Below are 54,128 nucleotides of genomic sequence, written 5' to 3'. Positions count from 1 at the left end.
TGACACAGATCAGCGCCTCACCGGCGCACCGGCAGCCATGGCGCAATGCAGCTTGACGACCTCGCCGAACCTCGCCAGTCTCGATTCCATACGCTTTCGTACGGGAGAGACGCCATGAAGTCAGCACGACGCTTTGCCTTCGCCACCTGCCTGCTGCTCGCCGCCGGTTCGGCACTGGCCGCCAACGACACCCCCGTGGGCAACTGGAAAACCATCGACGACGAAAGCGGCCAGGCCAAGTCGATCGTGCAGATCACCGACGAGAATGGCGAGCTGAAGGCCACCATCGTCAAGCTGCTCAACCGCAGCCCGTCGGATATCGCCCGCGACGGCGAGGTGGCGCTGTGCAAGAAGTGCGATGGCGAGCGCAAGGACAAGCCGATCGAAGGCATGAACATCATGTGGGGCGTGCACCAGGATGGCGACGTCTGGAGCGGCGGTCACATCCTCGACCCGAAGACCGGCAAGGTCTACAAGGTGAAGCTGTCGATGCTCGACGGCGGCCAGAAGCTCAACGTGCGCGGCTACATCGGCTTTTCCTGGGTCGGCCGCTCGCAGCAGTGGGAACGCCAGCCCTGACCATCCGCTGCGTCGATTGACCTTCGACCACGCCCCGCACCGCCGACCGGTGCGGGGCGTTCTTGTGTGCGCGGCCGGCGTCCGCACCGCTGAGCCGGCGTAACCCGGCATGGTCACCGTGGCCAGCGAGACCCCGGGCGACGCCCCGGGCAAACGCCCGACCGCGCCGAACATCACCGGCACGATGGCTGCCATGCCGATGCCCAAGGCGAGGAAAACCAGCCGCGTGGTGCGCGGCCCCGGCGCAAGGCTGCCGTGATCCGTGGCCGAAAGGACTCTGCCCACATGCGCTCCGGCAACCCGCGACAGCAGCCAGGCGCTCTGCACCACCGCACCGGAATCCCCGGCGAGCAAAGTCCGCGCGCGCTGCGGCATGGCCATCCGGACGGCCAATACCGGCGGGGGCGCATGCCATAATGCGCAGTCCCCCAAGGAAGCCACGCAACCCATGAGTCGTCGCCTGCTCGTCACCCACGCCCTGCCCTACGCGAACGGTCCGCTGCACCTGGGCCACATGCTGGGCTACATCCAGGCCGACATCTGGGTGCGTGCGCAGCGGATGATGGGCAACGAGGTGCATTTCGTGGCGGCGGACGACGCGCACGGCACGCCGATCATGCTGGCCGCCGAGAAGGCCGGGATGACGCCGGAGGCCTTCATCGCGGGCATCCGGGCAGGTCATGAAGCCGATTTCGGCGATTTCCACTTCAGCTTCGACCACTACCACACGACCCACTCGGACGAGAATCGCGAGCTGGCCTCGCTGATCTACACGCGCCTGCGCGACAGTGGCTGCATCGCCAGGCGCAATATCCAGCAGCTGTTCGATCCCGAGAAGCAGATGTTCCTGCCGGACCGCTACATCAAGGGCACCTGCCCGAAATGCGGCACGCCGGACCAGTACGGCGACAACTGCGAAAACTGCGGCGCCACCTATGCGCCCACCGACCTGATCAACCCGTATTCGGTGATGTCCGGCGCCACCCCGGTGCTGCGCGATTCGGAGCACTACTTCTTCGAGCTGGGCAAGTTCGAATCGCTGCTGCGCGACTGGTTCGCGGGCAAGTTCACCCAAGGCAAGCCGGTAGCCGACAGCGGCGTCGCCGCCAAGCTGCGCGAATGGCTGGATGGCGGCCTGAAGGACTGGGACATCTCGCGTGACGCGCCCTACTTCGGCTTCCCGATCCCCGACGCGCCGGGCAAGTTCTTCTACGTGTGGCTGGATGCGCCGGTCGGCTACCTGGCCAGCTTCAAGGCGCTGTGCGACAGGACCGGCCTGAAGTTCGACGACTTCCTCGGCCCCGACAGCACCGCTGAGATGCATCACTTCATCGGCAAGGACATCATCAACTTCCACGGCCTGTTCTGGCCGGCGATGCTGCATGGCGCGGGTTTCCGCACACCCACCGCGTTGCACGTCAACGGCTACCTGACGGTGAACGGCGCCAAGATGTCCAAGTCGCGCGGCACCTTCATCCAGGCGCGCACCTATCTCGACGCCGGCATCCACCCGGAATTCCTGCGCTACAACTTCGCCACCATGCTCAGCGCGGCGCCGGTCGACGTGGACCTCGATCTGAAGGCATTCGAGGAACGGGTCAACTCGCACCTGATCGGCAAGTGGGTGAACATCGCCAGCCGCACCGCCGGCTTCGTGCAGAAGTTTTTCGACGGCAGGCTGGCCGACCGTTTCGAGGCGGAGGAAGCGGCGCTGTGGCAGACCCTGCTGTCGCACTACGACGGCGTCGACGCGTTGTACGACGCCGGCGAGTTCGCCGAGGTGACTCGTCGTTTCGTCGCCATCGCCGACCTGGTCAACGGCTACATCGCCACCAGGGCGCCGTGGCTGATCGCCAAGGACGACGCCCGCCGCGCCGAACTGCAGCAGGTCTGCACGCTGGCCCTGCACGGCTTCCGCCTGCTGTCCGGCTTGCTCAAGCCGGTGCTGCCGGCCACCGTGGCAGCCGCCGAACAATTCCTCGCCGCCCCCATCGCCAGCTTCGACGACGCCCGCCGCGAACTGCACGGCCACCGCGTCAACACCTTCGAGCCGCTGCTGGCCCGCCTCGATGCCAAGCGCATCGAGGCGATGGTCGAGGCCTCCAGGGAATCGCTTGGCGCATCCGTTCCCGCCGCGCCGGCTGCCCCGGCGAAGAAATCCATGAACGACAAGTCGAAATCTGCCGTGACGAACCCCGAATCCGGGATCCACCGTCCCGAGCCTGTCGAAGGGGCGAATCCCGGTCTCATCTCCATCGACGACTTCGCCAAGCTCGACCTGCGCATCGGCAAGGTCACCACCTGCGAATTCGTGGAAGGCTCGGACAAGCTGCTGCGCTTCGAACTGGATGCCGGCGAACTCGGCAAGCGGCAGATCTTCTCCGGCATCCGCGCCGCCTACGCCGAACCGGAAAAACTGGTCGGCCGCAACGTGGTGTTCATCGCCAACCTGGCCCCGCGCAAGATGCGCTTCGGCCTGTCCGAAGGCATGATCCTGTCCGCCGGCGACGGCGGCAGCGACCTGTTCCTGCTCGATGCCGACCAGGGCGCCAAGCCCGGCGCCAGCGTGCGCTGACACGCAGGGCGGGCACTGCCCGCCTTACGGCGAGCGACCCGCAGGAGCGCACGCGGTTGAAGTGGCCGGCTTTTTTCAAACCACGAGATAGGAGCGTCAAGCCGCTATCGCCTCAAACTCGGCGGGCGGGCGGTAGCAGAGTGTCGAGTGTAAGCGTTGATGGTTGTAGTAGTTGGCGACGTAGTCGATGACGTCGTGGCTGGCGTGCTTTCGTGTGGCATACGGCTCGTCGACCCATTCCTGTTTCAGGCTGCGAAAGATGCGCTCGACCACGGCGTTGTCCCAGCAATTGCCCTTGCGACTCATGCTCTGCACGGCGCCGTGCTGCTGCAGATGGGTGACAAAGAGGTCCGAGGTGTACTGGCAACCCTGGTCCGAATGCATCATGACGCCAGCGCCGGGCATGCGGGTGGCAAACGCCAGCTCGCTCGCTGCCAGCGCGAGGCGGGTGTCGGCGACGGCGCTCGTGGCCCAACCGATGATCCGGCGGGAAAACAGGTCGACCACGATGGCCAGGTAAAGCCAGCCCTGACGCGTCGGGATGTAGGTGATGTCGCCCGCCCATACCTGGTTCGGACGGCCCGGGTCGAACTGGCGGTTCAAGAGGTTCTCGGCCGGGGCCGGCTTGGTGTTGCGGCTGTAGTGTTTGAAGCGCTTCTTCTTCGCCGTGAGGTTCATCAGGCGCATGACCGTGGCCGCCCGCTCGCGGCCCACGTCCAGGCCGGCTCGGCGAAGCCCATGCGACAACGTGCGCGCGCCGCAGCTGCCACGGCTACGGCGACGGATGCGCTGCACCTCCTGCGCCACGGTGTCGTCCACTACCGCTGGCGGCGGCGTGGCGGCGTAATAACGGCTGCGTGGCCAACCCAGCAACGCATGGGTTTGCCGAACCGACAGTTCCCCTCTCACCGCGTCGAGCGCTTGCGTTGAAACAGCGCGACGAGGTGAGAGGGCAACGATTTTTTTAGCAGGTCGCGCTCCTGTGTCAGGGTGCAACGCGCTTCTTCGGACGCTTTCAACTGCGCCTGCAACTGCTCGATGAGGAGCCGCTGCTCGGCCACGGTGGTCGGCATCCGCGCCTCCCGCTCGCGCCAAGCCTCGACCCAACGGCGTAGCGCCGTGGGGCCAACTCCCATGATCTGGGCGGCGCGCGGCGTCGAATAGTCCGCCTCCACCACCAAACGCACGGCCTCCGCCTTGATGGAAGCCTCTATTTTCCGATGTCCCATGATTCACCTCGAAGGAGAGTTTCGCTCCTATCGGGTGGTCCGGAAATACCCGGCCACTTCAGGTGCGCTCCTGCCCTCGATCCAGCGGACCGTTCACTGCCTCGTGTAGGTCACGAAGAAGCCGACCAGGTCGCCGTTCTCGTTGTACGGCGCCATGTCCACGTAGCGGTAGCCGCGCGCGGCGTAGTCGGCGTGGGATTTCGTGAGCTGGTTCGCCATGTGCTTCTTGCGGAAACCCAGCGTGGCGTCGACGAAGACGGTCACCGTGTCGGCGGTGGCGCTCGCTTGCGCCTGCGCCGTGCCGGCATGGGTCAGGAGGATCGAGCCGCCGGCACCGAGCACGGCAGCCAGCAACAGGGAAGCGAGGAACGACGGTTTCATGGCGACACTCCAACAAGTGATCGGCAATTGCGGGACAATGGGCGTCGATTATCGCCCACCCCGCACCGCGCATGAGTGATCCCATCGCCGTCCTGGCCGACCACATCGACGCGCTGCTGCCGCAGACGCAGTGCGAGCAATGCGGCTACCACGGCTGCCGGCCGTATGCCGAGGCGATCGCGCGTGGCGAGGCGGCGATCAACCGCTGCCCGCCCGGCGGCGCGGCCGGCATCGCGAAACTGGCGAACTTGCTGGGCCGGCCACCGCTGCCGCTGGACCCCGCCTGCGGCATCGAGAAGCCACGCATGCTTGCGCGCATCGTGGAAGCTGATTGCATCGGCTGCACCAAATGCATCCAGGCCTGCCCGGTCGACGCCATCATCGGCGCGCCGAAACTGATGCACACCGTGCTCGCCGACGATTGCACCGGTTGCGAGCTGTGCGTGCCGGCGTGCCCGGTGGATTGCATCGAACTGGTGCCGATGCCGATGAGGCAGATCGATCAGGCGCACGCGGATGCCGCACGCGCTCACTTCCAGCGCCGCGGCGCCCGGCTGGCGCGCGAACGCGCCGAGCGTGACGCCGAGCTGGCCGCACGCAAGGCCGCGGTGGATACCGCCGCGTCGACCAATCCGGTACTGGCGGCGCTGGCACGCGCGAAGGCGAAGAAATCCTCATGAAGCGCGCCGACGTGGTGGAACTGTTCACGCGTCTGCGCGAACTCGACCCGCATCCGACCACCGAGCTGCTGTACGGCACTCCATTCGAGTTGCTGGTGGCGGTGGTGCTGTCGGCGCAGGCCACCGACGTTGGCGTGAACAAGGCGACCCGCAAGCTCTTTCCGGTGGCGAACACGCCGCAGGCCATCCTCGACCTCGGCGAGGATGGGCTGAAGCGCTACATCAGCACGATCGGCCTGTTCAACGCCAAGGCCAAGAACGTGATCGCGCTGTGCCGGCTGCTGATCGAGCAGCACGGCGGCGAGGTGCCGCGTACCCGCGAGGCGCTGGAAGCGCTGCCCGGCGTGGGCCGCAAGACCGCCAACGTGGTGCTCAATACCGCCTTCGGCGAGCCGACCATCGCGGTCGACACGCACATCTTCCGCGTCGCCAACCGCACCGGGCTGGCGCCCGGCAAGGACGTGCGCACGGTGGAGGACAAGCTGGTCAAGGTGATCCCGGCCGAGTTCAGGCAGGACGCCCACCACTGGCTGATCCTGCATGGGCGCTACGTGTGCAAGGCGCGCAAGCCGGATTGCCCGCACTGCGTGATCCGCGATCTGTGTCGTTACAAGCACAAGACGCCGGCGGAGTAGTTCCCGGTCGAACGCGCGCGGCACTGCCCGCGGCCTTTCATCCCGATCACGCGCCATCGTCGAGCGTCAACTTGCTGCGGAACCGACGCGGTTCGCCCGACAACGGATCGACGAACGCCAACTCCCGCGCCAGCAACTTCAGCGGCCGCCGATAATCGTCCGGCGCCGCCTCCGTCAGCTCGGGATAGAACGCGTCGTTGCGGATCGGCGCACCGAGCGCCGCCATGTGGACCCGCAACTGATGCTTGCGCCCGGTCACCGGATGCAGCGCATAGCGCCAGTCGGTGTCGCCGCGCTCGATCACCTCGATGCGCGTCTCGCTGTTGGGCTCACCCTCGACCTCGGCCATGCGGAAGAACGGCTCTCCCTGCACGATGCGCGTACGCCGGTAGAGCGGAAAAACCCCTGCCGGCAAGGCCGGGGCGAACGCCTCGTAGCACTTGTCGATGCGCCGCTCGCGAAACAGGGCCTGATAAGCCGCGCGGCTGGCGGGATTCGCCGAAAACAGCACCAGTCCGGCGGTGGCGCGGTCGATCCGGTGCAGCGGCACGAGCTGCGGATTGTCGAGCCGGCGGATCAATCGCCGCAGCAGGGTCTGCTCGACAAAACCTCCGGCCGGAGTCACCGGCAGGAAGTGCGGCTTGTCCGCCACCACCAGGTGTTCATCCGCGTGCAATACCGTCTCGACGAACGGTATCTCCGCCTCGTCCGCCACCTCGCGGTAGTAGTGGAGGCGCATTCCCGCGCGGTACGGCACCTGCGCGTCGATCGCCACGCCATCCCCGTCCAGCACGCGGCCGCGCGCGATCCGGTCCAGCCACTGCGCACGACTGATCGCGGGAAAGTGCGCGCACAGCGCGTCGAGCGCGCTTCGCCAGGACCCTGTCGGCAGGTGCACCGTGCTGGCGCCACGGTCAGGACGGAAAGGAACGTTCGGCATGATCGGGCCAGTCTAGCCGCAGGTCGGCGGCAGGTCGGCGCCACGCCGCGTACAATGGTCGGCTGTTGTCCTCCGGCATGCGCATGGCACTCAACTCCACCATCTACAAGGTCGAACTGCAGATCAGCGACATGGACCGGCACTACTACGCCACCCATGCGCTGACCCTGGCGCGCCACCCGTCGGAAACCGAGGAGCGCCTGATGGTGCGGCTGCTCGCGTTCGCCATGCATGCGGACGAGCGGCTGGAGTTCGGCAAGGGCCTCAGCGACGAGGACGAGCCGGCGCTGTGGCGCAAGGCGTATACCGACGAGATCGAGTTGTGGATCGACGTGGGTCAGCCCGACGAGACGCGCGTCCGCAAGGCCTGCGGCCGTGCGCGCCAGGTGGTGGTGATCAATTACGGCGGCAACGCGGCGGAGCTCTGGTGGAACCGCCACGCCGCCACGCTGGCTCGCCACCGCAATCTCAGCGTGCTGGACATCAGCGCCGACACCGTCGCCGCACTGGTCACCCTGCTGCAGCGGGGCATGCGCCTGCAGGTGCTGATCCAGGACGGCCAGCTGCAACTGATGAACGATGCCGACGCGGTGGCGGTCGATCCGCAGATCCGCATGGCGAGCGCCGAAGCGGTGAGCTGACCGGCATGTCGGCTGCTGGTCCGCTATCGCCGGCACGGCGGCAGCCTGACCCGTGCGAGCTCACCGCGGCAGGCACGCGCCGGTCGATTGCCGGATAATCGCGGCTCCCTCAAGAAAAACCCGACCCGGTTCTCGCCCCGACGAAAGTCGGAATGCCAAACCCGAGACTTGATCGGGACATCCGCTGCCCCTTGCCCAGGAGTCTTTCCATGCGCTGGTTGCTTTCCCTGTTCGCCCTGATTTCGCTCGCCGCCTGCTCGGCGCCGGCGCCGCAACAAACCCGCGGCAGCGTGGACCAGCTCACCGTCGTCGACAGCAAAATCGGCACCGGCACCGAGGCTGTGGCGGGCATGAAGATCACCGTGCACTACACCGGCTGGCTGTATGACGAAACCGCCGGCAACAAGCACGGCAGCCAGTTCGACAGCTCGCGCGATCATGGCGAGCCGTTCTCCTTCGTGCTCGGCGCCGGCAACGTCATCGCCGGCTGGGACCAGGGCGTGGCCGGCATGCGCGTGGGCGGCAAGCGCACCCTGCTGATCCCCGCCGCGCTGGGCTACGGCGCGCGCGGCGCCGGCGACGACATCCCGCCGAACGCCTCGCTGGTGTTCGACGTTGAGCTTTTGGACGTCCAGAAGCCCTGAGGCGGCTCGGCCACCGGCGGGCAGCGCCCGCCATCGTGATTGGCGACCCACCGGGCGCTCCTACAATTCCCGCTCCGCCGCTTCCCTGCCCTGCTGGCGGATGATCGCTTCCTCGCGGGCGTCGATGATCGACTGCATCACGCTGTCGACGTCGGCGATGTGCTCGTCGAACTCGAACCGGCCGGTCAGTTCGGTATCGGGATGCAGCTCGCCCAGTTCGTACAGCGCCCACATCTCCTCGCCGTAGTGGGTGTCCAGCAGCTCGGGCGCGAAGCGCGACAGGCTGATGGTGATATTGCCCACGTCACGCCGCAGCATCGTGCGCGCGCTGTTGTTGCCCGCCGCGCTGACCGCCTGCGGCAGGTCGATGATGACCGGGCCGTGCGGGCCGACCAGCACGTTGTACTCGGACAGGTCGCCATGGATCAGCCCCACGCACAGCATGCGGGCCACCTGCTGCATCAGGAAGCGGTGATACGCGCGCGCCTCGTCGGCGGACAGTTCGACCTCGCCGAGCCGCGGCGCGGAATGGCCGTCCGCATCGGTGACCAGTTCCATCACCAGCACGCCGTTGAAGTAGCCGTACGGCCGCGGCACGCGCACGCCGGCGGCGGCCAGCTGGTACAGGGCGTCGACCTCGGCATTCTTCCATGCCTCCTCGGCCTCGCGGCGGCCGAACTTCGTCGCCTTGCCCATCGCCCGCGCCTGTCGGCTGCCGCGTACCTTGCGCCCTTCCTGGTATTGCACGCGCGCCTGGAAGCTGCGCTGGGCCATGTCCTTGTAGACCTTGGCGCAGCGCACCTCGTCGCCGCAGCGCACGACATACACCGAGGCTTCCTTGCCGCTCTTGAGCGGCCTGAGCACCTGGTCGATCATGCCGTCGTCGATCAGCTCCTGCAGGCCCTTGGGGGTTTTCATCGGTGGCGTGGCTTCAATGCGTCGACGGGGGAACGCCCATTATGGCCGACGCCGACCGCATCCGTGGCGAAGCTCATGCCTCGCGTGCCGCCGCGGCGATCTCGAACGAATGTCGTCGCGCCGCGTGCTCGAAGATGTTGGCGGTCAGCATCAACTCGTCCGGTCGGTGGCGGGCCACGAAGGCCGCGATGCCCTCCTTCACCGTGACCGCATCGCCGACCACCGCGCAGGCCAGCGCGCGCTCGACCATCAGCTTCTCCGGCGGCGTCCAGTACGCCTCGATGTCGTCGATCGGCGGCGGGATCAGGCCGGGCTTGCCGCGACGCAGGTTGATGAAGCTCTGCTGCTGGGTGGTGAACAATCGCCGCGCCTCGGCGTCGCTGTCGGCCGCGACCACGTTGATGCCGAGCATCGCATACGGCTGCTGCAACCGCGCCGAGGGCACGAAGTTGCGCCGATACAACGCCAGCGCCTCGTCCATCGCATCCGGCGCGAAGTGCGAGGCGAACGCGAACGGCAGCCCCAACTGCGCCGCCAGCCGCGCACTGAACAGGCTCGACCCCAGCAGCCACACCGGCACCTCGATGCCGGCGCCGGGCACCGCGCGCACCGGCTGGCCGGGCTGCGCCGGCTCGAAATAGCCAAGCAGCTCCAGCACGTCCTGCGGGAACGCGTCCGCGCTGTCGAAGTAGCGGCGCAGCGCCCGCGCCGTGGGCTGGTCGGTGCCCGGCGCACGCCCCAGGCCCAGGTCGATGCGGCCCGGATGCAGCGAGGCCAGCGTGCCGAACGCCTCGGCCACCTGCAACGGCGCGTGGTTGGGCAGCATGATGCCGCCGGCGCCCACGCGGATCGTCGAGGTGCCGGCGGCGACATGGCCGATCAGCACGGCGGTGGCCGCACTGGCGATGCCGGGCATGTTGTGGTGCTCGGCCAGCCAGTAGCGCCGGTAGCCGAGCCGCTCGCCCAGCTGCGCCAGGTCCAGCGTGTTGCGGAAGGCCTGGCCCGCGTCGCTGCCTTCGGTGATCGGGGCCAGGTCGAGGATGGAAAATGGAATCATGGCGCAATCCCGGATGACGGAAGCACCCTATCTGGGGGCGAACCGGTTCATTGCCAGCCACAGCCACGCGCGCCGCCGTCGGCTCAACTTTCCCGGCGCGCAGCCGCTAACGGGAGCGAACCATCGACGACACGGCGCGACAGAGGGGCAGTCCCCATGGTGGGAAACATGTGGCGGCGCGTGTTTTCGCGACGCAAGGCAAAGGCCAGTCCGCAGCGCGCCAGCAAGGCGCGGTCGCCGGCCCCTGCCGCCGTCCCGTCGCCCGCCGTCGCCCACGCCGCGACGGAAACGCCGTCGCTGGCCTTGATCGACGAGCGCTTCCACCGGCTCGTGCTCGGCCTGCCGCCGCCCCGCCAGGATGACCCGCTGCCGGCCGAAGCGGCCCTGCTGCGACGACTGGAGCTGCTCGGCGCTCGCTTCGACCTGCGCAGCCTGCCGCGGCTGCCGACCGTGCTGCCGCAACTGCTGCGCACCCTCAAGAGCGACGAGGCTGCAGGCGCCGAACTGGCCAAGCTGGTCGGCCGCGACCCGCTGATGGTGGGCGAGGTCATGCGCGCCACCAGCACCGTGTTCTACCGTTCGGCACAACCGATCAGCAGCCTGCAACAGGCGGTGGTGCTGCTCGGCCAGGACGGCCTGCGCCGGGTGATCACCCTGCACGTGATGAAGCCGATCCTGCAGGGCAACACCGGCAGCATGGGCCACGCGGCAGGCGGGCGCCTGTGGGGCCACGCGGAACGCTGCGCGCATGCCTGCGCGTGGCTGGGGCGCACCACCGGCTGCGATGCGTTCGAGGCCTATCTGGCCGGGATCGTGCGCCATGCCGGTACGGGCGCGGTGGTGCGCCTGCTGGATCAACTGCTGCCCGGGGCGCCGCCACCGCCGTTGTCGGCGGGCTTCGTGCGGCACTGCGCGATGCTGGCCGCGCAACTCTCGCTGCAGGCTGCCCGCCAATGGGGGCTGCCGGCGCGCGTGCTCGGCGCCCTGGCCGAGTGCCAGGGCGAGGTCAGCGCAGCCAGCTCCCCGCTGGGCCGCGCGCTGGCGGTGGCCGACAGTCTGGCCAGCCTGAGCCTGCTGGTGGAAAACGGCGAGTTCCCCGCCGATGCGGACCTGGCGCACAGCTGGCCGGGCGTCATGCCGCCGGCCGTGCTCGCACGCTGCCAGCGCGACCTCGGCCAGCACTTCGCCGCCGGCCTGGCCACGGCCTGATCGGCGACGGCAACGACTCCCGTTTGGTCGAGGAAACGCCTAGACTTGCCGCCACCACCATCGTCCACATCGAGGAGCCGCGCATGAGCAAGGGCATGGATTCGAAGAAGAGCGAAAAGAAGAAGCCGGAGAAAACGCTGAAGGAAAAGCGCGCCGCCAAGCAAGAAAAAAAGAAGGACAAGTAGCTCCGCCGCTCACCAGCCGGCAAGCGGCGAACGCGATGCGGAAAGCATGTTGCATTCCGCGCCGACGCCGCCGTCACCGGCACCCACGCAAAGCATGAAACGTGCGGGCAGGCCCGCTACGTCCCGGCTTGCTCCGCTCGCCAGCACGAACTGCCGTGCGCCGGACTGCTCGCAGGCCGGCGCCTTGGTTGCGTGCGCGGCCGGCGTCGGGCACGCCAGCAAACGGTAATGGCAACGCCCGCTGGCGCTGCGCACGCAGGTGATGTCGGCGATGTCGGCGACAATCCGCGTACGGCTGTAAAGCACGTCGACGCCGTTGACGCTGGCGCGCGTGGCGTGCGACTGGCTGCCGTAGCCCTCCACCCCGGCCAGCGAGAGCACCAGCCAGATCAGCGCGATGAGATAGTGCATGGCCGTCCTCCCGACAAACCGTTGCGAACGCGGCAGTTACATGTTGCGAAACAGGGTCATGAACGGCGCGCTCACGCTGAGCGTTTCCGGCCGCTCGCGCAGGCGCACGATGCCCTTGCCGGTGTCGTCGCGGGTGACGGCGGCGACCGCCTTCATGTTGATCACGGTGCCGCGGTGGATCTGCTTGAACACGGTCGGGTCGAGCACCTCCAGCAGTTCGCGGATCGGCGTGCGCAGCAGCGCCTCGCCCTCGGCGGTGACCACGGTGGTGTACTTGTTGTCCGCGCGGAAATAGGCGACGTCGTCGAGCAGGATCAGCCGCGTCTCCCGCCCCGTGCTGGCGGTGACCCAGCTCAGCGGCGGTTGCTGGCGCGCCGGCCCCAGCCGGCTGCCGATCTGCCGGACCAGGTCGGCCAGCGAGGCAGTGTCGGACCGATCCGCGCCCACGCGCGACTGCACGCGCTCCACGGTGGCGCGCAACCGTTCCGGGACGACCGGCTTGAGCAGATAGTCGATCGCGCCGCGCTCGAAGGCGTCGATGGCGTACTGGTCATACGCGGTGACGAACACCACCTGGGTCGCCGGGCACGCTTCGGCCGCGGCGGTGGCGACTTCGAGGCCGGTGAGGCCGGGCATGCGGATGTCGAGGAAGGCCACTTCGGGCCGATGCTCGACGATCGCCTCCAGCGCGCTGGCACCGTCCTCACACTCGGCGACGATGTCGAGCTGCGGCCATGCCGTCTCCAGCGCGGCGCGCAGCGACTGGCGCAGCAAGACCTCGTCTTCGGCGATCACACCCTTAGCCATGGGCCTGCTCCTCGCTGTAGTGCTCCGGCACGTTGATGGTGGCGGCGACGCCCTGCGGGAAATTCGCCGCGATGGCCAGGCTGGCCTGGCCGGCATAGATCAGTTTCAGCCGTTCGCGCGCGTTCTTCAGGCCGATGCCCGCGCCGCTTTCCTGCGCGCCGAAACCCTTGCCGTCGTCGGCCACGGTCACCGCCACGCGGCCATCCTGCCGGCGCGCGAAGATCCACACCGTGCCGTCGCCGGGCCGCGGCTCCAGGCCGTGCTTGATCGCGTTTTCCACCAGGGTCTGCAGCAGCATCGGCGGCAGCGGCGTGGCCAGCAGTTCGTCCGGCACGTCGATCTGCACGTTCAGGCGTGTGCCCATGCGGATCTTCATGATCGCCAGGTAGGCGCGCGAGCGCTCCAGTTCCTCGCCCAGGCTGGCGAGCGCGCGGTCGGCGCGCGGCAGTGAGTGGCGCAGGTACTGGATCAGGTGGCCCAGCATCGCATCCGCCCCGGCCGGGTCGCTGCGCACCAGCACCTGCGCGCTGGCCAGCGTGTTGTACAGGAAGTGCGGCTCCACCTGCGCCTGCAGCAGGCTGAGCCTGGCGATCGCCAGCTCCTTCTCGGTCGCCGTCTGTGCCGCCGCCGCCTGCTCGCCGCGGCGGCGGCTGGCCACGCCGAGCGTCACCGCGCGGGCGATCGCCTCGAGATTCTCCAGGTTGACGCCGTCGTCCACCTGCAGCCAGTCGCTCCACGGCGCGCTGCACGGCTCGCAGACCAGGCTGAAGCTGCTGCTGCCCTCGCCGCGATTGACCGTGGCCAGGACGCGATTGCGCTGGCTGACGATCCAGCGCATCGGATTCCAGCGCCCCAACTGCGCCAGGTCATAGGGGTCGGCGTAGACCGCAGTGGCGCGAATCTGCAGATGGTTGCGCGTGCGGTCCACCTGCTCCACGCCCGGCAGTTCGCGAATCGCGGCGTCCAGCAGCTCGAACGCCTCCTCCGCCTCGAACGGCACCTCGATCTGCCGCCGTTGCCGGGTGGCCAGTGTCGCCGAAGTCAGCTTGCCCGCGATCATGCGCACCCGCACCAGGTGCGAATGCGCGCGGATCACCACGAACACGATCACCACCAGCCCCAGCAACTGCACCAGGCTGCCCAACCCCGACCAGATCCAGCTCACGGACAACGTCGCCAGCAGCACCAACAGGTACCAGGCCACGATCAATCGGAGGTAGAAAAACAGGCTTCGAAACACGGCAACCGTCCACGCTGGGGAGACCGCCAACGAGACTAGCGGCCCCGCCGCGGAAAATCGCGCGGCTTGCGACGAAACCGGCCACGAGGCGACGAAACGGGGCGGCGGGCGGACGAAGGTTCGCGGCCCTGCGCGCTCGATCTCGACGAAGAAAGTCTGCCGTCGGCATCTCTGAAAGTGCAGGCCCGACCAGCCGGTCTCATGGTCCGGCCAGCGCCCTGTCAACCCATGCCGCGAATCACCAAGACGATCACGTAGAACAGCAAGGTAGTGGACAGGGCAAGGCCGATATCAAACGAATATTTCAGGAATACGTTGTACCAGCGCGACTTCTCTTCGTTGCTCAGCAAGCCCAGGTAACACTCGACGTAACGCTGCCGGCGGAACAGGATGCCTGGCCTGTGTACCTTGACTTGCGCGTCGCTGATGCGGAGGCGGACGACACCGACGTACAGGACAAAGAACAGGATCGAGTACAAGGCCGTGACGATCCAAAGGGCCACGAAGAACGTCGTCATGGATATCCACGCCGGGTTTGTGGGCGGATTCAACTTTGGAGGTGAGTTCAACTCCGAAGTGAACCTGGCCCCGATAGTCGGGCAAGGCGATCAATTCAATTCGCCACGTCCCTTTTTATTAAGCAAACTCACCGATGACATGCGCCACCTCCCCCACAACGCGGCGCAGGCGCGACGAGCTTCATCGGCCGCCGTATCACCGTGCAGCGGATCACGCGCCAACTCCCACCACAGGCGGGCACATGCTCACCCTGACGACTGCCGGCGCGCACGCCATGCCGCGAGGGCCTGTTCGTAGCGTTCGAGCGCCTCGTCATGCACATCGTACACGCAGCGCACGCAGCCCTCGCCGCAGCAGTCGGTGGCGTCCGGTTCGGGCGGGCGCTGCGGCATGGGGTCGGCGGGATCGTCGTCTGGCGGTTCGGGTTCGCTGGGGATCATGGCATCACTGCGGACGTGGCGGCGCGGCAGCGGCACCCCTCCGAGGGTGCCGACTGCAACGGCGAAGTCCAAGCCTGCCCCCGCTCGCGCGCTACGCGCAACCCCGCGCAGCCGTGATTACTTCGCCGGCTTGCGGAAGCGGTAGATGAACTGGTCGGTGTGGCCGCGTATCGACTTGTCGAACACCTTGGTGGTATGCGTGTCGGCCGGGTTGCGCAGGGCGTTGCTTTCGCCATCGAAGACGAAGCCGGCGGCCTCGACCTCGCGCTTGACGACCTCCGGATCGATGCGGTGCAAGGTGTCGGTGTCGGCCAGGCCGGAGCCGGCGGGGGCTACGTGGTCGATCACCACGAACAGGCCGCCGGGCTTGAGCGCGTCGTAGACCTGCTTGTCGAAGCTGGCCATGTCGACCGGGCCCATGAACGGGTCGTGGTAGTCGTGGTAGTTCTGCGAGGTGAACACCAGGTCCACCGGCACCGGCACGCTCACTTTGGCCGCCGGCTGCTGCAGCAGGCTCACGTTGGCGTAATGCGGCGTGGCCGCCAGCTTCTGCCAGTTGGCCAGGCTCTTGGCGGAGTACTTGCCCATCTCGTCCGGCCAGACGGTGTAGACATGGCCGGTGGGCCCGACGATGGCGCTGAACGCCCGCGTCCAGTAGCCGCTGCCGGGCACCAGTTCGAGCACGTTCTGGCCAGGCTTGACCTCGGCGAAGGTCATGACGAGCGCCAGCTTGCGGCGCGCATCCTCGTGGCGATCCGCCGCGCGCGCCGGATCGTCGACGCCTTTCTGCACGGCAGCAGTGATCGCGCCGCTGTGCAGGTCGGCAACCTGGGCGGTCGCCACGGCGGGGAGCGGGAGGGTCAGCAGGAGGGCAAGCATGGCGTGGCGCATGGCGTACTCCATCGGCAGGCGGGGTTCCCGATTGTGCTCCGCTTTGATCGTGATGACACTGTGTCGACAGGCACAGGCATGCGATGGTGCTTGCGGTAACGTGCACGGGTTGCGGTTCCACCGCCGCGGGATGGCCACGCAAACCCACCGACTCACGGGAGGTTCCATGCGCTGTACCAGCATTCTGTTCGCCGCCGCCTGCGCCGCGATCGCCGGCATGCCCGGCTCCGGCCATGCGCAATCGCCGGCGCACTGGCAGGCCAGGCAACTCAAGGCGTCGCAGGAATCCGAGGCGATCATGCGCGACGCCGACAAGCGCAATGGCCTGCTGGCCCAGTTCCAGGTGATGCGCTACGCCTCCGTCGGCAACAACGACCCTGCTTTCCAGGTCATTTTCAGCCAGTACCTGAGCTGGTATCAGACCTTCATCGGCGATTACCCGGACGCGGCGACCAGCTTCTCGATCAGGCAGGGAGCGTTGCCCGACGACCGCCCCTTGCCACTGGACGACGGGGTCCACCACGCCGAGTCTGCCCTGACGGCGATCGCACGGCTGGCGAAAGGGCGCCGGGCAGTGTTCTTCAACGAGGCGCACAACATCCCGCTCACCCGCAGCCTGACGGTGCAGATGCTGGCGCGACTGCGCGCCGAGGGTTACGACTATTTCGCGGCCGAGACGGTCTACCAGACCGACAAGGGGCTGCAGGCGCGCGGATACCCGACCAAAGACAGCGGCTTCTACACGCAGGAACCGGTCTGCGCGGAAATGGTGCGCACCGCGTTGCGGCTCGGCTACAAGGTGGTCGGCTACGAGGCGCTGTCCGATGCCTCCGGCGACGCACGCGAAGCGGAGCAGGCGCGCAACCTGTACCGGCAGGTGTTCAAGGAACATCCCGACGCGCGCGTGGTGGTCAACGCCGGCTACGCGCACATCCAGGAATCCGGCGCCTACCTGGGCGGCGCCTCAATGGCCCAGCACCTGCGGCGGTTGATCGACATCGACCCGCTCACCGTCGAGCAGACCATGCTGTACGACCACCCCGATGTCGGCGGCAATCATCCGTACTACGAGCCGGTCATGAAGAAGTTGCAACCGACCGGCCCCATCGTGTTCGTGGACGACGCCGGCAAACCGTGGTCGTTGCGGCCGGGCTACGACGTCAGCGTGTGGTTTGCGCCGATATCCATGCGCCGCGGCCGCCCGACCTGGCTCAGCCTGGGCGGCGAACGCAAGCCGTATTACGTGGATGGCGAACGCTGCAACCAGCATTTTCCCTGCATGGTGGAGGCGCGTTACGCCAGCGAAGGCAACGACGCCATCCCGGCCGATCGCGTGGTGCTCGATCCGGTGCCGCTCAACGCCGTGCCCAGCGACCGCGTGCGCAGCGGCGGCGCGGCGCCCGCCAGCGAGCTCTACCTGCGGCCCGGCAAGTACCGCATGGTCTACAGCGGCGAGAACAACGCCACGTTGTTTTCACAGAACGTCACGATCAGGGACCGCAACCCGCGGCCACCGCCCTCCCAGCCCCCGGCAGCCACTGCCGGGCCCGTGTCCACGCCGGTTCGCGGCGATGTGGCGCAACCCTCCGTCGACCAGGGGAACTGATTCCATGACCCACCACAGAATGCGCGTACTGCTTGCCACGGCGTGTGCGCTTGCGACCTTCGCCGCCATCGGAGCGGAACCCGCCGCCCCATCGCAAGCCGGCCTGCTCGGCTTCACGCCCGCGCATGCCACCACCCAACTCGACCTGGAACGACGTTTCGACGCCCAGCTCGACCCGGCCGAGCTGCGCGACTGGTTGAAGCAGATGGCATCGGCGCCGAACCAGGTCGGCTCGCCGCACGACAAGGCGAATGCCGAGTTCATGCTGGAGCAGTTCCGCGCCTGGGGCTGGGATGCGCACATCGAGACGTTCGAGGTGTTGTATCCGACGCCGAAGAAAGTCGCACTGGAACTGCTCGGGCCGCAGCCGTTCACCGCCACCCTGCACGAGCCGCCGGTCGCCGGCGATGCCACTTCGGCGCTGCCCGGCGCGCTGCCGCCATACAACGTCTACGGCGGCGACGGCGATGTCACCGCACCACTGGTCTACGCCAACTACGGCATGCCGGACGACTACAAGGAGCTGGCCCGCCGCGGCATCGACGTGCGCGGCAAGATCGTGATTACCCGCTACGGCGGCGGCTGGCGCGGGCTCAAGCCGAAGCTGGCGCAGGAGCATGGCGCGGTCGGCTGCCTGATCTACTCCGACCCGCACGATGACGGCTACGCCCAGGGCGACACCTGGCCCGAAGGCGGCTGGCGCCCGCCCGAAGGCGTGCAGCGCGGCTCGGTCGCCGACATGCAGCAATATCCCGGCGATCCGCTGACCCCCGGCATCGGCTCCACGCCCGGCGCCAAGCGGCTGGCGATCAAGGACGCGAAGACCCTGCTGAAGATTCCGGTGCTGCCGATCTCCTACGCCGACGCCACGCCGCTGCTGAAGTCGCTGGGCGGCCCGGTGGCACCCGCAGCCTGGCGCGGCGCACTGCCGCTGACCTACCACGTGGGCCCGAGCACGGCCAAGGCGCACCTGACCGTGCTGTCGGACTGGAACCGCAAGCCGATCTATGACGTGATCGCCAAGATCGAGGGCGCCCGCGCGCCGGACCAGTGGATCATCCGCGGCAACCACCACGACGGCTGGGTGTTCGGCGCATGGGACCCGCTGGCCGGCAACGTGGCCCTGATGGCCGAGGCCAAGGCCATCGGCGGCCTGCTCAAGCAGGGTTGGCGGCCGCAGCGCACCCTGGTCTACGCCAGCTGGGACGGCGAGGAACCGGGCCTGCTCGGTTCCACCGAATGGGCCGAGGCGCACGCGAAGGAGCTGCAGGCCAAGGCCGTGCTCTACATCAACTCGGATACCAACGGCCGCGGCTTCCTCGGCGCCGGCGGCAGCCATTCGCTGCAGCACCTGGTCAACCAGGTCGCCGACGGCGTGACCGATCCGGAAACCCGCGTCAGCGTGGGCAAACGCTGGCGGGCGCACCTGATGATCGAAGGCAGCGATCCCAAGGCGAAACCCGAAGCCAAGGCCAATGCCAAGGCGGCAGCCAGCGGCGGCGATTTGCCGATCGAGGCACTGGGCTCCGGCTCAGATTACAGCCCGTTCCTGGAACATCTCGGCATCGCCTCGCTCGACCTGGGCTTCGGCGGCGAGGACGACAATGCCGGCATCTATCACTCGCGCTACGACTCGTTCGACCACTACGCCCGCTTTGGCGATCCCAGCTTCGAGTACGGCGTGGCGCTGGCCAAGGTGGCCGGCCACATCGTGTTGCGCAGCGCCGATGCCGATGTGCTGCCGCTGCGCTTCGGCGATTTCAGCCAGACCCTGGGCCGCTACGTCGGCGAACTGCACAAGCTGATCGAGAATACGCGCAAGGCAACGGCGCAACAGCACCAGTTGCTCGACGCGCATGCCTACGCGCTGGACAGCGACCCAACCCGGCCGCTGCTGCCGCCGGCGCGCGACTCCGATGTGCCGGCGATCGAGCTGGCCCCGCTGGACCGCGCCGCCAGCCAGCTGGAGCAGAGCGCAAAGGCTTTCCAGGCCGCCTACGCGCGGCAGGCCGCCGACGGCTTTGCCCTGCCCGCCGCGCGGCTGCGCCAGATCAACCGGCAGATGGGCCGGATGGAACAGGCGCTGACCGATGCCGACGGCCTGCCCGGCCGGCCGTGGTTCCGGCACTTCATCTACGCGCCAGGCATGCTCACCGGCTACGGCGTCAAGACGGTTCCCGGCGTGCGTGAGGCGATCGAGGCACGGCGCTGGGACGAGGCGAACCGCTATGCAACGATCACTGCGCAGGTGCTTGACCACTACCGCGCCCAACTCGACCAGCTGACCCGTTTGCTGACCCCGTCGAGCTGACCGGCGCAAACCACGGCGAATCCACGGATGGATCGCCCGCCGGCCGTCACCCGTACGGCCGCTCGCCGGAGCCAGGACGATGATGCTGAGCCGCACCCTTCCATCGAGCATCCGCAAGCTGGACCCCGGCGCGTTCGCGCTGGTGATGGCCACCGGCATCGTCTCCATCGATGCCGGCCAGCACGGCATGCCCGTGCTGGCGCGTGCGCTGTTCGTGCTGAACGCGGTGGCCTTCGTGCTGCTGCTGGCGCTGAACGCGCTGCGCCTCGTGCATGCCAGGTGCGAGGTGCTGGACGACTTCACCAACCCGGCGCGGGGCGCGGGCTTTCTCACCTTCGTCGCGGCCATCGGTGTGCTGGCCAGCCAGTGTGTGCTGGTGGTTCCGCTGCCGCATTGGGCCGTCGCGTTGACCGTGCTCGGCGCGGTCGGCTGGGGCTGCCTGTCGTACCTGCTGCTGCTCGCCGTGATCACCGGCCAGCGCAAGCCCGGCTTCCGGCGCAGCATCAATGGCGGCTGGCTGGTGGCGGTGGTGTCGACGCAGGCGCTGGCGGTGGCGATCACCTTGCTGGTGGCGCACGACCATGCGACGCCCGCGCTCGGCTGGCTGTTCGCCGCGCTGTGCCTGTACCTGGTCGGTGCGGCGCTGTACCTGATCCTGATCACGCTGATCTTCTACCGCCTGCTGTTCCTGCCGCTGCCGGCCAGCGGCTTCACGCCGCCGTACTGGATCAACATGGGCGCGCTGGCGATCACCACGCTGGCCGGCAGCCTGCTGGTGCTGCATGCGCCGGCGCAACCGTCGCTCGGTGCGCTGGTGCCCTTCGTCAAGGGCTTCACCCTGTTCTTCTGGGCCAGCGCCACCTGGTGGATTCCGCTGCTGGCGATCCTCGAGCTGTGGCGCCACGGCATGCGCCACGTGCGCCTGCGCTACGCGGTGGACGACTGGGACATCGTGTTTCCGCTGGGCATGTACACGGTCGGCACGAACGCGCTGGCACAGGCACTGGACCTGGATCTGCTGCAGCCGGTGTCCGACCTCGGCGTCTACATCAGCCTGCTGGCCTGGTTGCTGGTGGCGGCCGGTGCACTGCGGCACTGGCGGCGCGCCTTCGTGCGGGGCTGAGGCGCACGATGCGCGCCTTCACCGGCGGCTTTCGGCGTGCCGCACCTGGCCGTCGCCGCGCAGCACGAAGCGTTCGATGGTCAGCGCCTCGGCGCCCATCGGCCCGTAGGCGTGCAGGCGCGTGGTGGAGATGCCGATCTCGGCGCCCAGGCCCAGCTCGCCGCCGTCGCTGAAACGGGAGGAGGCGTTGACCATCACCACGGCGGAACGGATCGCCTGCACGAAGCGTTGCGCGGCGGTTTCGTCGGCGGTGGCGATGACTTCGGTGTGGTCGGAGCCGTGGCGACGGATGTGCGCGATGGCGGTGTCGAGGTCGTCGACCACGCGCACGGCGAGGATCAGGTCGAGGAACTCGGCGGCGTAGTCGTCGTCGGTCGCCGCGCGCATGTCGGGCACCAGGGCGCGGCTGCGCTCGTCGCCGCGCAGCTCGACGCCGCGCTCGCGCAAGGCAGCCACCGCGCGCGGCAGGAAGGCGGCGGCGACGTCGCGATGCACCAGCAGCGTCTCCAGCGCGTTGCACACGCCGGGGCGCGAGGTCTTGCCGTCGATCAGCAGGTCCAGCGCCAGCGCGAGGTCGGCGGCGCAATCCACGTACAGGTGACAGACGCCCTTGTAGTGCTTGATCACCGGCACGCGCGCGTGTTCGGCAACGAAACGGATCAGGCCCTCGCCGCCGCGCGGAATCGCAAGGTCGACGATGTCGACCAGCTGCAGCAGTTCGACCATCGTCTCGCGGCGCAGGTCGTCGACCAGGGTCACGGCGGCGGTCGGCACGCCGTGCGCCTCCAGTGCCGACTTCAGCGCCGCGGCGATCGCGGTGTTGGAATGGATCGCCTCGGAGCCACCGCGCAGGATCACCGCGTTGCCGGCCATCAGGCACAGCGCGGCGGCGTCGGCGGTGACGTTGGGGCGCGCCTCGTAGATCATCGCGATCACGCCGAGCGGGATGCGCACGCGCTCGACCGACAGTCCGTTCGGTCGTGTCTCGCGGCGGGTCGTTACGCCGACCGGGTCGGGCAGCTCGGCCACTTCGCGGAGCGCGCCGGCGATGCCGGCCACGCGTGCCTGGTCCAGCCGCAGGCGGTCGAGCATGGCGCCCTGCACGCCTTTCGCCGCGGCCTGTTGCACGTCTTCGGCGTTCGCTGCCAGCACCGCGGCGGACTGCGCTTCCAGCGCCGCAGCCATGTCGCGAAGCAACGCGCGCTTCGTCCCCGTGTCGAGCGCCGCGACTACCTGCGCCGCGTCGCGGCAGGCGAGTGCCTGTTCGCGGATCGTGCTCATGTGCTGATCTCCTGTCCGGACACAACCGGGCGACTCATGCCGACGAGGTCGTCGCGATGCACCACCTCGTCGCCGTAGCTGTAGCCGAGCACGCCGTCGATCTCGCGGCTGTGCCGGCCGGCCAGACGGCGCACCTCGGCGGCACCGTACTGGCTGAGTCCGCGCGCAACGGCGGCGCCGTCCGCGTCGACGATCTCGACCAGGTCGCCGCGGTGGAACTCGCCGTCGGCTCCAAGCACGCCGCCCGGCAGCAGCGAGACGCGCCCGCCGGCCAGCGCCTTCACCGCACCGGCGTCGATGCGGATGCGGCCCGGCGCCGCGGGTGCGTGGCGCAGCCAGTACTTGCGCGCCTGCAATCGCGTGGAAGCCGCGGCGATCAGCGTGCCGCGCAACTGCCCGCGCTGCAGTGCCTGCACGGTGGCCGCCTCGCGCCCGCTGAACAAGGCCGTGGGGATGCCGGCGGCGGCAGCTTTCGCCGCGGCCTGCAGCTTGGTGCGCATGCCGCCGGTGCCGGCCGCGCTGCCGCTGTCGCCGGCCATCGCGACGATCTCGGCGGTCAGCGCGGCCACCTGCGCGATCGGCACGGCCGCGGGATCGCGCCGCGGGTCGGCGCTGTATAGCGCATCGACGTCGGAGGCGATCAGCAGCAGGTCGGCGTCGACCAGCGCGGCCACGATGGCGGCAAGGTTGTCGTTGTCGCCGAGCTTCAGTTCATCCACCGACACGGTGTCGTTCTCGTTGATCACCGGCAGCACGCCGAGCTGCAGCAGCTCGCGCAGGGTGGCGCGCGCGTTGAGGTAGCGGCGGCGGTTGCGCAGGTCGTCGTGGGTCAGCAGCACCTGCGCCACCGGCCGCGCGGACAGCGATTGCCACAGCGCGATCATCGGCGCCTGGCCCAGCGCGGCCAGCGCCTGCCGCGCGGCGAGGCCGCCGCCGTCGCGCGCATGCTGACGCAACAGCGCACGTCCCGCCGCCACCGCGCCGGAGGACACCAGCACCACCTCGCGGCCTTCGGCATGGCTGGCGGCAATGAAACCGGCCAGCGCTTCGGCGTGACGCGACGTGAGGCCGCCGCCGTCGGCGGCGAGCAGGTTGCTGCCCACTTTCAGCACGGCGCGGCGCCAGGAGGGCAATGCCTGTGCGGGCAGGCCGGTGTGCGTGTTCCCCGTGTCGATCGCCGCCATGCCCGTGCCTCCGCTTCAGTCGTCGAGTGCGCGTAGTCGCGCGTGCAGTTCATCCAGTCGCAGGTCGTTGCCGGCGCCCGGCGACACGCGGGCGGCTAGGCTGCCTTCGGGCGTGCGCCCCTGCCCTGCGGATGCCGCGGTTTCCGCCGCCGCGCGATACGCATCGCGGAACGGCACGCCGGCGGCGGCCTGCTCGATTGCCACGTCGGTGGCGTACATCGCCGGCTCGATCGCCGCACGCATCGCGGCTTCGTTCCACGCGAATCGCGCCAGCAGGTCGGGTACCAGTTCCAGCGCCATCAGGCCATGACGCACGCCATGGAAGATCGAGCCCTTGGAGAACTGCAGGTCGCGCTGGTAACCGGACGGCAGCGACAGCAGCTGTTCGATCTCGGTGCGCGCGGCGGCCACGCTGGCGTAGCTGGCGCGCAGCAGTTCGATCACGTCGGGGTTGCGCTTGTTCGGCATGATCGAGCTGCCGGTGGTGTACTCGGCCGGCAATTTGACGAAGTCGAATTCGGCGGTGGTGAACAGCGACAGGTCCCACGCCAGCCGGCGCAAGTCGAGCAGCGCGCCGCCGATCGCCTCCAGCACCGCCATCTCGAACTTGCCGCGCGACAGCTGCGCGTAGATCGGCGATATCTGCATGCGCGCGAAACCGAGCGCCCGGGTGGTGTGCTCGCGGTCGAGTTTCATGTTCACGCCGTAGCCGGCGGCGGTGCCGAGCGGGTTGGCGTCGATCAGCGTCATCGTCTGCCGCGCGCGCAGCGCATTGTCGATGAAGCCCTCGGCGAAACCGGCGAACCACATTGCAGTGGACGACACCACCGCACGCTGCAGGTGGGTGTAGCCGGGCATCGGCACGGCTTCTTGCGACGCGCGCTCAAGGCAGACTCCGGCGATGGCGCGGCAATGCGCCTCCAGCGCGGCCAGCTTGTCCTTCAGCCAAAGCCGGGTGGCAACCAGGATCTGGTCGTTGCGGCTGCGTCCGGTGTGCACGCGGCGGCCGGCGTCGCCGAGGCGCTCGGTGAGGCGGGCCTCGATCGCCGAATGGCCGTCCTCGTAGCGCTCGTCCAGCACGAACGCGCCGCTCGTGAAATCAGCGGCCAGCGCATCCAGCTCGCGCTTCAGTGCGGCGGCTTCGTCGGTGCTGACCACGCCGATGTTGGCCAGCCCTTCCACGTGCGCCTTGCTGGCGGTGATGTCGTGCAGGAAGAACTCGCGATCCAGCAGCACGTCGTCGCCGGCGAGGAACTGCATGATCTTCGCGTCGATCTGGATGCCGGATTTTTGCCAGAGGGGTTGGGTCATGGTGGTGTCCTGAAATCGGCTAGAGCGGAATCGCGGTGTATTCGTCCACGCCGATCGCACGGTTGATGTTCTGCATCGCCTGGGTGGCGGCGCCCTTGAGCAGGTTGTCCAGCGTGGCCACGATCACCACGCGCTTGCCGTCGGCCGATACGGCGAAGCCGCCGACCTCGGCATGGTGGCGGTGCGCGATGCGGCTGACCCACGGCGCCTCGTCGGTCACGACGGCCAGCTTCTCGCTGTCGTAGGCGGCACGGAAACGCTGCAGCACGTCCTCGCGTTTCAGCGGGCGGGTGAGATACAGGTTGGTGGTGACGGTAAGCCCGCGGAAGTGCGGCGCCACGTGCGGCATGAACTCCACCGGCACGCCGAGCCGGAACGAGGCCTCCTTCTCGTGCATGTGGCCGGTGAGCGCGTACGGCATCAGGTTGTCGCGCAGTTTTTCCGGATCGTTCTTGTCCGACGGCGTGGTGCCGGCGCCGGAATAGCCGGAGACGCCGAAGCACACCGGTGGCGCGGCCAGCAGGTCCTTCAGCGGCGCGATGGAGAGCTGCATGGCGGTGGCGTAGCAGCCGGGATTGCTGATGCGCCGCTCACCACGCCACTTGTCGCGGGTCAGCTCGGGCAGGCCGTAGTACCACGACGGGTCGAAGCGGTAGTCGGCGGAAAGGTCGAGGATCAACGTGTCCGGCTTCGCCGCGTCGATCGCCTCGACGAACGGCGCCGCCTTGCCGTTGGGCAGCGCCAGGATCACCACGTCGGCGCCCTGCGCCACCACCGCGGCCGGGTCCAGGCTGGCGTAGCGCAGTTCGCCGGCGAAACCGTCGACGTGATCGGCCACTCGCTGGCCGTCCAGTTCGCGCGAGGAGACGAAGGCCAGTTGCAGCAGCGGGTGCGCCGCGATCAGGCGGATCAGTTCCATGCCGGTATGGCCGCGCGCGCCGACGATGCCTACCGTTTTCCTGTTCGTGTGCATGGCTCAATCCACCAGTGTCGGCTGACGTTGCGCGCAATGCGCCACGCAACGGGAGATCGTGTCGAACCCGTCGATGCCGTACCAGAACACCTTCCAGCGCGGCTGCTTGATGCAGCCGTCCGATTCGGCGTAGTAGAAAGGGTTGACCGGGTTGCCGTGACGCGAGCGCCAGAACAGCCGCGGATTCTCCTCGCGCATCACCTGCCACACCGCGCGGCCCAGGCCTTCGCCCTGCGCGTCGTCCAGCACGGCGAACTTGTCGAGATACGGCAAGCCGTCCTCCTCGACAAGGATCATCGCCGCGCGGTAGTTCTCGCTGACGTAGATGCGCATCGGCCTGGTGCGCTCGAAATAGTCCGGCACCAGGGTGCGGCCGAAGCTGGACTCGATCAGCCTGCGCATGCGCGCGCGGTCCACGCCGTCCCAGGAGTCGAAGCGCAGCACCTTCTCGCCGCGTCGCACGAGGGTGCCGGAACCCTTGTGGGTGAACAGCTCCTTGGCCAGTTCGGACGGGCGGGTGATCGACACCGACGAGGTCAGCGGCAGGTCGGCCAGCAGGTCGGCGATCTGCTCGATCTTCAGGCGCATGCCACCGTTGATCCAAGGCTGCGCCATCAAGTGATCGAACTCGGTGCTCAGATTGATCGAATCGATCACTTTGCCGTGCTCGTCGAGCAGGCCTCCCGTGCCGGTGAGGAACACGATCTTGTACGGCTGCAGCACGCGCACCAGTTCGTTCGCGGCGAAGTCGGCGTTGACGTTGAGGATCTGCCCTTTGTCGGTTTCGCCCAGGCTGGCGATCACCGGGATGGAGTTCGCGCGCAGGCTGGCCTCGATCGGCGCCAGGTTGATGCTGCGGACCTTGCCGACCAGACCGTAGGTATCGCGGTCCAGGTAGTCGGCCATGAACACGCCCGTCGCCACCGAGGTGGCGCGCGTGTCCATCGACTGCAGTGCCTCGACCAGTTTCAGGTTCTGCTGCTGGAACACGCGGCGCACGATGCCGAGCGCCTTCGGCGAAGTCACGCGCAGGCCGTCGATGGTGTGCTTCTCGATGCCGGCGGCAGCCAGCTCCTCGTCCAGCTGCGGACCGGCGCCGTGCAGCACGATCGGGGTCAGGCCGACCTGCTGCAGGAAGGTCAGCGACGAGGCGAGATCGGCCAACTCGTCGCGCAGCACCGCGCCGCCGACCTTGACCACGGCAAAGCGCTTGGCATCCAGCTCGGAGAAGCGCTTGAGGTACTGCTGGATCTCCTTCGCGCTGCCCATGCTCGAAAGCAGGCGCACGATGGTCTTGCGGGTGTGCTTATGCGTTTCCATGTTTATTCCTTGCGTTCATCCGTGAACGCCAGAGTCGAAAACCGGCCTTCCCTGGCCGGACCTCTCGATGATTCGATAAACCGTTTGTGCATAGCGCTCGAGCTGCTCCAGCGCGACCCACTCGTCGGCGCTGTGCGCCTGCGCGATATCGCCGGGGCCGTAGACGAAGGCGGTGTAGCCGGCGGCGGAGAACAGCGCCGCCTCGGTCCAGAAGTCCACCGCGTTGCCGACCGGGATGCCCAGCTCGTCGGCCACGTCGCGCGCGACCAGCCGGTTCGCCTCGGCGTTCGCCGTGTCGCCGGCCGGCAGCGAGGCGCCGCGGAAGGTTTCCGCGAACTCGACCGGCGCCGGCTCGACCAGCGAGCGGAACTGGGTCAGCAAGCGGTCCGGGTCCATCGTCGGCAGCGGCCGCATGCCGAAGCGGACCTCGGCACTCGGCGCGATCATGTTCGCCTTGATGCCGCCCTCGATGCGGCCGATGTTGAAGCGCAGGCCGGTCAGTCCGCCGAAGCGTTCGTGCGACTGCGCCGCCACGAAATCCAGCGCCGCGTTGCCCCAGCGCACGGCCTGGTGCAGTGCGCTGTCGCCCGGCTTCTGCTCGCCCGAGGCATGCCCGGCCTGGCCGGCGAAGCGCATCAGCACCGACTGGATGCCGCGATGCGCCAGCACCGCCTCGCCCTTGGTGGGCTCGGCCACGATCACTGCGTCGTAAGCGTGCGGTTCGCGCAGGAAGCCGGCGATGCAGCGCGCGTCGTTCGCCTCCTCGTCGGTGGTGAACAGCAGCGCCAGGTCGCCGTGACTGGCATTCGCCACCGCCAGCAGCGCCGCCGCCGCCCCCTTGATGTCGCACGCGCCCAGGCCGATCGCGCGATCGGCAGTGACCCGCAGCGTGTGCGGATCGGCCGTCCACGCCGGCGAGTCCGGCACGGTGTCCAGGTGCACGTTGAACAGGACCTTCGGCTCGCCGCGCACCGCGTGCAGGGCCACCGCGCCGGCACCGAAGTCGGTCACCGTCACGTCGAAGCCGGGCAGCTGCGCGCGCAGGTAGTCGAAGATGCCGCCGGTGTCGATCGTGCGCGGCGGATTGCGCGTGTCGAAACCGACCAGCGCCGCCAGGTGTTTCAACGTGGCATCGAGCAGTGCGCTCATCCGCGATTGACCTCGGCCCACAGCGTGCTGCTCATGCCGAACAGCTTGATGAAACCCTCGGCCTCCTCCACGCCCCAGTCGGCCGACTGCGCATAGGTGGCGCCCTTGGCGTTGAGGATGTGCTTCGACTCCACCGCCACCGCGCCGACGCTGCCGCCATTCGTTTCCAGCGTCACCGTGCCGTTGACGGTGGACTGGCTGGACGCCAGGAACGCCTCCAGGTCGGTCTTCAGCGGGTCGTGGAAGAAGCCCTCGTAGACCAGCTCCACCCACTTGCGCGCCACCTCCGGCTTGAAGCGGTTCTGCTGCTTGCTGAGCACCGCTTCTTCCAGCGCGCGATGCGCGGCGAGCAGCGCGGTCAGGCCCGGTGCCTCGAAGATGATGCGGCCCTTCAGGCCGATGGTGGTGTCGCCGGTGTACAGGCCGCGACCCACGCCGTACTGCGCGAACAGGCCGTTGAGCTTCGCCAGCATGGCGTGCCCGGCGATCGCCTCACCGTCCAGCGTCACCGCCTCGCCGTTGACGAAGCCGATCTTCACCTGCAGCGGTTTGGACGGCCATTCGGCGCGCTGCTTGCACCAGCCCACCGCGCCGGCGCCGGGCGCCTGCCACTGATCGATCTCGCCGCCGGACATGGTCAGGCCGAGCAGGTTCTCGTTGATGGTGTAGGCCTGCTGCTTGGCGCGCACGCCGAAGCCGCGGTCTTCCAGGTACTTCTGCTCGTAGGCGCGCGTCTGCGTGTGTTCCTTCTGGATCTCGCGGATCGGCGCCACGATCTGGTAGTCGCCCAGCGCCTTCACCGCCAGGTCGAAACGCACCTGGTCGTTGCCCATGCCGGTGCAGCCATGCGCGATCGCCTTCGTGCCCAGTTCGGCGGCGCGCTTCAGCGCGGATTCGACGATCAGGTAGCGGTCGGACACCAGCAGCGGGTACTGGCCCTGGTAGCCCTCGCCGGCCCACACGAACGGCTTGACGAAGCCCGCCCAGATCGCCGGGCCGCCATCGACCGTGACGTGGCTGGCCACGCCCAGCTCCTTCGCGCGGTTCTCGATGAAGGCGCGCTCTTCGGCGTCGACACCGCCGGTATCGGCGAACACGGTGTGCACGGCCCAGCCGCGCTCCTGCAGGTAAGGCACGCAGAAGCTGGTGTCGAGGCCGCCGGAAAAGGCGAGGACGATGTCTTTGCTCATGGCTTGCAGATCCTGGAAATAAGTAGGGTCAGGCGGATTCGACGACGACGCGCGGCTCGCAGCGCACCGGGAAATTCACGGAATTGGCGATGAAGCAGGCGTGATGCGCCGCCTCGTGCGCCGCTTCGGCCTTGGCCGGGTCGCTGGCGGCAGTGATGGTCACCGTGGGGCGCAGCACCACTTCGACGAAGCGGCCGCCGTCGCCTTCGGTGGCCATCGTGCCTTCGGCGGCATCGCTGTACGCCGTCACCACCACGCCGGCCACGGTGGCCATGTGCAGATACGACAGCATGTGGCAGGTCGACAATGCCGTGACCAGCATGTCCTCGGGATTGTGCCTCGCGGCATCGCCGCGGAAGGTGGGGTCGGAGGAACCGGCGATCGCCGGCTTGCCGTCGATGCGGATGATGTGGTCGCGGCTGTAGTTGCGGTAGCCGTCTGTGCCGCTGCCGAGGTTGCCGGTCCATTCCACGGCGACGCGATAGTGATGCTGATGATTCACGGTTTCGACTCCTCTTGTCGGGACATCCATGCGGCCAGTTCCGCGTCGCCATCGCCGTCGCGCTCGCGCAGCCCGGCGATCACGCCCGCGCGGTTGCGCGCGGGATGATTCTGGCTCAGCTTGAACTTGCCTTCGATGCGGTCGATCGAGACTTCGAGGCCGACGATCGCGCGCAGCGAAGTCTCGATATGGTCGTCCGGCGCGTCGCTGATCTTCCATGGCTGCGGCTGGCCCGCCTCATGGTGGTCGGTCAGGGTTTCCAGCAGACGACGCAGCCACGCCGCGTCGTCGATCACGCGCAGCCGGCCGTGCACGTGCACCACCGCGTAGTTCCAGGTCGGCACCTCGCGCCCGGTCTCGTGCTTGCTGGGATACCAGTTCGGGCTGATGTAGCCGTCCGGGCCCTGGAACACCAGCAGCACCTCGGCGCCGTCCAGTCGCGCCAACTCGTTGCCGCGCGCGACATGGCCGTGCAGCACCTCGCCGACCCGTTCGAACGGCAGGTGATTGGCCGTCAATCCGTCGGCCGCGCGGGTCACCAGCGTGGCGAACGGGTATGCGCGAATCAGCCCGTGCAGGGATTCGACGCGGCTTTCCACAAAATGCTTCGGCGTATACATGGCGGCTCAACCCTGGCCGATCAACGACGCCATCACCGCCTTCTGCACATGCAGGCGGTTCTCAGCCTCGTCGATGGCGATGCAGGCGGGCGAATCCATCACCGCGTCGGTGGCCTTGACGTTGCGGCGCAGCGGCAGGCAGTGGCTGAACAGGCCGTGGTTGGTGAGCGCCATCTTCGCCTCGTCGACGATGAAGTGCCTGTTCGCTTCGCGCACAGGCTTCTCCTCTTCCCAGCGACCGAAGAACGGCAGCGCGCCCCAGCTCTTGGCGTAGACCACGTCGGCGCCGGCGTAGGCTTCCTCGATGTCGTGGCTGACCTTCAGCGAGCCGCCGTTCTGCTCGGCGTTCAGACGGCCAAACGCCATGTAGCGCTCGTCCAGCACGTAGTCGGGTGTCGGGCAAAGCAGGGTCACGTCCATGCCCAGCTTGGTCGCGATCAGCAGCGCCGAATTCGCCACCGCGGTGTTCAGCGGCTTCGGGTGATAGGTCCACGTCAGCACGTACTTCCTGTTCTGCAGGTCGCCCAGGTGCTCCTTCAGCGCCAGCGCGTGGGCCAGCTCCTGGCAGGGATGGGTGATCGTCTCCATGTTGATCACCGGCACCGTGGCGTAGTGCGCGAACGCCTTGATCACCTTGTCCTGGCGATCCACCGCCCAGTCCTGGAATTTCGGGAACGCGCGCACCGCGATCAGGTCGACGTAACGCGACAGGACCCGCGCCACCTCGGCGATGTGCTCCTCGGTATCGCCGTCCATCACGCTGCCAACCTCGAACTCGATCGGCCACGCGTCCTTGCCCGGCGCCAGCACGATCGCGTGGCCACCCAACTGGAACGCGCCCAGCTCGAAGCTGGTGCGGGTGCGCATCGAGGGATTGAAGAACAGCAATGCGATCGACTTGCCGGCGAGCTGCTGGCCGCGCGGCGAGCGCTTGAACGCGGAGGCCTGCTCCAGCAGCGCGTCGATCTCGGCGCGGCTGTAATCCTGGGTGGTCAAGAAATGCCGAATGGTCATGAAGTCGATGCCTTATTGAAGAGTCCGGCCATGGATGGCCGGGGTGTTGCGGATGGATCCGCGTGAAATAAACACAAAAAACCCGGCACAAGGGCCGGGTTTGTCGTCGATGCACAAGAAACGCGTGCGACTGCCTACCCGGCCGGATGTCGAGTCATCGGTCGGCGCGCACGCGACGTCATGCCAGCGGCCGCGCGGGCGCTGGTAAGTACGGTGGCGGTATAGACGGCTGAAGACATGCGATGTTCCGGGTGGTCGGCGGCTATCATGGCGAGAATTTCGCTGCCATGCAACAAAAATCTGCGCCAGGTCAGTGCCTGTCCGGCAATTATCGGCGTCTGAAAAAAATCGCCGCCCGAGAGGGGCGGCGGGATGGATGAGCGGAAGTCGGGATCAATCCACCGGGGTGACGGAAACCCGCACGCGCAGGCGTTCGCCCGGATCGTAGTCCAGCCGCGACATGTAGACCTCGCCGCGATAGCGATATTCCACGTCGTAGCCGATGATCCGGCGCTGCTCGCTGACCGTGTTCACCTCGCGGCACTGGGTCTGCGTGCTCTCGTAATCGCGACCGCGCGTGCTGCGGTTGCCGATCGCGCCACCGGCCACGGCACCGGCGACCGTCGCCGCCTTGCGCCCGTCGCCCTTGCCCACGGTGTTGCCCAGCACGCCACCGATCACCGCGCCCAGCACCGTGCCGGCGGTGCTGTTGCCGCCCTCGTGGCGCACCACCTGCTGGTCGTAGCACTCCTGCCGCGGCACGTTGGTGCGCGTCACGCCATGCACCGGGTCGGCGCGCAGCACGTCGGCCCAGCCGTAGTGGGCATTGCCGTCATCGTTGGGGTACGGCGCATTCTGCGCGTGCGCGCCGGCCGCCATCATGGCCAGCACCAACGCGGAAACCCATAGCTTGACCATGACCTGCTCCCGTGATGCACGTTCCACGCCACGCGCGGACTGGCAGCATTGCAGCAAATTCACTATGAATACACGCTTAGGCCGGACCGGCCTGTTCAGCCGTGGCGACCGTTTGCCGCAAGGCCGACGGCATCACGGATCGCCGGGTCCGGCCAGGAGCGGGCGATCCGCGGGGCACGAGCGGCATCGTCGCTTGTTAAGATGCGCAACCTGCCCCGCCCGACCGCCGACTCCCTCGCGGATGTGACCGATGCCGATTTCGCTCTACAACAGCCTGACGCGCCGCACCGAACCGTTTGTTCCGCTGGATCCCGCGCGCGTCACGATGTACCTGTGCGGACCGACGGTCTACAACTACGTTCACATCGGCAACGCGCGCGGGCCGGTGGTGTTCGACGTGCTGGCGCGGCTGCTGCGGCGGCACTACCCGCAGGTGGTGTATGCCCGCAACATCACCGACGTCGAGGACAAGATCAATGCCGCGGCATTGGCCGAAGGCGTGCCGATCTCGATCATCACCGAGCGCTACGCGCGCGCCTATCGCGAGGACATGGCCGGGCTGGGCATTGCGCCGCCGGACCTGGAGCCGCACGCCACCGCGCACATCGGCGCGATCATCGCCATGAACGAGGCGCTGATCGCCGGCGGCCACGCGTACGCGGCCGAAGGCCATGTGCTGTTCGACGTCGGCTCGTACCCCGACTACGGCGCGCTCTCCGGCCGCGACACCGAAGAGTTGATCGCCGGCGCACGCGTGGAAATCGCGCCATACAAGAAGAACCCCACCGATTTCGTGCTGTGGAAGCCCTCCACGCCCGAACTGGCCGGCTGGGACAGCCCGTGGGGGCGCGGGCGCCCCGGCTGGCACATCGAGTGCTCGGCGATGTGCGCCGCGCAGCTGGGCGAGACCATCGACATCCACGCCGGCGGCGTCGACCTGCTGTTCCCGCATCACGAGAACGAGATCGCGCAATCCACCTGCGCGCACGGCGGCAAGACCTTCGCGCGCTGGTGGATGCACAACGGCATGCTCACCTTCGACGGCCGCAAGATGTCCAAGTCGCTGGGCAACGTGCTGCTGGTGCACGAGCTGCTGAAACTCCACCCGCCCGAGGCGCTGCGCCTGCGCCTGCTCAGCGGCCACTACCGGCAGCCGCTGGACTGGTCCGACGGCGCCATCCAGCAGTCGGTCAGCACGCTGGACGGCTGGTACCGGGTGCTGCGCGACCTTGCCGACGTGGCGATCGACGCATCGCGGCTGCCCGTGCCGGCCGCCGTCGAAGCGGCGCTTTGCGACGACCTCAACACGCCCCTGGCGCTGGCCGAACTGGCCGTGCTTGCAGACGCCGCGCGTCAACACGGCACGCCCGCGGCCAAGGCCGATCTGCTCGGCGGCGGCGCCCTGCTCGGCCTGCTGCAGCAGGACCCGGAAGCATGGTTCAAGCACTCCGGCGGCGTGCACGTGGATGCCGCGCAAGTCGAGGCCTTGCTGGAAGCGCGTCGCGTCGCCCGCAGCGCCCGCGATTTCGCCCGCGCCGACGCGATCCGCGACGAGCTGGCCGCGATGGGCGTGGTGATCGAGGATGGTGCACAGGGCACGCGGTGGAGCATCGCCAAGGCCTGACGGCCATGCCGGAGCGGGTTTCATTTCCCGCCCTGCTACGCGCGATAATGGGCGCATGAATATCGCCGCCAGCAGCACCGACCAGGCCCAGCAGGAAATCGCCGAAGAGTTCGCCTTTCTCGGCGACTGGAGCGAGCGCTATCAGTACCTGATCGACCTCGGGCGGCAATTGCCGCCGTTTCCCGAGGAGTGCAAGACCGAAGCTTGGCGCGTGCACGGCTGCCAGTCGATGGTGTGGCTGGTGCCCAGTGGCGATGCGTCGTGCATGCACTTCGAAGCCACCAGCGACTCCGCCATCGTCTCGGGCCTGATCGCGCTGGTGCTGCGCGTCTACTCCGACCGCCCGGCCGCGGAGATCGTGGCCACCGAACCCGGCTTCATCGGCACGATCGGCCTGGCCAAGCACCTTTCACCCACCCGCTCGAACGGCCTGACAGCGATGCTGGCGAAGTTGAAGGGATACGCCGCGGCAGCGGCGGGACAAAAGTGAGCAAGGAAGGGAAGCGAGCAAAGAGAAGCGAGGAATGAGAGAAGGCAACGGCGTCTCGCGCTCCGGCTCCTCTCCCACTCATCTTCACTCGCTCCTCGCAAAAAGCCCCGCTCGAAGCGGGGCTTTTTGCTGCATCGCGAAGCGGCGCGCCTTGCTCAGTCCCCCATCTGCTTCTGCAGATGTTCGCGGCGTTCCTGGGCGTCGAGCGAGAGCGTGGCGATCGGGCGCGCGTCGAGGCGGTCAACGCCGATCTCCTCGTCGGTCTCCTCGCAGAAGCCGTAGCTGCCTTCCTCGATCCGGCGCAGCGCCTTGTCGATCTTGGAGATCAGCTTGCGATAGCGGTCGCGGGTACGCAGCTCCAGCGAGTTCTCCGTTTCACGCGTGGCGCGTTCGGCTTCGTCACCGACGTCGCGCACCTCCTCCCGCAGGTTGTCCATGGTCTGGCGCGACTCTTCCACCAGCTGGTCGCGCCATTCACGCAACTTGTTGCGGAAGTAGGCCAGGTGTCGCGGGTTCATGTACTCCTCGTCGCTGCTCGGGCGATAACCCTTGGGCAAGGAGATCGTGCTGGTGGAGGGCAAGGCGTATCGCCCGTCTTCACGGGTGACGCCGCTGTCTAGAGTTTTTGTTGCCAGTTTATTCATTGGGGACGACGAATTCTTCGATTTCTTGTGGGAGGAAGCATGATTCCCGGGAGCGCTGACCATGGCCGTGGCGCTTGCCACCTTGCCCTTGAAGAGCCTGCTCGCGGGTGAAGGAGAATGGTGGATGGTCGCCGCGACCGGCTCCGGTCGTGCCGCGTGGGTTGCCGGCGCCTTGGCTGCCGGTGCCGCCGGTTTGGCGGCCTTGCCGTGCACCGGCCGGGGCGCCGGCTTCTTCGCCGCGGGCTTCGCCGCGACCTTGCTGGCCGGTGCCTTGCCCGCTGCAGCCTTCCCGGGCGATACCTTCTTCGCGGGAGCCTTCTTCACTGAGGGATGCTTCACGACGGGATGTTTCGTCACGGCCTTTTTGGCAACGACCTTCTTCGCCGGCGCTTTCTTCACCGCGGCCTTGCTCGCCGGCGCCCTGCCCTTGGCGGCCTTGCTGCCCGCCGCGGCCTTCTTGGCCGGTGCGTGGGCAGTCGGCCTGGAGGCCTTGGTATGCGGCGCAGCCTTCTTCGGGGTGGCCTTGCTGGCGGGTTTCGCGGCGGCCCGTGCGGGGGACTTCGCGGCGACCTTGGCAGCCTGCCCCTTGCCTGCCACCGGCTTCGACTTGACGGCCTTGGTGCCAGCCTTGTTGGGCGTCTTGCCCTTGTGCGCCTTGGCGGCGGTCGAACTCGCTTTGGTCTTCGCCATATCCCTTCACCCTGATTGGCCTTGGGGGCCGCGTGTTATAGCCGATGCATTCAACACCGGCAAGCCTGCTTCTGGAATACTTGTACCACTACATGGCGCACGCCGCTTCGGTATCCGTGAACATCCTCTCCCGATTCATACTGTGGTTGCTTGGTTTGTACAAGCGCTGGCTCAGCCCCCTGCTTGGCCCTCGCTGCCGCTTCCACCCCAGTTGTTCCGATTATGCACGGATTGCGGTCATCCGCTTCGGTCCGTGGCGGGGCAGCCTGCTGGCCGCATGGCGACTGCTGCGCTGCCAGCCGCTGTGTCCCGGCGGAGAAGATCCGGTGCCGGAACATTTTCATTTTGCGAGTTGCCGCGACCACGACGCGCCGCGTGATCCGGATGTGCCGCACTCCCGCTGACGATCGCGCGGCCTAACCGATGGAACCGTAGCCGCCTTCCACGCCCTTGCTGGCATAGGCAACGGCGTCGTGCGGATGCAGGCTCTCCTGGTGTTCCACCCGGATGTGGAAATCGCCGAGGCGGTCGTCGGCATCGAGTGCCTTCTGGATGCGCCGGGCGGCGTCCTCGCAGAACATCAGGTTGCCGCCGTTGGCCAAGGCGAAGGCTTGTTCGTCCTCGCGCTTTACCGCGGTCTGCACCGGCGTGCCGAGCGCGCTTTCGACCCGATCGATCAGCCCGACCAGATGGAAGCCGGCGTCGGCCGCCGGGCGCACGCGCAGGCGCGCCACGCTGCGCTGCGCATGGGCGGCGGCCACGATGCCCTTCTCGCTGCCCAGCCACGCCAGCACGGCGGCGTGATCGAGCGCCTCGCCGGGCGCAAAATCGTGAATGAACTGGTCCTGGATCAGCTGCCGCGACAGCGCCGCCGAGGCCGGGCAAGTCGACGAATAGACCACCTCGGTGCCGAACTCCAGCAGGAACTGGTCGCCAACCAGGCTGGCCTCGATGCACACCGGATAGGCGCGCCAGCCGCTGTTCGCGCTTTTCAGTGCCGGCCGGCGCACGAGGTGTTCGAAGCGGATGCTGAGGCAGGCGCGGTCGGACAGATCCTGGTGCGAGTCGAGGAAGCCGCGCAGCAGCGAGTGCAGCATGTCGGCGCTCAGGGTCTGCGTGCTCAACGCCTGCTCCACCTGCAGGTACAGCCGCGACATGTGGATGCCGCGCTTGTCCGGTCGCTTGAGATTGACGAAGGCACCGACGCGGGCACTGGAGCGCTGCGTTTGTCCATCGCCCGCGTCGAACAACACCGGCACCTGGATCTCGGCCATGCCGACCCAATCCAGCGCACCGGCAAGATGCGGCTGTGCGTGGACGGCCACGTCGGGGAGCAAGCGGGCGGTGTTTTCCTGGCTGGGCATGGAGGAGATCCTGGCATCGGCGCGACGAGCCGCCGCGAAACCGCCAATCTTGGGGCAAGGCGGCCACCTCACAATGGTGTCGCCACGGAAACGCTGCGTCCGCTCGCGCAAAACTACTGTGTCTGGCGCCGCCATGCACGGGCGGCCTGCCACGCCCGCCACGGCGTCGACCACGGCGTGCGCGACCAGTCGGCCTGCAACACGGCCAGTGCCTCGTCGGCATGCAGCGCGCGGCGCGCCAGCGCGCAGGCCTGACGCGACTCGAGTGCACGGAACACGCTGAGTGGCCCGCCCAGCGCATCGGCAGCGCGCCAGTCGCCGAGCAAATCCTGCAACTGCGCCCGGATCGCCTGCTGCCGCGGTGCGCAAGGCTTGCGCAGTTGCGCGCGATCCAGCCCGTGGCGTGCCAGCCGGGCCATCGGCAGTGGCAGGCGGTCGCGTTCGGCGTCTGCGTCCAGGTGCAACAAGGCATGCAACAAGTGATTGAGCACGGCCACCCGGGTCGCGCGCTCGGGCGAGGCCGCAGCGCCATACCACCATGCCGTCTCCAGTGCGGCCAGCGCACCGTGCAGCGGCATCGCCGCCTGCAGTTGGTCGGCGTAATCGGCCGCCGTGCCCTGCTCCAGCTGCGCCATCGCCGCCAATACCGGTGCCAGCCACAGCTCCGTGGTGATCGCGTGAGCGCGTTCGTCATCGAACAGCACCTGGGTGAGCGGATGCCGCCCGCCGCTGGCCGCCGCACCGGCCAGTTCCTCCGCCCACCAGCCGAGCTTGGCGGCGGCCACCTGCGGCTCGCGGATGCCGTAAGCCGCGCTCAGCAGCTCCTGCTCCAGCGCGGCCAGCGCCACGTGGCCCGGATGGCGGCGGCCGTCGACGAAGGCCAGCGCCACGCGCTGCTGCGGCTGCGCGGCCAGCCATTTGTCGATGAAGCCCTGCAACACCGCGTTCTGCCCGGCTGGTTCGCTCATGCCGTCGCCGACTCCAGTCGCAGCAACTCGGCCAGGGCGGCGGGCCGATCCAGCACGACATCGGCGCCCCAGGCGTGCGGATCGCCGCCGTCGAGGTAGCCCCAGCTCGCGGCCACGGTGAACACGCCCGCCGCTGCGCCGGCCTGCACGTCGCGGCGATCGTCACCGACGAACAGGCACTGGCCCGGCACCAGTCCTGCGCGTTCGCAGGCCAGCAGCACGGGTGCCGGATCGGGCTTTTTCACCGGCAAGGTGTCGCCGCACACCACGGCGGCGGCGCGCGTCGACCAGCCGATCCGGCGCAACAGTTCGTCGGTCAGGAATGCCGCCTTGTTGGTGACGATGCCCCAACGCAGGCCTCGCGCTTCCAGCCGCGCCAGCAGGTCGTCGACCCCGTCGAAGGCGCGCGTGTCGCGGGCCATCACCTGCTCGTACAACTGCAGGTAGCGCGGCACCAGCGCCTCGATCACCGCCTCGCCGCGCGAGGCGAACGCGCAACGCAGCACCGCGCGGGCACCGCGCGAGACCACCTCGCGCACGGGCGCGTAGGCGGGCGATGCCACGCCCTCCTCGGCGCACTGCGCCTGCAGCGCGGCGTACAGATCGGGCGCGCTGTCCAGCAAGGTGCCATCGAGATCGAACAGGACGCCGGCGACGGATGAAGGCAGCGGCTTGCTCATGCCGGCTTCTGCGCGCAAAGCACGTAATTGACTGCCGTGAGAGAGCTCAGGCGTGCCTCGCGGCGGAACGGGTTGTAGGCCAGGCCGCTGACGTCTTCCAGCTCCAGCCCCACGCCGCGCAGCAATCGCGACAATTCGGAGGGCTTGAGGAACTGCGCGTAGTGGTGCGTCCCGCGGGGCAGCATGCGCAGCAGGTATTCGGCCCCCAGGATCGCCGCGCCGAACGCCGCCGGCGTGCGGTTGAGGGTGGACATGAACAGTCGCCCGCCGGGCTTGAGCATCGCGGCCAGGTCAGCGAGCAGCGCCGCCGGGTCGGGCACGTGCTCGATGAGCTCCATGCAGCACACCGCGTCGAACGTCGCCGCCTCGGCAGCGGCGAGCTCGGCGGAGGACTGCACCCGGTAATCGACCTGCAGCTCCGATTCGTGCAGGTGCAGGCGGGCGATCCCGATCACCTTCTCGCCGAGGTCGATGCCGGTGACGCGCGCGTCGGCGCGGGCCAGCGACTCGCTGAGCAGGCCGCCGCCGCAACCCACGTCGGCCACGCGCGCACCGCGCAGGTCCATCCGCCCGGCGACATAGGCCGTGCGCACCGGATTGAGGTCGTGCAGCGGTCGCGATTCGCCGTCGGGGTCCCACCAGCGGGACGCCAGCTGGTCGAAGCGGGCGATTTCGGCGGGGCTGACATTGGCGGCGGTCATGTTCGAGTCCACGTTAAGACGCCTGCCATTCGTGCACCGTGATGTCCCAGCCGCCACTGACATGCGCGGGGTCGCGCTGCACCAGCGCCGTTGCCTCGGCGAGGTCGGCCGCGTGCAGCAGGTAGGCACCGCCGGACTTGTCGCCGAAGCCGCCGGACAGCTCCACCTTGCCCTCGCCGCGCAACTGGTCCAGATAGGCCAGATGCTGCGGCACCACGGCCGCGTCGAACTGCGGCCGGCGGATCAGCAAAACCAGGTAACGATTCATCGGAAAACTCCCACTCAAGTTGCGGCGATCCGCTCGCGCCAGGCGCGCGCTCGCGCCAGGATCGCCGCGGTATCCATGTCGATCAGCTCGCGCGCGGCCAGCTTGCGGTGCCCGGCGATCCACACGTCGGTGACCTGCTGGCGGCTGCACGCATACACCAGTTGCGAGGCGACGTGGAACAGCGGCTGGGTCTCCAGGTCGCTCAGGCGCACGGCAGCCAGGTCGGCCTGCTTGCCGGGTTCGATCGAGCCGATGCGCGCTTCCAGCCCGATCGCCCGCGCGCCGTTGAGCGTCGCCGCACGCAGCGCAAAGGCGGCGTCGAAGGCGGCGGCGTCCTGCGCCACCGCCTTGGCCAGCTGCGCCGCCGTGCGCATCTCGCCGAACATGTCCAGGTCGTTGTTGGAGGCGCAACCGTCGGTGCCGATCGCCAGGTTCGCGCCTGCGCGCCGGAACTGCTCCGCCGGGCAGAAGCCGGAGGCGAGCTTGAGGTTGGATTCCGGGCAATGCACCACCGAGACACCGGCGCTCGCGCAGGCGGCGATCTCGCCCTCGGTGACCTGGGTCATGTGCACCGCGATCAGGCGGTCGTTGACCAGGCCCAGGCGCTGCAGGCGCTGGAACGGGCGCAGGCCGCTCTTTTTCTTCTCTTCCTCGATCTCGTGCGCGGTCTCATGCAGGTGCAGGTGCACCGGGATGTCGAGCTGGTCGGACTGCAGCCGGATGCGCTCGAAGCTCTCGTCGGAGACGGTGTACGGCGCATGCGGCGCGAACGCGGTGCTGACCAGCGGATCGCCGCGGAAGCTGTCATGCACCTCGCCGGCGCGCGCGAAATACTCGTCCTGGCTGTTCGCCCAGGCGGTGGGGAACTGGATTACCGGCAGGCCGACCACCGCGCGGAAGCCCAGCTTGCGATAGGTCGCGCCGATCACGTCGGGGAAGAAATAGTTCTCGTTGGCGCAGGTGGTGCCACCGCGCAGCATCTCGGCCACGGCCAGTTCCACGCCGTCGCGCACGAACTCCGGGCCGATCACCCTGGCCTCGGCCGGCCAGATGTGCTGCTGCAGCCAGACCATCAGTGGCAGGTCGTCGGCGAGGCCGCGCAGCAGGGTCATCGGGTTGTGCGTGTGGCTGTTGACCAGGCCGGGGATCAGCGCGTGCTCGCCCAGTTCGACGCGCTCGCGCGGCGCATAGGCGGCGCGGGCCTCGTCGATCGGCAACAGCGCCACGATGCGCTCGCCGTCGATGGCCACGGCGTGGTTTTCCAGCACCACCGCATGCGGCTCGACGGGCACCACCCAGCGCGCCTCGATCAGCAGGTCGATGGATTGCGGGGTGGTCTGGGTCATCGTTCACTCACTTGCAAGGGGTGGATGCGAGAAGGGGCGGCACACCCCTCGATGGTGCCCGCCCCGTGTTCGTCATCCCGGCCAAAGCCCGGATCCCATGTTGCTGCGGTTGCTTGTGCGCAGGATGAGGCGTGCTGCGCACGAGTGTTTCACTGGACCCTGCCTGCGCAGGGATGACGAACCGGCAAAGGCGCGGGCATGGCCCGCGCGCCGCTTCGTCACTTGACGCGGCTGTCGTATTCGCCGGTGCGGGTGTCGACCTTGATGACTTCATCCTGGCCGACGAACAGCGGCACGCGCACCACCGCACCGGTCTCCAGCGTGGCCGGCTTGCCACCGCCGCCGGAGGTGTCGCCGCGCACGCCCGGGTCGGTCTCGACGATCTTCAGCTCGACGAACTTCGGCGCCTGCACCGCCACGATGTTGCCGTTGAACAGGGTGACCACGCACTCCTCTTCGCCCTTGAGCCACTTCCACGCATCGCCCATCGCGGCCTGCGTGGCCGGCACCATCTCGAACGTCTCCATGTTCATGAAGTGCCACAGGCGGTCCTTGCCGATGCCGTCGATGAAGGACAGCTGCATGTCGGTGTCGGTGACGTCGGCCTCCTCGAACGAGTCGCTGGACTTCAGCGTCTGCTCGGTGGTGCGGCCGTCCTTCAGGTTGCGGATGCGGATGCGGGTGAACGCCTGGCCCTTGCCCGGCTTGATGAAGTCGGCCTCGGTGATGATCCAGGGATCGCCGTTGTGGAGGATCTTCTTGCCCGTCTTGACGTCGTTGAGGCCGAGGGTCGCCATGCGCTGTCTGCTCCAAAGGTAAAACCGCCCCGCAGGACGGCTAAAATGAGTATCTTTTCACGGGCCAAGAGGCCCGCCGAAGGCTCTCCATGATAACCGCAAGCCCCAGTGCCCGCCTATCGTCGCCTGCAACCGACTGGCGCGAGCTCTGGCGCAACGCCATCACCGACCCTGCCGAACTGCTGCAGGCGGTGGGCCTGGGCGACCGCACCGACCTGCTGCCGCCGGACGACGCCGGCTTCGCCTTGCGCGTGCCGCGCGGTTTCGTCGCGCGGATGCGGCGCGGCGATCCGCGCGATCCGCTGCTGCTGCAGGTGCTGCCCCAGCGCACCGAACATGACCGGGTCGCCGGCTTCACCCTCGACGCCGTGGGCGACCTCTCGGCCAAGGCCGGCCACGGCATGCTGCACAAGTACGACGGGCGCGCGCTGCTGATCGCCAGCGGCAGCTGTGCGGTGAACTGCCGCTACTGCTTCCGCCGGCACTTCCCGTACGGCGAGGAAATCGCCGCCGCCTCGCACTGGCGCGAGGCGCTGGAGCGGCTGCGCGCCGACCCGTCGATCCGCGAACTGATCCTCTCCGGCGGCGATCCGCTGTCGCTGGCCACGTCCAAGCTGGAGGAGCTGACCCGCGGCCTGGCCGAGCTGCCGCAGGTGATCCGCCTGCGCATCCACACGCGCCTGCCGGTCGTACTGCCCGAGCGGGTCGATGACTCCCTGCTGGCCTGGCTGGCCGGCCTCCCGCTGCAGAAGGTGGTGGTGCTGCATGCCAACCATGCCAACGAACTCGACGCCGGCGTCGACGCGGCCTGCGCCGCCTTGCGCGAGACCGGTGCGACGCTGCTGAACCAGTCGGTGCTGCTGCGCGGCGTCAACGATGATGCCGACGCGCTTGCCAACCTTTCCGAACGCCTGTTCGCCGCCGGCGTGCTGCCCTATTACCTGCACCAGCTGGATCGGGTCCACGGCACCGCCCATTTCGAGGTGGCCGACGACACCGCGCTCGCGCTGCTGGACACCCTGCGCGCGCGCCTGCCCGGCTACCTGGTGCCGCGACTGGTACGCGAGGTGGCGGGCGACCCGGCCAAGCGGCCGCTGTGAGCCGCCACCGGCCAGGTCCGGGGCTGCCGCACCGGTGGCGAGCGACAGCGGAATCCGCTACAAACACTCATTGCCATCGACCATGCGGACCCGTCAAGGGCGCCCGCCCTGCCCGGAACCCACGCCCCGCCCCATGAAAAAAGACTTCGTCATCAAGATCCTGTTCGTCGAGAACTCCCTGGAGGAGGCCGAACAGATCATCAGCCTGATGCGCAACAGCGGCATCGCGGTGCGACCGGCGCGGGCCACCAACATCGAGCAGATCCGCTCGGCGGTGGGCGAGCTTGAGCCTGACGTGGTGATGTTCGACCCCTCGGTCACCGACGTCAGCCTGGACGAAACCATGGGCGTGATGGAGGCCTCCGGCCGCGATTTCGCGCTGGTCGGCCTGGTCAGCAACATGGACAACGAACTGGTCGCCGACCTGTTCGTGCATGGCGCCCGCGGCGTGGCCTCGCGCACCCACCCCAAGCAGCTCATCGCGGTGCTGAAGCGCGAATTCGAATCCCTGCACACGCGCCGCCAGGTGCGCTGGCTGCACACCGCGCTGCGCGAAACCGAGCGCCGCTGCGACGCCCTGCTCGACTCCTCCACGGACGCGATCGCCTACGTGCACGAGGGCATGCACGTGCGCGCCAACCAGGCCTACCTGGACACCTTCGGCTACGAGAGTTTCGACGACCTGTTGGGCATGCCGCTGCTGGACATGATCGACTCGGCCAATGCCGATGAGATGAAGGCGCTGCTGCGCGGCCAGGCCCACCAGGGCAAGTTCCCGGCCCAGTTGCCGTTGCGCGCGCGTCGCGCCGACGACAGCCGCTTTGATGCCACCGTGGAGTTCGCCCCGGCGACCTTCGAGGGCGAGCGCTGCCTGCAGATCGTGTTCCGCCGCCAGGTCGTCGACCCGGCCGTGCTGGAACAGCTGCAACGCGACCCGGTCACCGGCCTGTACAACCGCCAGCACATGCTGGCATGCATCGACGATGCGGTGACCGAGGCAGCCAAGGGCAAGAAGGGCCAGTCGCTGCTGCTGATCGAACCGGACAACTGGGCCTCGCTGGTCAGCGGCATCGGCCTGGGCAAGACCGATGAACTGCTGGCCGGCTTCGCCGGGCGCATCCGCATGCTGCTGGGCGCCACCGACATCGCCGGCATGCTCGCCGAGCACACTTTCGGCGTGGCCCTCGACTCGCGTTCCGACGAGGCGATCCGCGAGTGGATCGCCAAGCTGCAGCACAGCGTCGGCAGCGAGATCTTCGATGCCGGCACACGTTCGCTGACGGTCACCGCCAGCGTCGGCGGCAGTCTGCTCGGCGAGAAGAACGCCAACAGCGAGCTGCTCCTCAACCAGGCCAGCCACGCCTTGCGCACCGCGCAGAATCTGGGCGGCAGCCAGGTCGAACTGCACGACCCGGCGGCGCGGGAGAAGGCCGACGAGGAGCGCGAGCGCTACTGGCTGGACCTGCTGCAGCAGGCGCTGGCCAACAACGGTCTGGTGCTGTATCACCAGCAGACGATCAGCCTGCAGGACGCCGAGGGCGAGTTCTCCGAGATCCTGCTGCGCATGAACGGACCGCAGGGCGAGGTGCTGCCGGGCTTCTTCATGCCGATCGCCGAGAAGCACAACCTCACCGGGGCGGTCGACCGCTGGGTGCTCGACCAGGCCATCCGCATCCTGCAGGCGCGCGAGCCGCAGGGACAGCCGACCACGTTCTTCATCAAGCTTACCGCCGCCTCGCTGCAGGACGACAGCCTGTTGCCATGGCTGAAGGAGCGCCTGGGCAAGGCCGGGCTGAAACACGGTCGCCTGGTGCTGGAGATGACCGAAAGCAAGGTGATGACCCTGCTGCGACCCGCGCAGGAGTTCGTCAACGCGTGGAAGAAGATGGGTGGCGGCTTTGCACTGGAGCAGTTCGGCTCGGGCCTGAACTCGTTCCAGCTGCTGAACCACATCGACGCCGACTACCTCAAGATCGACCGCAGCCACATGGCCGACCTGCCGCAGCATGCCGACAGCCAGAAGAAGGTCGCCGAGATCTGCCAGCAGGCACACGAACTGAAGCGCCTGACCATCGCCGAGTGGGTCGAGGACGCCACCAGCACGTCGCTGCTGTTCGCCTGCGGCGTCGACTTCGTGCAGGGAAACTTCCTGCAGGTGCCGCAGCGGCTGGAATGAATGCTGCCTCGGGACCCGGGGTTCGGGATCCGATCGCAGGAACATCAGGCGGTATTCGCAGAATGGCCGGAATCAAACAGCAAAAACCCCCGGGGAGCGATCCGCGGGGGTCTTTTCATGCAGCCTTCGCAGCGAGGATTACTCGGCAGCGGCCGCCGCCTTGGCGTTCGCCTTGGCGGCGGCAGCGGCGGCGATGTCTTCCTTGATGCGGGCGGCCTTGCCTTCCAGGCCACGCAGGTAATACAGCTTGGCGCCGCGCACCTTGCCCTTGCGCTTCACCGAGACCGAGTCGATGGTCGGGCTGTGCGCCTGGAACACGCGCTCCACGCCGGTGCCGTGCGAGATCTTGCGCACGGTGAAGGCCGAATGCAGGCCGCGGTTGCGCTTGGCGATGACGATGCCCTCGAACGCCTGCACGCGCTCGCGGTTGCCTTCCTTCACCTTCACGTTGACCACCACGGTGTCGCCGGGGCCGAAGTCCGGCAGCTGGCGGGTGATCTGCTCGGATTCGAACTGTTCAATGATCTTGTTCATGGCGCACCTGTCGGTTCACTTTTGCGATATCAAGGCTGCGGCCGTCACTCGGCCGCATCGTCTTGCCGTGTCGACCGCCCGGAGGCATGTTCACGGCGAAATTCATCCAGCAAGGCCCGGGATGGCGCATCCAGGCCACGCTGCGACAACAAGTCCGGGCGGCGCAGCCAGGTGCGACCCAACGATTGCTTGAGGCGCCAGCGGGCAATTGCCGCATGGTCGCCGGACAGCAACACCGCCGGTACCTCACCCAGCGCATCCTGCACCGGTTTTCCGTAATGCGGACAATCCAGCAGGCCATCGGAGAATGAATCCTGCTCGGCCGACTGCGCGTCGTTCAACGCGCCATCCTGCAAGCGCCCCACCGCGTCGATGACCACCGCCGCGGCAAGCTCACCGCCGGACAGCACATAATCGCCGATGGAGAGCTCCTCGTCGACCTCGTGCGCCAGCAGGCGCTCGTCCACACCTTCGTAACGTCCGCAGAGCAGGCCGATGCGCGGCAGCTTCGCCAGCGCCTCCACCCTGCCCTGCGTCAGCCGCGCTCCCTGCGGACTGAGATAAACCAGATGCACCGGTTCCGGTGCCGCCTCGCGCATCGCCTTCAAGGTGGTGCGCAAGGGCTCGATCATCATCACCATGCCCGGACCGCCGCCATACGAGCTGCTGTCCACGCTGCGATGCTTGTCGGTGGCGTAGTCGCGCGGGTTCCAGGCTTCCACCTGCAGCAGCTCGCGTTGCTGCGCGCGTCCCACCACACCGACGGCGGCGCACTGGCGCACGAAGTCGGGAAACAGGCTGACGACATCGATGCGCATGACCCTTGATCCTCTGCCCACAAGCCGGCGACGTCAGAATTCGGGATCCCAGTCCACCACCATGCGCCCTGCGGACAAGTCCACCGAACGCACATACGACCCCTGGACAAAGGGGATCAGCCGCTCGCGCGTACCGTCCCTGACCACCACGACATCGTTGGCGCCGGTGGCGAACAGGTGGCTGACCCGCCCCAGTTCCACGTTGTCCGTGGTGACGACATCGAGTCCTTCGAGGTCGACCCAGTAATACTCGCCCTTCGCCGGAGGAGGCAGCTGTTCGCGGGCGACATGGATGTCGGTACCGATCAACGCTGCCGCCTGGTCCCGATCGTCCACCCCGGGCAACTGGGCCACCATGCCCTTGCCCTGCGGTCGACCTTTCACGCCGGAGACCTCTCTTTCCGTGCCTGGCGCTGCACCGAGCAGCCACGGCTGGTAATCGAAGATCCGCATGCGCGGCTCGGCGAAGGATTCGATCTTCAGCCAGCCCTGCACGCCATACAGCCCGACGATGCGCCCGATCAGGACGCGCCGACCGGCTGTCGTCATGCTCAGGCGGCCGGCTGCTGCTTGCCGGCTTCCTTGACCAGGGCGGCGACCTTGTCGCTCATCTGCGCACCCTTGCCGACCCACTCCTGCACGCGCGCCACGTTCAGCTCCAGACGCTTGTCCTTGCCGGAGGCGACCGGATTGTAGAAGCCGACGTTCTCGATGTTGCGGCCGTCGCGCTTGCTGCGCTGATCGGTCACCACGACGTGGTAGAACGGACGGCCCTTTGCGCCACCGCGCGAAAGACGAATCTTGACCATGGTAAAACTCCGGAAATTGCCGAATCAGCGGCAGGCGCACGAGAGTCGTGCGCGGGAAACGGGGCATTTTAGCGGATTTTCGGGAAAAGGGAAGGCTTGGGAAGGCAGGAGTGAGTGGAGAGGAGTGGGAAACGAGAGAAAGCCAGCTCGGCGCTCCACTCTCGTTTCTCACTCCTCTCCGCTCGTTTCTCGCCTTCAGCGCATCGGCGGCAGCCCGCCCATGCCACCCATGCCCTTCATCGCGCCGCGCATCTGCCGCATCAGGCCCTTGCTGCCGCCCTTGCCCAGCTTGGACATCATCTTTTCCATCTGCATGTACTGCTTGAGCACCCGGTTGACGTCGGCCGGCTGGGTGCCGGAGCCCCGCGCCACGCGGGCACGGCGCGAGCCGTTGAGCAGGTCCGGGTGGCGGCGCTCCTTGCCGGTCATCGAGTTGATGATCGCGATCATCTTCTTCATTTCGCCGTCGTTGACCTTCGACTTCACGCTGTCAGGCAGGCTGGAGACGCCGGGCAGCTTGTCCAGCAGGCCGGCCAGGCCGCCAATGTTGCCCATCTGCTCCAGCTGATCCTTCATGTCGTTGAGGTCGAAGCGCTTGCCCTTCATCACCTTCTGGGCCAGCTTCTGCGCCTTGTCCTGGTCGACCTTGCGCTCGACCTCCTCGACCAGGCTCAGCACGTCACCCATGCCGAGGATGCGCTGGGCCAGGCGGTCGGGATGGAATGGTTCCAGCGCGTCGGTTTTCTCGCCGGCACCGAGGAATTTGATCGGCTTGCCGGTAACGTAGCGCACCGACAGCGCCGCGCCACCACGGGCGTCGCCGTCGCTCTTGGTCAGGATCACGCCGGTCAGCGGCAGCGCCTCGTCGAACGCCTTGGCCGTGTTGGCCGCATCCTGGCCGGTCATCGAATCGACCACGAACAGGGTTTCGATCGGCGTGATCGCGGCGTGCAAGGCCTTGATCTCGGCCATCATCGCCTCGTCCACATGCAGGCGGCCGGCGGTGTCGACGATCAGCACGTCGACCAGCTCGCGCCGCGCGGCGGCGATGGCGTCCCTGGCGATGCGCACCGGGTCCTGGCCCACCTCGGAGGGGAAGAACTTCACCCCGACCTGCCCGGCCAGCGTGCGCAGTTGCTCGATGGCGGCCGGACGATAGACATCGCAGCTGACCACCATCACTTTCTTCTTCTTGCGCTCGGTCAGCAGCCGCGCCAGCTTGGCGACCGTGGTGGTCTTGCCCGCGCCTTGCAGGCCAGCCATCAGCACCACCGCGGGCGGCTGCTGGGCCAGGTTCAATTCGGTGTTGGCGATGCCCATCACCATGGTCAGCTCATCGCTGACCACCTTCACCAGCGCCTGACCGGGCGACAGGCTGCGCGCCACTTCCTGGCCGACCGCGCGCACCTTGATGCGCTGGATCAGCGCCTGCACGACCGGCAAGGCCACATCCGCCTCCAGCAGCGCGATGCGCACTTCGCGCAGCGCTTCGCGGATGTTCTCGTCGGTCAGCCGGCCGCGACCGCGCAGTCGGTTGACGGTGGTGGCAAGGCGTTGGCTGAGCGACTCGAACATGGCGAAACCGGCGAACAGGAAGAAGGATGATTATAGCGGACGGATCGATCGGCTCCCGCATGCAACCCGACAGGGCCCTGTGCGACACTTCACCGTCATGCCGCTGACTCTTCCTTCCATTCTCGCCATCGCCCTCTACGCCGGCGGCGCCGCCTTGCTGGCTGCTCCGCTGACGGGTTGTCCGCGCTCGCCGCGGCGGCTCGGCCTGGCGACGGCAACGGTGGCGGTCCTGCTGCACGCAGCGGTCCTGCTGGGAGCGCATGGTGGCCGGCTCGACCTGCACTTCTTCGCCGCGCTGTCGCTGGTGGCCTGCGTGGTGGCTGCGCTGACCCTGCTGGTGAACCTGTCGCGACCGGTCGCCGGGCTGGGCGTGATCGTGTTTCCGCTGGCTGCACTGTTGCTGGCGCTGGACGTGTTCCTGGCGCCGCCGACCGTGCCCAGGCCCATGGACTGGCAGATCCAGTTGCACGTGGTGATCGCGCTGCTTGCCTACAGCGTGCTGTCGATCGCGGCGGTACTCGCCCTGCTGCTGGCGGTGCAGGAGCGCGCGCTGCGCGCGCGCCGGCCAGGCATGCTGGTTCGCGCCCTGCCGCCGCTGACCCAGACCGAAGCCTTGCTGTTTCGCCTGATCGGCGCCGGATTCGCGCTGCTCACCCTGACCTTGCTGAGCGGCTTCCTGTTCATCGCCAATATCCGTGCGCAACACCTCGTGCACACCACGGTGCTCAGCGTCGTGGCATGGCTGATCTTCGGGGCCTTGTTGTGGGGTCGCTGGCGCCATGGCTGGCGCGGGCGCAGCGCCGTCAACCTCACCCTGATCGGCATGGCGGTGCTGGGGCTGGCGTTCTTCGGCTCGAAATTCGTGCTGGAAGTGATCCTGCAGCGCACGATGGGCTGAATCCGCCCGCGACCGGTTCTAGCGGCAGGCGTCGATCGCCTCTCCCAGCCGCTCCACACCGATCACTTCCATCTCGCCGACCCTGCCCTTCTTCGGCGCATTCGCCTTGGGCACGATCGCGCGGCGGAAGCCGTGATGGGCCGCTTCCTTGAGCCGCTCTTCGCCATTGGGCACCGGACGGATCTCGCCGGACAGGCCCACTTCGCCGAAGGTGACCATGTGCTCCGGCAGCGGGCGATCGCGCAGGCTGGACAGCACCGCCAGCAGCACCGGCAGATCGGCCGCGGTTTCCTGCACGCGGATACCGCCGACCACGTTGACGAACACGTCCTGGTCGTACGCTGCCACGCCGCCATGCCGGTGCAGCACGGCAAGCAGCATGGCGAGCCGGTTCTGCTCCAGGCCCAGGGTGACCCGGCGCGGGTTGCCCAGCGAGGACTGGTCGACCAGTGCCTGCACCTCGACCAGCAAGGGGCGCGTGCCCTCGCGGGTCACCATCACCGCGCTGCCTGATGTCGGAGTGCTGTGCGAGGAAAGGAAGATCGCCGACGGATTCGGCACCTCGCGCAGGCCCTTGTCGCTCATCGCGAACACGCCCAGCTCGTTGACCGCGCCGAAGCGGTTCTTGAACGCGCGCAACACGCGAAAACGGCTGCCCGATTCGCCCTCGAAATACAGCACCGCGTCGACCATGTGCTCGAGCACGCGCGGGCCGGCGATGCCGCCCTCCTTGGTCACGTGGCCGACCAGGAACACTGCCGTGCCGGTCTCCTTGGCGAAGCGGGTGAGCTTGGCGGCCGATTCGCGCACCTGCGACACCGAGCCGGGCGCGGCGGCCAGCAATTCCGTCCAGATGGTCTGGATCGAGTCGATCACCAGCACCTTCGGCCGCGTGGCCATGGCCTGTTCGAGAATCCGTTCGATGCAGGTCTCGGCCAGCGCCTGCAGCGGCTCCAGCGCCAGGCCCAGGCGCTGCGCACGCGCGGCCACCTGCGAAAGCGACTCCTCGCCGGTGACGTAGACGCTGGGCAGCTGCAGACCCAGCGTGCCAAGCACCTGCAACAGCAGGGTCGACTTGCCGATGCCCGGATCGCCGCCGATCAGCACCACCGAACCCTGCACCAGACCGCCACCCAGCACGCGGTCCAGCTCGCCGATGCCGGTCAGCGTGCGCGCGTCGGCGGTCAGCATCACTTCGGTCAGCGGCGTGATCTTCGGCGCGCCCGCAGCGGCGCCGGCATAGCTGGAACGCTGTGCACCTGCCGACGCCTTGCCCGCCGTGGCCGGCTCCAGCACGATCGCGCTGAGCGTGTTCCACACCCCGCACTCGACGCACTGTCCCTGCCACTTGCTGTGCTCGGCGCCGCATTCGGTGCAGACGTAGGCGGTCCTGGCTTTGGCCATGCGGATTTCCCGAGTGTAGCGACAGAGGACAACGAGTTTAGTGCGCGACCATCGCAGGCGGCGAGACGCGCGCGGCGCGCAACGATGTCAGCCTTCATCCTCGACGAACAGCACACGGCGGGTCATGCCGCAAGTGAGGTCGTAGGAGATCGTGCCGGCCGCGGCAGCGATCGTTTCGACCGGAAGCTGCGGCCCCCACAGCGTCACCCGGTCGCCGATCGTCGCGTCGGGTGCGCCGCGCAGGTCGAGCGTGATCAGGTCCATCGAGACCCGGCCGATCAATGCCACGCGGCGATCGCCGACGAGCACCGGCGTGCCGGCGGCGGCACTGCGCGGGTAGCCGTCACCGTAGCCGACCGCGGCCACACCGACCGGCATGTCCTCGGGACAGGTCCAGGTGCCGTTGTAGCCGATGCGCTCGCCTCGGCCGATGCGGTTGATCGCGATCAGCCGGGTGGACAGCGTCATCGCCGGGCGGAAGCCGAAATCGCCACCATGCCTGCCCTCGACGACCGACAAGCCGTACAGCAATCCGCCGGTGCGCACCCAGTCGCCGCGCGCGTCGGGCCAGCCGAGCACCGCGGCGGAATTGGACAGCGAGCGCGGGCCGGCGAACGAGTCCGTCACCGCCGCGAAACGGGCGATCTGCGCCGGCGTCTGCGGGCCGTCGAACACCTCCGAATCGGAAAAATGCGTGAGCAGGCCTATCTCGGGATCGACGCCGGCCATCGCGGCCAGCTGCGCATGCACCGCCGCGACACGCCCGGGCGCGAAGCCCAGCCGGTGCATGCCGCTGTCGACCTTCAGCCACACCCGCAGCCGCCCGCGCACCGGCGCCATCGCGGCCAGCCATGGCAACTGCGCTTCGTGATGGATGGTCGCTTCCAGCTGCAGCCGCTGCATCTCGGCGAGGTCGCCCGGCTTGTCCGGCCCGGACAACACCACGATGCGCTGCCGATGCCCCGCCGCGCGCAGGCGCAGGCCATCGCCCAACGCCGCCACCGCAAAGCACTCGGCCTCGCCATCCAGCGCACGCGCCACCCGCTCCAGCCCATGCCCGTAGGCATCGGCCTTGACCACCGCCATCACCTTCGCCGGCGCCGCCATGGCCTTGAGCCGCGCCAGATTGTGGCGCAGCGCACCGAGATGGATGGTGGCGACGGTGGTGCGGCTCATGGGGCTCTGCCCGGCAATGGGACATCGGAGACAAGGAATGGGAAAAGCATGCGACCTTGAGATACGACTTGGCGTTCCAGATTCGGCAAACCCTCAGAAGCGCTTCGAAGACTGCCGGTTCTTTCCGATTCCCGATTCCCCATTCCCCGCCTCAATCAAACCCGCCCACGAACGAGTCCGGTGCGTAGTTCACGAACTTGGTGTAGTGGCCGAGGAAGGTCAGTTTGCAGGTGTCGGTGGGGCCGTTGCGCTGCTTGCCGATGATGATTTCGGCGATGCCCTTGTCCTGCGATTCCTTGTTGTAGTACTCGTCGCGGTAGATGAACATGATCACGTCGGCGTCCTGTTCGATGGCGCCGGACTCGCGCAGGTCGGACATCATCGGGCGCTTGTCGGCGCGCTGTTCCAGCGAGCGGTTCAACTGCGACAGGGCGATCACCGGCACGTTCAGCTCCTTGGCAAGCCCCTTCAGTGAACGCGAGATTTCTGAAATTTCGGTGGCGCGATTCTCCGTGTTGCCGGGCACCTGCATCAGCTGCAGGTAGTCGATCACGATCAGGCCGAGACCGCCGTGCTCGCGATGCAGCCTTCGCGCGCGCGAACGCAACTCCACCGGCGACAGGCTGGGCGTGTCGTCGATGAAGATCTTCGCGTCCGAAAGCAGCGCGATGGCATTGGAGACGCGCGGCCAGTCCTCCTCCTCCAGCGTGCCATTGCGCAGATGCTGCTGGTGGATGCGGCCCACCGAGGAGATCAGGCGGAATGCAAGCTGCGAGGAGGACATCTCCATCGAGAACACCACCACCGCCTTCTTGCTGCCCAGCGCCGCAGTCTCGGCGATGTTCAATGCGAAGGCCGTCTTGCCCATCGAGGGGCGCGCGGCCACGATGATCAGGTCCGACGGCTGCAGGCCGGAGGTGAGCTCGTCCAGGTCGGTGAAGCCGGTGCTGACGCCGGTAAGCTGGCCGCGGTTCTGGTAGCGCTCGGTGAGCAGCTTGAAGGCATCCTTCACCGCCTCGCGCATCGAGACGGAATCCTTCTTGCCGCGGGCGCCGGATTCGGCGATGTGGAACACGCGCTGCTCGGCGCTTTCCAGCACCTCGTGCACGCTCTTGCCTTCGGGCCGGTAGCCGTCCTCGGTGATCGAGGTGCCGGCGTCGATCAGCTGGCGCAGTACCGACTTCTCGCGCACGATCTCGGCATAGGCGGCAATGTTCGCCGCGCTGGGCGTGCTGTTGGCCAGCTCGATCAGGTAGCTGGCCCCGCCGACCATCTCGGCCAGGCCATTGCTCTCGAACCAGTCGCCCAGGGTCACCGCGTCGCACGGCATGCCCTTGTTGGCCAGCTCGTTGATCGCGCGCCAGATCAGCCGGTGATCCTTGCGGTAGAAATCGTCCTCGGCCAGCCGGTCGGCGACGTTGTCCAGCGCGCCGGGGGCCAGCATCAACCCGCCCAGCACCGCCTGCTCCGCGTCGATGGAATGCGGCGGCACCCGCAACGCCTCGATCGCCGCGGAGGAGGATTTGCGCTCTGGGACGAAGGACATCGGATTACCTCGGGAACGACCCCGCCACCGGCGCCGC

The 54,128-nt window shown here is 67.9% G+C and carries 56 protein-coding genes; 17 read left to right on the top strand and 39 right to left on the bottom strand.

Annotated elements, in window-relative coordinates; all coding sequences use genetic code 11:
* Window positions 1-114 precede the first annotated feature (114 nt).
* From ACVCMG_RS00575 to metG, 3 genes are all read left to right on the top strand, one after another.
* Complete coding sequence (locus ACVCMG_RS00575; protein ID WP_395119095.1) at window positions 115-579, top strand: DUF2147 domain-containing protein; 465 nt, start codon at window positions 115-117, stop codon at window positions 577-579.
* Between the two features lie 109 nt (window positions 580-688).
* A complete protein-coding gene (locus ACVCMG_RS00570) occupies window positions 689-838 on the top strand; it encodes a hypothetical protein (protein WP_447114656.1) in 150 nt (49 codons plus the stop codon).
* 189 nt (window positions 839-1,027) lie between these two features.
* A complete protein-coding gene (gene metG, locus ACVCMG_RS00565) occupies window positions 1,028-3,154 on the top strand; it encodes a methionine--tRNA ligase (RefSeq protein WP_447114655.1) in 2,127 nt (708 codons plus the stop codon).
* Window positions 3,155-3,250: 96 nt separating this feature from the next.
* Here metG and ACVCMG_RS00560 read toward each other — a convergent pair whose 3' ends face one another.
* The 3 genes from ACVCMG_RS00560 to ACVCMG_RS00550 all read right to left on the bottom strand — a co-directional run bounded on the left by ACVCMG_RS00560 (window position 3,251) and on the right by ACVCMG_RS00550 (window position 4,764).
* On the bottom strand, window positions 3,251-4,063 hold the full coding sequence (locus ACVCMG_RS00560; RefSeq protein ID WP_447114654.1) for an IS3 family transposase: 813 nt from the start codon (window positions 4,061-4,063) through the stop codon (window positions 3,251-3,253).
* On the bottom strand, window positions 4,060-4,383 hold the full coding sequence (locus ACVCMG_RS00555; RefSeq protein ID WP_447114653.1) for a transposase: 324 nt from the start codon (window positions 4,381-4,383) through the stop codon (window positions 4,060-4,062). The genes ACVCMG_RS00560 and ACVCMG_RS00555 overlap by 4 nt, the downstream gene beginning before the upstream one ends.
* Before the next feature lie 93 nt (window positions 4,384-4,476).
* Window positions 4,477-4,764 (bottom strand): hypothetical protein, encoded by a 288-nt coding sequence (locus ACVCMG_RS00550; RefSeq protein WP_447114652.1) that lies wholly within the window; start codon window positions 4,762-4,764, stop codon window positions 4,477-4,479.
* 71 nt (window positions 4,765-4,835) lie between these two features.
* Between ACVCMG_RS00550 and rsxB the strand changes: the two genes are divergently transcribed.
* On the top strand, window positions 4,836-5,444 hold the full coding sequence (rsxB, locus tag ACVCMG_RS00545) for an electron transport complex subunit RsxB (protein ID WP_447114651.1): 609 nt from the start codon (window positions 4,836-4,838) through the stop codon (window positions 5,442-5,444).
* Window positions 5,441-6,079, top strand: a complete 639-nt coding sequence (gene nth, locus ACVCMG_RS00540; RefSeq protein WP_395119108.1) for an endonuclease III — start codon at window positions 5,441-5,443, stop codon at window positions 6,077-6,079. The genes rsxB and nth overlap by 4 nt, the downstream gene beginning before the upstream one ends.
* A 46-nt stretch (window positions 6,080-6,125) precedes the next feature.
* On the opposite strand, the gene ACVCMG_RS00535 is transcribed toward nth, so the two are convergent.
* Entirely contained in the window at window positions 6,126-7,019 is an 894-nt protein-coding gene (locus ACVCMG_RS00535; RefSeq protein ID WP_447114650.1) for a pseudouridine synthase, read from the bottom strand.
* A gap of 83 nt (window positions 7,020-7,102) precedes the next feature.
* On the opposite strand from ACVCMG_RS00535, the gene ACVCMG_RS00530 reads away from it, so the two are divergent.
* Both ACVCMG_RS00530 and ACVCMG_RS00525 read left to right on the top strand, forming a co-directional pair.
* On the top strand, window positions 7,103-7,660 hold the full coding sequence (locus ACVCMG_RS00530) for a YaeQ family protein (RefSeq protein ID WP_395119112.1): 558 nt from the start codon (window positions 7,103-7,105) through the stop codon (window positions 7,658-7,660).
* 209 nt (window positions 7,661-7,869) lie between these two features.
* Complete coding sequence (locus ACVCMG_RS00525) at window positions 7,870-8,304, top strand: FKBP-type peptidyl-prolyl cis-trans isomerase (RefSeq protein WP_395119114.1); 435 nt, start codon at window positions 7,870-7,872, stop codon at window positions 8,302-8,304.
* Between the two features lie 60 nt (window positions 8,305-8,364).
* On the opposite strand, the gene ACVCMG_RS00520 is transcribed toward ACVCMG_RS00525, so the two are convergent.
* Window positions 8,365-9,222, bottom strand: coding sequence for a PA4780 family RIO1-like protein kinase (locus ACVCMG_RS00520; RefSeq protein WP_395119116.1), 858 nt, complete (start codon window positions 9,220-9,222; stop codon window positions 8,365-8,367).
* A 73-nt stretch (window positions 9,223-9,295) separates the two neighbouring features.
* Window positions 9,296-10,279, bottom strand: coding sequence for an LLM class flavin-dependent oxidoreductase (locus tag ACVCMG_RS00515; RefSeq protein ID WP_447100156.1), 984 nt, complete (start codon window positions 10,277-10,279; stop codon window positions 9,296-9,298).
* Between the two features lie 180 nt (window positions 10,280-10,459).
* Here ACVCMG_RS00515 and ACVCMG_RS00510 point away from each other — a divergent pair, with 180 nt between their 5' ends.
* Window positions 10,460-11,488 (top strand): HDOD domain-containing protein, encoded by a 1,029-nt coding sequence (locus tag ACVCMG_RS00510; protein WP_395119120.1) that lies wholly within the window; start codon window positions 10,460-10,462, stop codon window positions 11,486-11,488.
* A 194-nt stretch (window positions 11,489-11,682) separates the two neighbouring features.
* Here the strand turns inward: ACVCMG_RS00510 and ACVCMG_RS00505 are convergent, their stop codons facing one another.
* The 6 genes from ACVCMG_RS00505 to ACVCMG_RS00480 form a co-directional block, all read right to left on the bottom strand.
* Window positions 11,683-12,084, bottom strand: a complete 402-nt coding sequence (locus tag ACVCMG_RS00505; protein ID WP_395119122.1) for a hypothetical protein — start codon at window positions 12,082-12,084, stop codon at window positions 11,683-11,685.
* A 36-nt stretch (window positions 12,085-12,120) separates the two neighbouring features.
* The gene (locus ACVCMG_RS00500; protein ID WP_395119124.1) at window positions 12,121-12,891 is read right to left on the bottom strand and encodes a LytR/AlgR family response regulator transcription factor; all 771 of its coding nucleotides are present in this window, start codon (window positions 12,889-12,891) and stop codon (window positions 12,121-12,123) included.
* Complete coding sequence (locus ACVCMG_RS00495) at window positions 12,884-14,131, bottom strand: sensor histidine kinase (RefSeq protein WP_447114649.1); 1,248 nt, start codon at window positions 14,129-14,131, stop codon at window positions 12,884-12,886. The genes ACVCMG_RS00500 and ACVCMG_RS00495 overlap by 8 nt, the downstream gene beginning before the upstream one ends.
* A 221-nt stretch (window positions 14,132-14,352) precedes the next feature.
* Window positions 14,353-14,649, bottom strand: a complete 297-nt coding sequence (locus tag ACVCMG_RS00490; RefSeq protein ID WP_447114648.1) for a hypothetical protein — start codon at window positions 14,647-14,649, stop codon at window positions 14,353-14,355.
* A gap of 246 nt (window positions 14,650-14,895) precedes the next feature.
* Window positions 14,896-15,090 carry an oxidoreductase-like domain-containing protein gene (locus ACVCMG_RS00485; protein ID WP_447114647.1) on the bottom strand — a complete coding sequence of 65 codons (195 nt, stop codon included), beginning with the start codon at window positions 15,088-15,090 and terminating at the stop codon, window positions 14,896-14,898.
* A gap of 117 nt (window positions 15,091-15,207) precedes the next feature.
* The gene (locus ACVCMG_RS00480) at window positions 15,208-15,981 is read right to left on the bottom strand and encodes a class I SAM-dependent methyltransferase (RefSeq protein ID WP_447114646.1); all 774 of its coding nucleotides are present in this window, start codon (window positions 15,979-15,981) and stop codon (window positions 15,208-15,210) included.
* A gap of 166 nt (window positions 15,982-16,147) precedes the next feature.
* Here ACVCMG_RS00480 and ACVCMG_RS00475 point away from each other — a divergent pair, with 166 nt between their 5' ends.
* From ACVCMG_RS00475 to ACVCMG_RS00465, 3 genes are all read left to right on the top strand, one after another.
* A complete protein-coding gene (locus ACVCMG_RS00475) occupies window positions 16,148-17,587 on the top strand; it encodes a hypothetical protein (RefSeq protein WP_447114645.1) in 1,440 nt (479 codons plus the stop codon).
* 4 nt (window positions 17,588-17,591) lie between these two features.
* Complete coding sequence (locus ACVCMG_RS00470; protein ID WP_447106297.1) at window positions 17,592-19,898, top strand: transferrin receptor-like dimerization domain-containing protein; 2,307 nt, start codon at window positions 17,592-17,594, stop codon at window positions 19,896-19,898.
* 79 nt (window positions 19,899-19,977) lie between these two features.
* Complete coding sequence (locus ACVCMG_RS00465) at window positions 19,978-21,021, top strand: tellurite resistance/C4-dicarboxylate transporter family protein (protein ID WP_447106298.1); 1,044 nt, start codon at window positions 19,978-19,980, stop codon at window positions 21,019-21,021.
* A gap of 18 nt (window positions 21,022-21,039) precedes the next feature.
* Here ACVCMG_RS00465 and ACVCMG_RS00460 read toward each other — a convergent pair whose 3' ends face one another.
* The 11 genes from ACVCMG_RS00460 to ACVCMG_RS00410 all read right to left on the bottom strand — a co-directional run bounded on the left by ACVCMG_RS00460 (window position 21,040) and on the right by ACVCMG_RS00410 (window position 32,483).
* A complete protein-coding gene (locus ACVCMG_RS00460; protein WP_447114644.1) occupies window positions 21,040-22,302 on the bottom strand; it encodes a glutamate-5-semialdehyde dehydrogenase in 1,263 nt (420 codons plus the stop codon).
* On the bottom strand, window positions 22,299-23,486 hold the full coding sequence (gene proB, locus ACVCMG_RS00455) for a glutamate 5-kinase (protein WP_447114643.1): 1,188 nt from the start codon (window positions 23,484-23,486) through the stop codon (window positions 22,299-22,301). Before proB ends, ACVCMG_RS00460 begins: the two co-directional genes overlap by 4 nt.
* Window positions 23,487-23,501: 15 nt before the next feature.
* Window positions 23,502-24,797, bottom strand: coding sequence for an argininosuccinate lyase (gene argH, locus ACVCMG_RS00450; RefSeq protein WP_447114642.1), 1,296 nt, complete (start codon window positions 24,795-24,797; stop codon window positions 23,502-23,504).
* A gap of 19 nt (window positions 24,798-24,816) precedes the next feature.
* Window positions 24,817-25,770, bottom strand: coding sequence for an N-acetyl-gamma-glutamyl-phosphate reductase (gene argC / locus ACVCMG_RS00445; protein ID WP_447114641.1), 954 nt, complete (start codon window positions 25,768-25,770; stop codon window positions 24,817-24,819).
* A 3-nt stretch (window positions 25,771-25,773) separates the two neighbouring features.
* A complete protein-coding gene (locus ACVCMG_RS00440) occupies window positions 25,774-27,090 on the bottom strand; it encodes an acetylglutamate kinase (protein ID WP_447114640.1) in 1,317 nt (438 codons plus the stop codon).
* A gap of 15 nt (window positions 27,091-27,105) precedes the next feature.
* Window positions 27,106-28,239 carry an acetylornithine deacetylase gene (locus tag ACVCMG_RS00435; protein WP_447114639.1) on the bottom strand — a complete coding sequence of 378 codons (1,134 nt, stop codon included), beginning with the start codon at window positions 28,237-28,239 and terminating at the stop codon, window positions 27,106-27,108.
* A complete protein-coding gene (locus ACVCMG_RS00430) occupies window positions 28,236-29,429 on the bottom strand; it encodes an argininosuccinate synthase (protein ID WP_447114638.1) in 1,194 nt (397 codons plus the stop codon). Before ACVCMG_RS00430 ends, ACVCMG_RS00435 begins: the two co-directional genes overlap by 4 nt.
* Window positions 29,430-29,457: 28 nt before the next feature.
* Window positions 29,458-29,931, bottom strand: a complete 474-nt coding sequence (locus tag ACVCMG_RS00425) for an OsmC family protein (protein WP_447114637.1) — start codon at window positions 29,929-29,931, stop codon at window positions 29,458-29,460.
* Window positions 29,928-30,551 (bottom strand): FMN-binding negative transcriptional regulator, encoded by a 624-nt coding sequence (locus ACVCMG_RS00420; RefSeq protein WP_447114636.1) that lies wholly within the window; start codon window positions 30,549-30,551, stop codon window positions 29,928-29,930. Before ACVCMG_RS00420 ends, ACVCMG_RS00425 begins: the two co-directional genes overlap by 4 nt.
* A 6-nt stretch (window positions 30,552-30,557) precedes the next feature.
* Window positions 30,558-31,565, bottom strand: a complete 1,008-nt coding sequence (locus tag ACVCMG_RS00415; protein ID WP_447114635.1) for an N-acetylornithine carbamoyltransferase — start codon at window positions 31,563-31,565, stop codon at window positions 30,558-30,560.
* A gap of 393 nt (window positions 31,566-31,958) precedes the next feature.
* Entirely contained in the window at window positions 31,959-32,483 is a 525-nt protein-coding gene (locus tag ACVCMG_RS00410) for a glycine zipper 2TM domain-containing protein (protein WP_395119164.1), read from the bottom strand.
* A 250-nt stretch (window positions 32,484-32,733) separates the two neighbouring features.
* Here ACVCMG_RS00410 and cysS point away from each other — a divergent pair, with 250 nt between their 5' ends.
* Window positions 32,734-34,107 (top strand): cysteine--tRNA ligase, encoded by a 1,374-nt coding sequence (gene cysS / locus ACVCMG_RS00405; protein ID WP_447100140.1) that lies wholly within the window; start codon window positions 32,734-32,736, stop codon window positions 34,105-34,107.
* A gap of 55 nt (window positions 34,108-34,162) precedes the next feature.
* The gene (locus ACVCMG_RS00400) at window positions 34,163-34,597 is read left to right on the top strand and encodes a SufE family protein (RefSeq protein ID WP_395119168.1); all 435 of its coding nucleotides are present in this window, start codon (window positions 34,163-34,165) and stop codon (window positions 34,595-34,597) included.
* A gap of 155 nt (window positions 34,598-34,752) precedes the next feature.
* Here ACVCMG_RS00400 and dksA read toward each other — a convergent pair whose 3' ends face one another.
* Entirely contained in the window at window positions 34,753-35,931 is a 1,179-nt protein-coding gene (dksA, locus tag ACVCMG_RS00395) for an RNA polymerase-binding protein DksA (protein ID WP_447114634.1), read from the bottom strand.
* A 92-nt stretch (window positions 35,932-36,023) separates the two neighbouring features.
* On the opposite strand from dksA, the gene yidD reads away from it, so the two are divergent.
* A complete protein-coding gene (gene yidD / locus ACVCMG_RS00390; protein WP_395121406.1) occupies window positions 36,024-36,335 on the top strand; it encodes a membrane protein insertion efficiency factor YidD in 312 nt (103 codons plus the stop codon).
* Between the two features lie 12 nt (window positions 36,336-36,347).
* On the opposite strand, the gene folE2 is transcribed toward yidD, so the two are convergent.
* The 7 genes from folE2 to efp all read right to left on the bottom strand — a co-directional run bounded on the left by folE2 (window position 36,348) and on the right by efp (window position 42,055).
* Window positions 36,348-37,295: a GTP cyclohydrolase FolE2 gene (gene folE2 / locus ACVCMG_RS00385; RefSeq protein WP_395119172.1), complete on the bottom strand. Its 948-nt coding sequence runs from the start codon at window positions 37,293-37,295 to the stop codon at window positions 36,348-36,350.
* Window positions 37,296-37,408: 113 nt separating this feature from the next.
* On the bottom strand, window positions 37,409-38,263 hold the full coding sequence (locus tag ACVCMG_RS00380; protein ID WP_447114633.1) for a phytoene synthase: 855 nt from the start codon (window positions 38,261-38,263) through the stop codon (window positions 37,409-37,411).
* The gene (gph, locus tag ACVCMG_RS00375; RefSeq protein WP_395119176.1) at window positions 38,260-38,943 is read right to left on the bottom strand and encodes a phosphoglycolate phosphatase; all 684 of its coding nucleotides are present in this window, start codon (window positions 38,941-38,943) and stop codon (window positions 38,260-38,262) included. Before gph ends, ACVCMG_RS00380 begins: the two co-directional genes overlap by 4 nt.
* Window positions 38,940-39,644: a bifunctional 2-polyprenyl-6-hydroxyphenol methylase/3-demethylubiquinol 3-O-methyltransferase UbiG gene (gene ubiG / locus ACVCMG_RS00370; protein WP_447114632.1), complete on the bottom strand. Its 705-nt coding sequence runs from the start codon at window positions 39,642-39,644 to the stop codon at window positions 38,940-38,942. The genes gph and ubiG overlap by 4 nt, the downstream gene beginning before the upstream one ends.
* A gap of 13 nt (window positions 39,645-39,657) precedes the next feature.
* A complete protein-coding gene (locus ACVCMG_RS00365; protein WP_395119180.1) occupies window positions 39,658-39,912 on the bottom strand; it encodes a YciI family protein in 255 nt (84 codons plus the stop codon).
* A 14-nt stretch (window positions 39,913-39,926) separates the two neighbouring features.
* Window positions 39,927-41,258 carry a TRZ/ATZ family hydrolase gene (locus tag ACVCMG_RS00360; RefSeq protein ID WP_395119182.1) on the bottom strand — a complete coding sequence of 444 codons (1,332 nt, stop codon included), beginning with the start codon at window positions 41,256-41,258 and terminating at the stop codon, window positions 39,927-39,929.
* Window positions 41,259-41,476: 218 nt separating this feature from the next.
* Complete coding sequence (gene efp / locus ACVCMG_RS00355; protein WP_136258394.1) at window positions 41,477-42,055, bottom strand: elongation factor P; 579 nt, start codon at window positions 42,053-42,055, stop codon at window positions 41,477-41,479.
* Between the two features lie 89 nt (window positions 42,056-42,144).
* On the opposite strand from efp, the gene epmB reads away from it, so the two are divergent.
* Both epmB and ACVCMG_RS00345 read left to right on the top strand, forming a co-directional pair.
* A complete protein-coding gene (gene epmB / locus ACVCMG_RS00350) occupies window positions 42,145-43,155 on the top strand; it encodes an EF-P beta-lysylation protein EpmB (protein ID WP_395119184.1) in 1,011 nt (336 codons plus the stop codon).
* A 133-nt stretch (window positions 43,156-43,288) separates the two neighbouring features.
* The gene (locus tag ACVCMG_RS00345) at window positions 43,289-45,331 is read left to right on the top strand and encodes an EAL domain-containing protein (protein ID WP_395119186.1); all 2,043 of its coding nucleotides are present in this window, start codon (window positions 43,289-43,291) and stop codon (window positions 45,329-45,331) included.
* Between the two features lie 138 nt (window positions 45,332-45,469).
* Here the strand turns inward: ACVCMG_RS00345 and rplS are convergent, their stop codons facing one another.
* From rplS to ffh, 5 genes are all read right to left on the bottom strand, one after another.
* Entirely contained in the window at window positions 45,470-45,865 is a 396-nt protein-coding gene (gene rplS, locus ACVCMG_RS00340; protein WP_395119188.1) for a 50S ribosomal protein L19, read from the bottom strand.
* Between the two features lie 44 nt (window positions 45,866-45,909).
* Entirely contained in the window at window positions 45,910-46,683 is a 774-nt protein-coding gene (trmD, locus tag ACVCMG_RS00335) for a tRNA (guanosine(37)-N1)-methyltransferase TrmD (protein ID WP_447114631.1), read from the bottom strand.
* Between the two features lie 33 nt (window positions 46,684-46,716).
* The gene (gene rimM / locus ACVCMG_RS00330; RefSeq protein WP_447098636.1) at window positions 46,717-47,232 is read right to left on the bottom strand and encodes a ribosome maturation factor RimM; all 516 of its coding nucleotides are present in this window, start codon (window positions 47,230-47,232) and stop codon (window positions 46,717-46,719) included.
* A 2-nt stretch (window positions 47,233-47,234) separates the two neighbouring features.
* Window positions 47,235-47,492 (bottom strand): 30S ribosomal protein S16, encoded by a 258-nt coding sequence (gene rpsP, locus ACVCMG_RS00325; RefSeq protein ID WP_395119195.1) that lies wholly within the window; start codon window positions 47,490-47,492, stop codon window positions 47,235-47,237.
* 195 nt (window positions 47,493-47,687) lie between these two features.
* A complete protein-coding gene (gene ffh / locus ACVCMG_RS00320) occupies window positions 47,688-49,067 on the bottom strand; it encodes a signal recognition particle protein (protein WP_447114630.1) in 1,380 nt (459 codons plus the stop codon).
* A gap of 97 nt (window positions 49,068-49,164) precedes the next feature.
* Here ffh and ACVCMG_RS00315 point away from each other — a divergent pair, with 97 nt between their 5' ends.
* Complete coding sequence (locus tag ACVCMG_RS00315; protein ID WP_395119197.1) at window positions 49,165-49,965, top strand: cytochrome C assembly family protein; 801 nt, start codon at window positions 49,165-49,167, stop codon at window positions 49,963-49,965.
* Window positions 49,966-49,983: 18 nt separating this feature from the next.
* Here ACVCMG_RS00315 and radA read toward each other — a convergent pair whose 3' ends face one another.
* The 3 genes from radA to ACVCMG_RS00300 form a co-directional block, all read right to left on the bottom strand.
* Window positions 49,984-51,369, bottom strand: coding sequence for a DNA repair protein RadA (radA, locus tag ACVCMG_RS00310; protein ID WP_395119199.1), 1,386 nt, complete (start codon window positions 51,367-51,369; stop codon window positions 49,984-49,986).
* Between the two features lie 87 nt (window positions 51,370-51,456).
* Window positions 51,457-52,545: an alanine racemase gene (gene alr / locus ACVCMG_RS00305; protein ID WP_447106313.1), complete on the bottom strand. Its 1,089-nt coding sequence runs from the start codon at window positions 52,543-52,545 to the stop codon at window positions 51,457-51,459.
* Window positions 52,546-52,696: 151 nt separating this feature from the next.
* Window positions 52,697-54,091 (bottom strand): replicative DNA helicase, encoded by a 1,395-nt coding sequence (locus ACVCMG_RS00300; protein ID WP_447106314.1) that lies wholly within the window; start codon window positions 54,089-54,091, stop codon window positions 52,697-52,699.
* Between the last annotated feature and the right edge of the window lie 37 nt (window positions 54,092-54,128).

This window comes from Rhodanobacter sp. UC4451_H18 (genome assembly GCF_052978225.1).
The sequence above is the reverse complement of the archived record's forward strand: the minus strand, read 5'-3'. Positions and strand labels throughout refer to the sequence as shown.

Excerpts from the sequence above, each read along its gene's own strand:
- ACVCMG_RS00470 (WP_447106297.1), top strand. The coding sequence starts at position 17,592 with ATGACCCACCACAGAATGCGCGTACTGCTTGCCACGGCGTGTGCGCTT.
- ACVCMG_RS00520 (WP_395119116.1), bottom strand. The coding sequence starts at position 9,222 with ATGAAAACCCCCAAGGGCCTGCAGGAGCTGATCGACGACGGCATGATC.
- ACVCMG_RS00415 (WP_447114635.1), bottom strand. The coding sequence starts at position 31,565 with ATGACCATTCGGCATTTCTTGACCACCCAGGATTACAGCCGCGCCGAG.
- ACVCMG_RS00380 (WP_447114633.1), bottom strand. The coding sequence starts at position 38,263 with ATGAGCGAACCAGCCGGGCAGAACGCGGTGTTGCAGGGCTTCATCGAC.
- efp (WP_136258394.1), bottom strand. The coding sequence starts at position 42,055 with ATGGCGACCCTCGGCCTCAACGACGTCAAGACGGGCAAGAAGATCCTC.
- radA (WP_395119199.1), bottom strand. The coding sequence starts at position 51,369 with ATGGCCAAAGCCAGGACCGCCTACGTCTGCACCGAATGCGGCGCCGAG.
- ACVCMG_RS00515 (WP_447100156.1), bottom strand. The coding sequence starts at position 10,279 with ATGATTCCATTTTCCATCCTCGACCTGGCCCCGATCACCGAAGGCAGC.
- ACVCMG_RS00300 (WP_447106314.1), bottom strand. The coding sequence starts at position 54,091 with ATGTCCTTCGTCCCAGAGCGCAAATCCTCCTCCGCGGCGATCGAGGCG.
- ACVCMG_RS00485 (WP_447114647.1), bottom strand. The coding sequence starts at position 15,090 with ATGATCCCCAGCGAACCCGAACCGCCAGACGACGATCCCGCCGACCCC.
- folE2 (WP_395119172.1), bottom strand. The coding sequence starts at position 37,295 with ATGCCCAGCCAGGAAAACACCGCCCGCTTGCTCCCCGACGTGGCCGTC.
- ACVCMG_RS00525 (WP_395119114.1), top strand. The coding sequence starts at position 7,870 with ATGCGCTGGTTGCTTTCCCTGTTCGCCCTGATTTCGCTCGCCGCCTGC.
- ACVCMG_RS00360 (WP_395119182.1), bottom strand. The coding sequence starts at position 41,258 with ATGACCCAGACCACCCCGCAATCCATCGACCTGCTGATCGAGGCGCGC.
- ACVCMG_RS00430 (WP_447114638.1), bottom strand. The coding sequence starts at position 29,429 with ATGAGCAAAGACATCGTCCTCGCCTTTTCCGGCGGCCTCGACACCAGC.
- ACVCMG_RS00480 (WP_447114646.1), bottom strand. The coding sequence starts at position 15,981 with ATGCGCCACGCCATGCTTGCCCTCCTGCTGACCCTCCCGCTCCCCGCC.
- ACVCMG_RS00555 (WP_447114653.1), bottom strand. The coding sequence starts at position 4,383 with ATGGGACATCGGAAAATAGAGGCTTCCATCAAGGCGGAGGCCGTGCGT.
- ACVCMG_RS00535 (WP_447114650.1), bottom strand. The coding sequence starts at position 7,019 with ATGCCGAACGTTCCTTTCCGTCCTGACCGTGGCGCCAGCACGGTGCAC.
- ACVCMG_RS00365 (WP_395119180.1), bottom strand. The coding sequence starts at position 39,912 with ATGAATCGTTACCTGGTTTTGCTGATCCGCCGGCCGCAGTTCGACGCG.
- trmD (WP_447114631.1), bottom strand. The coding sequence starts at position 46,683 with ATGCGCATCGATGTCGTCAGCCTGTTTCCCGACTTCGTGCGCCAGTGC.
- cysS (WP_447100140.1), top strand. The coding sequence starts at position 32,734 with ATGCCGATTTCGCTCTACAACAGCCTGACGCGCCGCACCGAACCGTTT.
- ACVCMG_RS00465 (WP_447106298.1), top strand. The coding sequence starts at position 19,978 with ATGATGCTGAGCCGCACCCTTCCATCGAGCATCCGCAAGCTGGACCCC.
- rsxB (WP_447114651.1), top strand. The coding sequence starts at position 4,836 with ATGAGTGATCCCATCGCCGTCCTGGCCGACCACATCGACGCGCTGCTG.
- metG (WP_447114655.1), top strand. The coding sequence starts at position 1,028 with ATGAGTCGTCGCCTGCTCGTCACCCACGCCCTGCCCTACGCGAACGGT.
- proB (WP_447114643.1), bottom strand. The coding sequence starts at position 23,486 with ATGGCGGCGATCGACACGGGGAACACGCACACCGGCCTGCCCGCACAG.
- ACVCMG_RS00315 (WP_395119197.1), top strand. The coding sequence starts at position 49,165 with ATGCCGCTGACTCTTCCTTCCATTCTCGCCATCGCCCTCTACGCCGGC.
- ACVCMG_RS00345 (WP_395119186.1), top strand. The coding sequence starts at position 43,289 with ATGAAAAAAGACTTCGTCATCAAGATCCTGTTCGTCGAGAACTCCCTG.
- ACVCMG_RS00440 (WP_447114640.1), bottom strand. The coding sequence starts at position 27,090 with ATGGAAACGCATAAGCACACCCGCAAGACCATCGTGCGCCTGCTTTCG.
- ACVCMG_RS00575 (WP_395119095.1), top strand. The coding sequence starts at position 115 with ATGAAGTCAGCACGACGCTTTGCCTTCGCCACCTGCCTGCTGCTCGCC.
- rpsP (WP_395119195.1), bottom strand. The coding sequence starts at position 47,492 with ATGGTCAAGATTCGTCTTTCGCGCGGTGGCGCAAAGGGCCGTCCGTTC.
- ACVCMG_RS00420 (WP_447114636.1), bottom strand. The coding sequence starts at position 30,551 with ATGTATACGCCGAAGCATTTTGTGGAAAGCCGCGTCGAATCCCTGCAC.
- alr (WP_447106313.1), bottom strand. The coding sequence starts at position 52,545 with ATGAGCCGCACCACCGTCGCCACCATCCATCTCGGTGCGCTGCGCCAC.
- rplS (WP_395119188.1), bottom strand. The coding sequence starts at position 45,865 with ATGAACAAGATCATTGAACAGTTCGAATCCGAGCAGATCACCCGCCAG.
- ACVCMG_RS00410 (WP_395119164.1), bottom strand. The coding sequence starts at position 32,483 with ATGGTCAAGCTATGGGTTTCCGCGTTGGTGCTGGCCATGATGGCGGCC.
- ubiG (WP_447114632.1), bottom strand. The coding sequence starts at position 39,644 with ATGACCGCCGCCAATGTCAGCCCCGCCGAAATCGCCCGCTTCGACCAG.
- ACVCMG_RS00435 (WP_447114639.1), bottom strand. The coding sequence starts at position 28,239 with ATGAGCGCACTGCTCGATGCCACGTTGAAACACCTGGCGGCGCTGGTC.
- dksA (WP_447114634.1), bottom strand. The coding sequence starts at position 35,931 with ATGGCGAAGACCAAAGCGAGTTCGACCGCCGCCAAGGCGCACAAGGGC.
- ACVCMG_RS00475 (WP_447114645.1), top strand. The coding sequence starts at position 16,148 with ATGCGCTGTACCAGCATTCTGTTCGCCGCCGCCTGCGCCGCGATCGCC.
- argH (WP_447114642.1), bottom strand. The coding sequence starts at position 24,797 with ATGACCCAACCCCTCTGGCAAAAATCCGGCATCCAGATCGACGCGAAG.
- yidD (WP_395121406.1), top strand. The coding sequence starts at position 36,024 with ATGGCGCACGCCGCTTCGGTATCCGTGAACATCCTCTCCCGATTCATA.
- argC (WP_447114641.1), bottom strand. The coding sequence starts at position 25,770 with ATGCACACGAACAGGAAAACGGTAGGCATCGTCGGCGCGCGCGGCCAT.
- rimM (WP_447098636.1), bottom strand. The coding sequence starts at position 47,232 with ATGACGACAGCCGGTCGGCGCGTCCTGATCGGGCGCATCGTCGGGCTG.
- ACVCMG_RS00570 (WP_447114656.1), top strand. The coding sequence starts at position 689 with ATGGTCACCGTGGCCAGCGAGACCCCGGGCGACGCCCCGGGCAAACGC.
- ACVCMG_RS00505 (WP_395119122.1), bottom strand. The coding sequence starts at position 12,084 with ATGCACTATCTCATCGCGCTGATCTGGCTGGTGCTCTCGCTGGCCGGG.
- epmB (WP_395119184.1), top strand. The coding sequence starts at position 42,145 with ATGATAACCGCAAGCCCCAGTGCCCGCCTATCGTCGCCTGCAACCGAC.
- ACVCMG_RS00490 (WP_447114648.1), bottom strand. The coding sequence starts at position 14,649 with ATGACGACGTTCTTCGTGGCCCTTTGGATCGTCACGGCCTTGTACTCG.
- ACVCMG_RS00400 (WP_395119168.1), top strand. The coding sequence starts at position 34,163 with ATGAATATCGCCGCCAGCAGCACCGACCAGGCCCAGCAGGAAATCGCC.
- gph (WP_395119176.1), bottom strand. The coding sequence starts at position 38,943 with ATGAGCAAGCCGCTGCCTTCATCCGTCGCCGGCGTCCTGTTCGATCTC.
- nth (WP_395119108.1), top strand. The coding sequence starts at position 5,441 with ATGAAGCGCGCCGACGTGGTGGAACTGTTCACGCGTCTGCGCGAACTC.
- ffh (WP_447114630.1), bottom strand. The coding sequence starts at position 49,067 with ATGTTCGAGTCGCTCAGCCAACGCCTTGCCACCACCGTCAACCGACTG.
- ACVCMG_RS00500 (WP_395119124.1), bottom strand. The coding sequence starts at position 12,891 with ATGGCTAAGGGTGTGATCGCCGAAGACGAGGTCTTGCTGCGCCAGTCG.
- ACVCMG_RS00460 (WP_447114644.1), bottom strand. The coding sequence starts at position 22,302 with ATGAGCACGATCCGCGAACAGGCACTCGCCTGCCGCGACGCGGCGCAG.
- ACVCMG_RS00550 (WP_447114652.1), bottom strand. The coding sequence starts at position 4,764 with ATGAAACCGTCGTTCCTCGCTTCCCTGTTGCTGGCTGCCGTGCTCGGT.
- ACVCMG_RS00530 (WP_395119112.1), top strand. The coding sequence starts at position 7,103 with ATGGCACTCAACTCCACCATCTACAAGGTCGAACTGCAGATCAGCGAC.